Here is a 57,671-nt window from a genome sequence, read left to right on the forward strand (position 1 = left end):
GAATGCTCAGGCATTCTCTTACCGTTCATGATCAAACAATCTCCTCAAGCTCATACAGCGATGCTTCCCTGTTGCGAATGATTCGCCGCAGCAAGGATGCCATGTCACGTGTGATGTCTCCCCGCTCGAAAAACACTTGTACCGCATCGCGCTCCGCCTGTATGGCGATCCAGTGGAGCTCGCGTCGGCAATCGTTGAACGACGCATCCTTGCGCCGCGAGCCGAAGGTGAATCTGCGCAACCTATCCAGCATTTGCTGGTAATAGTCCAGCACACCTTCGGTTGCATCATCGCTTTGGAGGGCGCAGCGTTTGGAGAATTCATCGACGACGGCTTGGCTGCATTGCATTTTCAACGTGCGAATCGCAGTGATATCAGGTTCGATGTAGCTTGTCACCAGATGAGGCTGGGAGATAGACGTCATCAGCATTTTCAAGCGTCGCCAGATGTTCTTGACGATGACTTTACCTAGATCCAGCTTATTGGCTAGAATGAGCTCTACTTGCTCCAGCATTTTCAAATAATAATTTGCCTGATCACGGCTAACTTGCCCGTTCTCCAAACGTTCGTTCACATATTTGCGCTCTATATCCAGCGCCAGCAGGCGCATTCCTGCTTCTTCCTGCTGAAAACGCGGGTGTCGTTTCCATTTTCCATCCTTTTGTCCAAGCTGCTGCATCATGAGTTTATAATCGCCAATCACAGTGTCTACAGCGACCTCGTTCTTCTCGGTGCTGGTCTTCTGGAGGGCCCGCACAGCGGCAGCCATGACCTCGATTTGCCACTCGCGCTCCATCCGTTCCTTCTCGGCATCACCCGCTGTGCTTTTTTTCTTTGCAAGCAGCGGCAGAACGATACTCGCCGTCAACAGCGAGAATAGAATGACGGTCGCCGCAAGAAAAATAATGAGATCTCTCTGAGGAAAGGGAGCGCCATTTTGAAGGACAAGCGGAATGGAGAACGCACCAGCCAACGTCACCGCTCCACGCACACCGGAAATAGCTGTTAACGTCAGCATACGCAAGCTAGGCACCTCTTGATTCTGATTCCCAAACCAGCGCCCTCCTCTTGCGAACAGAAGCGTCCACACAAAACGCAGCAATAACAACAGAACAAAAATGAGAATGGCATAACCAATGACTTTGAAATTATCGAAATTCGGGTCGCTTAGAATCGTCCGGGATACGCCCGGGATTTGCAAACCCAGTAGGACAAAGACCAATCCATTTAAAACAAACAAAATGACAGACCATGTTGCATTAGATACATTTTGGAGAGTCGGCATCGTAAACGCCATACGTTCGTTCTCGATCGCATGCACCAGACCTCCCGCTACAGCCGCCAAAATACCCGATACTCCAAGTTCCTCGGCAATCAAATAGAGTAGAAAAGGTGTCAAAATTTGCAGCAGCATGTGCATCGTCTCATCCTCAAGTCCTGCGCGGCGCAGCAGCTGACGAATGCCGATAATAAGAAAAGCGACCAGAGCCCCGATCACTAAGCCCCCAATGGAGATGACGAGAAAGCTTAGACTTGCCTTCGGTAGAGAAAAAACACCGGTGACCGCCGCGGCTATGGCGAACTTGAAGGCAACGAGACCCGATGCATCGTTCATCAAGGCTTCCCCTTCTAACAGCCGCTTCAAGCTTTTAGGCAAATGAATCCGCCCGGCTAAAGAGCTGACTGCTACGGCATCTGTTGGAGACAGGATAGCGGCTAACCCGAAAGCAGCTGCAAGAGGGATAGAAGGAATCAACCAGTGAACGACATATCCGACGACGCACACCGTAATGAAAACTAGACCCACCGACAGAAGAAGAATCGGAGCGCGCAATTTCCAAAGCTCATCTCGCGGCGTATGCTTTCCATCGTTATACAACAACGGGGCAATAAACAAAAGGAAGAACAATTCCGGTTCCAGGTGCAAGTGAATGCCAAGAGGCACGATAACCAGTATGGCGCCTAATGCAATCTGGATAAGGGGGACGGGAATGAACGGAACGAAGCGGTTCACGACATTCGAGACGCCAATCAGAACCAATAGGATGAGAATAATAATAAAAACGTTCAAGCGGTTATCTCCTTCTCCGAATAGTTCAATAGATTTCTAAAAATCACTATGGACATATTTACCATCAGAATACGACGTACTTTTGTAATAATTCAATATTTCCCAAAAGAATCCTTCCCCATCCATGCAAAAACGACAACCGATCATTAGACCGACTGCCGTTTTTTTGTATATTCGCTTATTTGTTTGTGGTCAGCATGACTGAGTTTCTCTTCAGATACACGCAAAGATACCTTGCTCTACGCCTTTACTCGTTAAGGGCTCTTGTATGTTTACCGTGTCTTCTTCAGATTCACCATGACGAATTAATAATATTTGCACAATTTTAACCTTGATCATTATTTATGTCATCTGCTCTACTTCACGTTAGTTCAATAAGGTGTCCGATTACTTGTTCAATTGAGACAAACGAATTATAAGTCTTGAGATAAACGTATCATATCCCTGCATTGTATACCGTTTTCAAAAATTTCATCAGAGTAATGTTTTACAAAGAAGTCCCTATCAATCCCAACAATTCTAAAACCACATTTTTGATATAGAGCGAGTTGTCCCATTCCTGAGTTCCCAGTGCCAATCTCAATTGTTTTATAACCCTGAAACTTAGCATTATTAATTGCATGCTGTACGATCTTCTTTCCTATCCCTTTACCTTGGTGGGTCTCGTTGACAGCAATATTCACCAACTCAACTGTCTCAGGTCTTGTAGGCAATAATACATAAACTGCTAAAATAGTGTTATTCATCTCTGCTATGTAGCACTGCCCGCGTTTGAGATATTCTTTAACAATCTGTTCAGAAGGGTCAGCTAACAATAACAGCTCCATTGGAGGCGACTCGTACGTATCTAACTTACGTATTTCCATTTTAACCCTCCTTTGTTGAACAAAAAATACTATAACGTCCTTATCATATGGATGTCATCAGGTTCTTTTTCAAACAGTTCTTTATCTATTTCTGTTGTAGTTGTGGAACCGCAACTTGAATAAAATTTTACCGCAGATTCTGTTTCTGTTGAAGAAATGTATAAATACTTCGCCCCTTCTGCAATAGCAACTTTACTTAGTGCATGTAAAATTTGGCTGCCAATTCCTTGTCTTCGATACTGACGAGTAACATACATGAGGTCTATCTGAAGTTGATTATTTTCTCTTCCTCTAAACTTGTGAGCCAATACTCCAAATCCGACTAATTTATCTGCGTCAAAAGCTCCATAAGCTGTCCCGCCGTTATTTATTTCATACTCATATCTAGAAATTATCGCACGATAATTCTCTTCGTTCCAATTTGGGCATTCATGCCCCGCCTTTACTTCTTCAAGTGATCCATTATTCATCTTGTAAATCAGGTCTATAGTTTCAGAACGGTCAATTTCCCGAATTTTATGCGAATCGGCATGACCCATTTGAATTATTTTAATCATAATTTGTAATCCCTTTCTGATTTCGGTAGCCTTCTCTCGACGTTTATTGAGCTATAATTTGCTTCATAGAATTCACCTCAAAAATAATTGAGCTCGCATTCCAGCTAACTGCTATAAAATCTATTTTACCACATTTATACAATTAATTAAGAGGGGTAACCCTTCGCGTTAACCCAAAATGAAGACTCTATGAGAACTGCCTCCGTGTTAAACTCCCCGTTAGGTGAGAATAGGCCACCGATTGATGAGTGTCGAGTTGAATTTCGTTAGCGTAATAACAACTCAGTTAAATTTATCAACTTCTCTCGGGTTTCAAATAAACGCCCCTTAGCATTTATGGTATCAACAGGTTCCACCCATGCAAAACCATCAGAATCATACCGTGGAAAGACATGCATGTGATAATGCTTTAAATCATTGAATTTACCACCATTCTGAATAATCGTTATTCCATCGGGCTGAAAATGTGCCTTTAAGACCCTTGCTAACATTGCAGATGTCTTAATAATCTCATTGGCGGTGATTTCGTCCAGATCATCAACATCATGGTAATGTTTTTTAGGAAGTATTAGCATATGCCCTTCATTTAATGGTGCAATATCAAGAATGCAAGTAACAAAATCATTCTCATAAACCGTGTGCGTTTCAATTTCTTTATTAGCAAGTTGACAACCTAAACACTGATTCTCTTGCATTTCGTTCCCCCTCTATGCCCCGACATATCTAACAACTACATTCGTTGATAATTTTAACTCTCCTGCTTCTTTACACGTTGACAGTTTTATATTCTATAATTATAATTTAAATAAAATTATAATAAATATTTTTAGGATAAATAATATTAGTGTAAATACACTATCAGAAAAGGAGCTATTAAAATGAACATCCAGATTTTGGGGCCTGAACATCAAGGTAAAGAAGAATTCGATGGTGGCAAAATAAAGGCACAAAAACCTCTAGGTTTCTCGGGGCAAGGGGCTGTTACGGTTAGGCTTGGTCCTCTTTTCTACTGGGCTTGGGGACAAGCTGAGTCCGAAGGAGGCATCGGGTTTCATCCTCACCAAGGATTTGAGATCCTTTCTTATTGAATTAATGGTCAAGGCTTTCACAAAGACACGATCGGTTCCGATAGCATCCTTGGACCAGGTGATATTCAACTCATGCAAGCGGGCTCGGGTATTCATCATGCCGAAAGCGTCGAGGCGGGCTTCGAAAGTTTTCAAATCTGGCTTGAGCCTTACTTGAATGAAGCTGTAAGACGAGCGCCAACCTATTCTCTGTTCAAGCACGGGCAGTTCCCTCAGACACACCAGGACGGGGTGAACATAAAGACGATATTGGGAGAAGGCTCCCCCATCCTCCAACTGGTAGCAGATGCGCGGATGTTTGACGTCGAGATTCAGCCAGGGGCGTCGTACGTCCATCGACTATTGCCGAACCGGACGCTTGCTGGATTGTCGATTAGAGGTGCCGGCGGTTCATTCTGGTCTTCGGGACAAGATCCCGTCTTATTCAAGAATAAAGACTTTGCGATCGTTCAATGTGAACAAGAGCAAGACATCAACATCCGCGCTGAAGGAGAGAAGCTTCGAATTTTCCTAATTGAAATTCCATCATCAGTCGATTATCCTTTGTACAAAAAAGCCAGATAAGGTGGATGAGCAATGGATTCATTTTTTATCAATTCTATAGTGAAGCAGAACGATTCCAGACCTAAAATCCCTTGTTTCTAACAGTTCAAGTTTAATTTCTTTGACATCTTTAAAAAGCGATTTTCCAGCTCCAACAATAACCGGAGTTACCACGAGCAAATACTCGTCAATCAATCCTTCATTGGCAAGCTGCTGCACAATCGTACCGCTCCCGAAAATAGTAATATCAGAACCTTGGTCCTCTTTCAATTTTCTTACTTCATCTGCAAGATTACCATTAAACAACTTGGAATTCTCCCAGGTTACTTCCTTTTGGGTTTTTGAAAACACCACTTTTGTCATCTGATTTAATTCGTTGGCCATACTCCGAGCACCTTCGGGAGCATTTGGATTCTTCGCAACATGCCAATAACTTTCAAACATCTGATAGGTCACCCTGCCAAATAGTACCGTGTCAGGATTCATCATCTCATGGGCGGCTTTATTGACTTCGGGATCATGTATAAACCAGTCAATTTCTCCGTTCGGTCCAGCATAATAACCATCAATTGAAACACTGTTAAACATGACAACTTTTCTCATAAAAATCATCCTTTCTATATTTGCTTAATCCAAAGCGATCTGCTCAAATGCGCCTGGTCGTAGTAGCAAGTAAATGCGGCATAAATGCTCCTGGTTTAAACATGATACCAAAAATCTCCATTTCCCTTGAACAAGGCATTGGGGCTGCATTCGTTGTTGCTTCATTATAAGCGATATTTTCATTTTTCCCACATCTTTCATGGGATATAGTCGCGGATGAAAAAAAGGGGCTGTCTCAAAAGTAGATAATGAATCTACTTGCGGACAGCCCCATTGGGCCTACTTACTTTCTGGGACATTCGCATCGGTATTCAGAACGAAATACAAACTTCCATTGGATTTTTCCAATGGAATCGACTTTTAGGCTTCGAAATTCTTTCTTCTATTGGAATAAATCCAATGGAATTGACTTTTAGACCGCCAAATCTCTACTTCCACTGGATTAATCCAATGGAAGTAGCAGACAGACTGCGAAATTCATAAAGTGGGAGTTGATTTTTCCAAATATGGCATTTGGGACAGCCCCGAATGATCCAGAACGGGAGAGTCCTTTATTTATCGTACTTGTAGAGATTAATTTCGTGCTTCACGTAATAAAGGTCTCCGTACTTATCCGTTGTCAGCAGCGTCACACCTGCCCCGATTAAAGAAACTGCGTCTTTGTTGGCAGAAGTGGCGTCAATTGCGTACAATTTCGCACCGATGCTCACATAGACGTTACCGTCGTTGCCGACAACCATCTTGCCTCCTTGCCAAGACACGGGTATTGAGCTGAATTTGTCGGGATATACTGTCGTATGAGCAGCATCTGGATTATTCGGATCGATAATAAACAAATCTACGGTCGTGTCGTGGGACGAATTGCCTGACGAGTTCCCTTCCGCAAGTCCCCATATTTTCCCATCCGGACCCACGATGAGATCAGAGATGACTTTTCTTCCTGGGGCAGGGACAAATTGAGGAACAGGTGTCGAGTTGGCGCCCGTTGTATTCCAAACGAACACTTTTCCTTCCGTCGCATCAACCGTGCTGCTGATTCCCCCGTAAACGGATGTGCCGCCAAAAATTTTATTGTTCTTGTATGCAAGTGAAATAACACTTTGATGGTAGACAATATCGTTAATGGTCGTGACTTGTTGGGAAGTAGACAAGTCGTAGACGGTGAAGGAGCCTTTATTATTCCCGGAACTCGCTACTGAACCGACATAAAGCCGATTCATTGAGGGTTCTGCCAACATGCCAAACGGACGATCCTGTTTGTAAGGGGCGTCGTCGATATCCTGGAACAGGAGCGAAGGATTCGTAGTATCATTCCACGTCGACGTTGTATCGTATTTTTTGATCCACGCGCCAGGATATATGCCTAGATACAGATTGTTGCCCATTGTTGTCATGTTTTCAGCTTGGCCTGCGCCTTTATAGCGCTTTTCTTCGGATGTGTCCGGATTATAGATGCCCATCCCACCAAGCAAATAGCCGCTTGTGTAAATATTGTCGGCTGGCCCCTTGACCAGTGACCGGATTTTGGTCACAGATTCTGGGATTACGAACGATGTCTGCGTATCAATTGTAGGTGTTGCTGCAAGTTTATATTTCAAAATTTTTCCTGATTTAAGCGCAGCATACAGATAAGTGTTGCCTGCATCGGTCAAAAAAGTATACCCAGCTGCGCTTCCTCCTACATCGCCCAGATTTAATTCTGCTGCTGATGAAATATCGTAGCTGTAAAGAGTATTCCCTTTCGTGTAGAACACTTTGTCATCCGAAGGGTGTTTCATCGATACGCCACGTGAGTCGATATCGCTTAAGGAAGAGGCAATCGCACCCGTTGTGCTATCCAATACCAGCGTTGGACCCGCCGATAGCTGGGCGAACACCCTCGACGTCGATCCGTTCGAAATATAATTGAGTCCATTCACAAACTTGCTGCCATAATTTGGCGGGGAAATGGTGGTTTGAGTGCCATTCGTCGGATTAAAGCGAATGATTGTCGCATTCGAGGTCGGTCCCATACCCATATAAACCTCAGTATCGCTCGCATAAGCGATCGACCTCACGAAATCAAGGCCACTGACGATGGGTAGGCCACTGTTTAAGACGACAGTCCCTCCGGTCGGATCGTACTGGTATGCTTTGCCGCCGGTGGAAGTTCCGCCGTAGACTTTTCCGTTGCTTCCCGCCGTTACATCCCAAATAACGTCCATTCCGGTTGGTAGGGTGATTGGCAGTAACGAGCTGCCTGTAATTACTTTTATCCCATTGACCGTGCTAACTGTGCCGGGGAGATACCGAAACATCGTTTTCTTGTTAGCCGTTCCCAAATAGACGGACTTATCCGTAGCCACCGTCATTCCCCAGACTGCTTCTATCTTAGTGTTATTCGGATCAACCATGAGATCTCGATCATCCAACAGCTCACCCGTTCGGGCATCGTATACCACCAACTTGGACGGAAACCCGCTGGAGCCGACATACATCAGATCCGTGTTACCGCTTGCATCTTTGCCGAATACAGCGACGTCAAGAGGATTGTTCATAATTTGAGTGCCGAGATTGTATTCAATCGGGCGATCCAGCGTCACATCATCAACGTAAGCGACCATCGAAGTTGTCGTCCCCGTCGTTAGATATACGGATACGGATGCTGTGCCTGTAGGGGCGGTAGCGGATACAGAAACCGGAGACCATTGTGACGCAGTGCCGGTGAAATCGTTTGCAAAATCTTTAATTACCGTTCCAGCGGAATTCTTGAAAAGAAGGTGGATGCTCAGTCCGGAGCCGCTGGACGCGTAGATTTTGGCCGTAGCTCCGACTCTTGTGCCAGAATAAACCGTTACATTCGAGCTTTCCGCAGTGCTAGCAGTGGTTGGGCTGGAATCGTCCAGTTTAAGACTGTAGGTTCCCCCTGTCTTCTGCACCGTCGAAACAGCTGCACCAGAGGACACTGTCCAAGTACCGCTTAACGAGTCTTCGAAGCCTGCATTTTTAACGGTTTGACCGATTGAAACATCGTCAACATAGGCTGTTGTAACAGACGCTAATGAGCTGTATACCATGACAGCTACTTGAGTTGTACCAGCTGGAGCTTTTGCTGTAATCGATCTCTTCGTCCATTGATTGAGCGCAGGTGTAACGCCAGTGGGCGCAACAATCGTTTCCGTAGTGCCATTATAGAAGATCAGCCAAACATCAATCGATCCTTGCTCAATATAAGCAAAAGTAGAAGCGGTATACTCTTCATTCTGCGTAATACTAACCTTTTCGCTAATCCGAGCAAGTGAACCCGAGGTACTGGTGTCCACCATTTTCATACTGTTTAAGCCAGTGTAAGCTTTCTCACTGGAGACGGTTGCTGTATTTTGGCCGTACGTGGGGTGTGTGGTCCAATGCGGGATGCCGGTTCCGGCATCCTCGAAAGAAGAGTTGGGGATAGATATCGTGATGCCAGATGCGCGAGCATCGAGGTTCTGTAAACAGCTGATGATAAGCAAACAACTAAACACCATACAAACGAGGCGAATCCACATGGGGCGAAACGTAATTGCTTTCATAATTACCACTCCTCACACAAAGTTTGGCTGCGGTCAATCGTGAAGCTGTCGATTCCGAATTGCGTTTACGAACTCCTTTCCTACCCAATTGGGCCTAGTTTACATTTCTCGTCAAGTTCACCCCCCTTCCGTCTTTAACATTCGACTTGTTTCTGTGATAGTCAGCGAATGTCAATACCTAATATCCTGGATTATCTACTCTCATTTTAAGCCCATGCGTGCGTTTAAAATATGTCAACATTTCTAGAAAGTGTGGACAATTTCAAGAAAAAGTGTATAAAATTTCAAGATATACTTTACCGTTGGGTCAAAAATTATACAAAAAAAACCCTCTTCATTTTCATAGAGGGGGTTGATCCAAGCGATAAATTCCTCAAACTTTCGAATAAGCCAACCTCACTCCACTTTAGTATCATCTGATCACTAGTTAACAAAGCTCTATCTCTGGAATTCCTTCCGTGCTTTCCTGAATGTCTTCAAACAGTCCGTCTGCCCGCACCTTCGTGTAGTACTCATATTGTCCGATAACTCCATAGTCTCCTTGCATCACACCTGGATAGGCTCGGTTTACCGAATAGATTTGACTTCGATGTGCATGAAGCGCACGCCCTTTTGTTTCACGCTGATTCACTATGTTCACTTTTCCAGTTATGGGGACTGCACCGATTGGTGCTGAATCTGCGCAATAATCATAATAATGAGGAATCGATGCGAAAAACAAAGTGCAATAATGAGAAGACATCAATTTCTCCTCGGATTGAAGAACCGCTTGTTCTGTAGCCCGTGATATGGCTATATGATCTCGATGTCCAGTCACTCCGTTTGGAGGAAACGTAACGATGACGTGCGGCTGCAGCTGCACAATATGGGATTCAATTTTTGCGGCAATTTCGTTGATATCCTGGTTAATCAAACTACCATCCGCGTAATGAAGCAAGTACAAGTTAGTTACGCCTATGACGTCGCAAGCCTGTGACAATTCCTGCTCCCGGAGTGTGGCGAGTTCCTGCTTGCAGGTTACCAAATACTCACCTGACTTTCCCCCACAACCAGAGGTTGCGCAGATCAAATTGACGTCGTGACCGGCTTCCCTATATTTGGCCATGGTGCCGGCACAAGCGAATGACTCATCATCAGGATGGGCAAAAACGAACAACAGCCTTTTTTTCATAGGATCCCTCCATTGGACTAATCATCCATCATGAAATTTCTGATAGTGATCTAGAGCCAGAGCCATCATACCGTATATAGGCTCCTTATTCTTGTTTTCGATTTGTCCGGATGGCGCAAAGGTGTTGAATTGGTTCGTTACATATTCCCGCACAAACGCATTGTTTTGTAGAACGCCGCCTTGCAAAATGATTTGAAAAGGTTGTCTATATAAATTTATTCGCTCAATGACGGCCTTAGCACATGTAAATAATTGTTCGGCAGCCTGAATCATTATGGACTTAGCCACTTGATCGCCCTGCGTATGAGCTTGTGAGACGAGACTGGACAATTCAGCTACTTTCTCCACAGAATAGCTCGAATTGTATGTCCAATTAAACAAATCCTCGGGATCTTTCAGATCCAAATAAGGAAGAATATGATCAGCCAATTTGTTAGGAGCCACCCGTCCATCCATGGTTTTCAAAATGTGAATGATCGCTTGTTTACCGATCCAATACCCGCTTCCCTCATCCCCAACGCGGTGTCCCCAACCACCTGCTCTAGCAACCACGCCTTGATCATTAACGCCATAAACGATGGATCCCGTTCCAGCAATCATAAGAATACCTGGCTGACCATTGGTTGCCCCCAGTAACGCTGCGAAGCCGTCATTTTCAATAATTAAACGTTTGGCACGTATACGTAAATGCTGCAGCGCCTCTTCGACCAACGCTAAGATGATCCTGCGGTCAAATTCGGTATCCAAACCAGCGATCCCCAATGCGGCACAATCCGTTTCTAATTCAGTTTCGCCAACCTCCCCATTCCCTACTAATTTACCGTCCTCCAAAGCATTTCGAATCGCATGGATAAGCTCCCTCACGGCCGCTTCTTTACCGACCCCCTGATAATTACAAGATCCTGATCTACCTTGTCCTCGAATCTGACCATGCTCATCGAAGAAGTAGCACAGGCTTTTGGTTCCTCCGCCGTCCACAGCAAGAAATGGAATCTTTTTTGCTGACATTATGGGTTCCCCCACTCCCTCATGACTTCATCCAAAACCTGCAGAGCAGTTCGGCTTTTATGATCCGACTCCGTTAACCATTGATCCAGAGCTAGTTGTTCCTTACAACGTATCTGAACCATTCTCATCATCTCTTGGGGGCTTGGTCCTCCTGGCAAGGAGCGTATTTGAATAAAGTTCTCAGGGTCTAAGGCTAGTGCCAAGGTGTCTATATCCATCATCAAATTACGACCGATGATCTCCTTAGCTGCTTCATTGACGAGTTCCCATGTAACTTCGTTCGCTGCTAACCCTTCCGACATCGCTCTCTTTACGACTGAACTTACGATATGGTGGGAGGTTCGGAAGGAGAGTTTGTCCGTTCTAACCAAGGTATCCGCCAGTTCGGTAACGGTAGCGAAGCTGCCTTCTGTCCGTTTACGAAGTACCTCTTTATTTACATCCATAGTTCCCACTACGACTGTTAGAAGTCGATAGATCTTGTCCATGAGTTCAAGAGATTTCCATGCGTAAGGCTGCATATCGTCTTCGGTATCAACAATATCGCCGAAAGGCGTATTATGCATCATCGCAAGCACGGAATCTGCATTACCTACGCAGCTAGAAAGAAGGGCGCGCATGTGTTCTAGAGAAACAGGATTTCGCTTTTGCGGCATAATGGAACTGATCTGTACATAAGGACTAGCTACTTTGATAGCGGCGAACTCTTGTGTACACCAGAGCAATAAATCCTGAACGACTCGACCCAGGTTGATGGCTGCAAGTTTAATGGAAGCAGCAACCTCTCCCAAATAATCCGCTCCGCCAATCGCATCATAGGAATTCTCTACAAGCTCGTCGAAGGCTAGAAGCTCTTTCACTCGGTTCCGATCAATAGGAAAGCCCGACGTTGTAAGCGCAGCAGCTCCCATACTACTTCGGTTGCAATTATGGTAAGCGGCCGTCATCCGGCGGATGTCTCTCGTAAGCGAATCAACAACAGCCATGATGTAGTGAGCCATGGTGGTTGGCTGCGCCTGCTGCGTATGTGTGTAGCCGATCATCAACGTATGAATATGCTCCTCTGCGAATTGCAGAAGCTGCTTACGTAACTGTAAACCGGATTGCATCGTAACCAGAAGCTTCTCCCTAAGTACCATCCGGTAAATAGTGACACCCATATCGTTACGGCTCTTCGCTAGATGCAAATTTCCCGTAACATCGCCTGCGTGCTGCTGCAGCTGGCTTTCCACCTGAAAGAATAAATCCTCAAATTCACCCGTATAACTAGAGTGGCGGAGATGATCCAAGTCAAGATGTACAATGGCTGTCGCAATCTGGCTTGCCTCATCTTGCGAAATCAATTGCTGCTCCTTCAACATGATCAAATGAGCCTTATTAATGGCCATCATGGCATCCAATAAATGCTGTTTGGCTTCATTATAAGCAGGTTCTAGAACAGCTTCTGTATAGGTTTTACCAGGAAAAACCTTACCTTCACTTTCCATAATAGACTCACGATTTCCCATCCAGTTGTTCCCCTCCGTCTTTCATTACTGGTTTCTGTAACCAGTTTTCAAGTAATTGATGTAAGTTGGTGACTGCTTCCGCTATAATCCATTCCCCTGCTTCTAATGATGTCTGCCCGACATGCCCCGTGTAGCCATTCCATCCTTCTGGACTGCCTTCCACCAACACATAAGGTAGATTTGAAAGTGCAGGATTTGCTGTTAGGTCTACGTCACTGTCACTAACATGAACCAAATCCGGTCGAAATGCTTTGACAACCGACATTTCATACGGGCCTCCATGACCCCTGCCAGTTGTTCCTGTAAAAATTCCTGCTTCTTCGGCACTTTGCGTTGTTACCATTTGCCACCAGTTCACTAGTAGAACACTAGCGTCCTTATAGGTTGCTGTAATGGCTTCTGCTACTGTTCTGGATACACCCATATTCCCATCATGCGCATTTAACAACAATACATTTCGGATACCCAACTGACAGATCCCATCAACAATTTCATATAAATAATCCGTGATGACAGACGGACTCACTGAGATTGTTCCTGGATAATGACGGGTCTTTCCAGGACAAGCCGTATAAGGGATGACGGGATAAATGAGCGGTTTCAAATCAGGATGGAGACGTTCAGCGAAACCATTCGCTAGAATGACATCAGTTCCGAGCGGTGAGTGCGGCCCGTGATATTCGATTGATCCGAGCGGCACCACTGCAAAACGGTCTTCTTGTAATACAGTCTGTAGATCTCGACCGTGTACTTCCCTAATATCCATGGGCTTGATTCCCCCGTTTGGTAAATCGGGAGGCCCGTTCAGGCCTCCCTCTGTAGTTATTACTATTGCTTTAAGCTGATCATGTTCACGAAGAGGCGAATAGAACCAGGGACAAGGTTCGGGATTTCACGGTACCATACAAGCGAACTGTAGGTGTAAGTTCCCTTACCGTATTTAGCACTTAGGAATGTTCCGGTAAATTCCTTCTCCCCTGCATCACCATTAGAGATCAGCTGCGTGTACTCTTTGCCCCACTCAGACGGGTTGTAAGCCGAACGATCTTGAATCCAATTGTTCCAATCTGCATCTGTAATCTTATTAGGAGTCGTAAAGATCGGATGATCAGGCGCTAGCATCGTTACTTTGGAATTCTCATCCGTGACACGCCATTGAATTAACGGTTCTCCAATTTTTATCGGATAAGGGGCAAGTTCAGGTTTCCATTTATCTTCCGGCTTATGATATTGAACGACCAGATTTCCGCCATTTTCCACATAAGAGAGAAGTCTTTGATTGCTCGAAAGCAGCTCTGGACGGAAACCATATGCCCGAATGCCTAATACAATCGTGTCATATTGAGATAAGTCTGCTGACTGGATCGCTTTATCGTCGAGTTTCGTTACGTTCACGCCAAATTGGGTTAAGTACTGATCAATATTATCAAAACCACTAGATACATATCCCACTTTAAGACCTGTAGGCACCTTCAAATCAAAGGCCTGAATCTTTAATTCTGCTGGCTGAATCAAATAGGTTTTACCGATATGTGGATAATCGATAATTTGTACGTTTTCCTTGCTGGTAACATCACCGCTTGTTGCTACCGCTGTTACCGTATATTTGCCAACTGCTGTTCCAGCAGGAGCTTTGACTTGGAACGTAACCGGCTTCGTTTCACCTTTTGCAGCGAAATTCACTTCTTGAGATGCAGGTGTTACATTCCAATCCTTCGGGACGTTCAAGGAAATGGACGTTTTGGTAGCGCCTGGCGAGTAGTTGCGTACTGTAACCTTGACCGGAAGCGGCTCTTCGGTTTTCAATGTGTTAAGTACCGTAGCCTCAGGGCTCAACGACATAGCAAAAGACGGGAGCACAGCCACTTGATTCGATGGGGTAACACGTATTTTTCCTGAAACATTATTTAACTGATACAAGACATCCGCACTTACTACAGATGGTTGATATACCTGGAACTCTACTGCATTCTTAGGGACTTGAACCTCAAAAGTGGCAGAAACCGTCTTATTGTAGCTAAGTTGGTCAAACTTTGTGTTTCCGACTGCTTTCGTTGTCCAGCCCTCAGGCACATTCAGTTGGAGCTCAACGTTCTTCAGATTGTTCTTACCGCCACTGTAAGCGGAGACTACCATTTTGACCGTTTGACCTGCAACGATCTCGCCGGTTTCTGGTTTTACCTTCACAACCAAAGACGATGCTTCCATACCTGCTTTATTCAGTTGAGCATCCTTCACTTGAAGGCGATACAGCAAATCGGTCTTGACGCTTGCATCTAGCGTCGATGCCTTCACATCACTCACGGCAGTTTCTACATCCGCCTTCATTTCTTGTACCTCTCGCGCCACGTCAGAGAACACAGGGTATGCTTTAACGACTTCTTCCGCATCTTTATGGAGGGCTCGCAAATCCTTGATCACTTTGTTATCTTTGCCCTTCGCTTCTATCTCTTTAGCCAAATCGTCAAAGGAGAAAGCAATGCCGTCGAAGAAATCATTTTCCTTTTCGGATTTAACCGCTGAATTTAATTTGTAATAGTTGAAGCTCGAACCTTCATCAACAAGTCTTCCCATCCCTTGACTCTTATGCATAAAACGGGATTCTTCTCCCAATTGGACATAAGAAGCGCCGTAAATTTCGTCATAATCTCCAACTGGTACAGCCACGTTGTAATCCTTATCATTGGCAGGAAGGTACAGCTTTTTGATTTGCCAAGGCTGCAGCCCCTTTTTCAAATGTTCTGGAAACACCTCTGGGTTAGCTGCATCCTTGAACGCACGAACGGTTATGACGTTAATGGCCCTATGATGACCATGTGTCGATTCTTCGTTGAGGAAAGAAGGAATGACTACGTCAGGCCGCAACTCCCGGATCTTCCGAATAAGTCTTTCATAGACCACCGAATCTCCCCACTTTTGCAGTGTTTCATCGGGGCTTTTGGAAAAACCGAAGTCAAAGATAGGATCATTAATTTGCTCGCTTAACATACCCAAAGTGACATTCGTGATTTTGGAAGCTTCCTGCAGTTCGCGTGAACGAATAATACCTAACGCATTACCTAGTTCACTGCCGATCTCATTTTGGCCACCTTCCCCACGGTTTGCAATGACACTTAACGTATTGACCCCTCTTCCTAATGAAAGATAGGCAAGCATAGCGCTATGCTCGTCGTCCGGGTGAGCTCCTGTATTCATAGCACTCGCGATGGTTGTGAGTGGTTTAATCGATTTCCAGAGATCAACAACGCCTCTGTCAGCGCTGACCGGCTGCGCCATGCTAGGAAGCAGCAAGGAACCTACTACGGCAACGCTAGTAATACTCGTAAACACTTTCTTCCATGTACCTTTCTTCACTTTAACTCCTCCTTATTCACCTTTTATCATCAAGCAGCGGTCTTGAACTCTAGAAGTTCCCGCAGAATGATCAACCTTTACACAGCTGTACCCGCTTTGTCACCGGTTAATTTTTTAGAGATAAAGAGAACAATGATTATAAGGATGATTTGAAGGACGCCATAGGCGCAAGCGGTTCCGAATTCAAACGCATACATTCTTTGGAAAATTTCCACCGAAATCGGGGCAGTTCTAGATGTAAATAACAGAATCGATGATACGAATTCACCAATACCTGTTACGAAGGCCAATAAAGTTCCCGCTAGAATCCCGCTAAGCGACAAGGGGAATACGATTCGACGAAAGCTATACCACCAGGAAGCTCCCAGATTACGGGCTGCCTCTTCGATCGAAGGATCCATCTGCATAAGCGTAGCCGACGTTGAACGGAACACAAGAGGTAAATGACGCACAAAGTAGGCTAGTGGCAAAATCCAGAACGTCCCCACAAGAACTTGCCCAAAACTGTACGCAGACGGTGTACTGAAAGCTGTAATTAAATTAATCCCTACAACCGTTCCTGGTAATGCCCAAGGGAGCATAATAAACACATCAAGCAATGTCTTCCCTTTAAATTTAAGGCGAACAATCGCATAGGCAGCAGCAACACCGAATATCACATTGCCAACCGTTGCAACAAAGCTCATTTTGAAGCTATTCGCAATAGGTCGCCACGTTTTGCTGTCCGTAAACAATTCCACATAATGACTAATTGTATATTGAGGCGGTAGGATTTGTGTCGTCCATGTACCATCCGTGGAAAAGGATATGAGAATCAATACCAGAATAGGCAATAGCAGAATGACGACGCCTATCGTGGAGAGGATCATAGCTGTATATTTTCCCCATGCACTCTTGACCTCGGTCCGATGTACACTAACTCCTTTGCTCAAGTTCTGGTAATTTCGTAAGCCTTGATACCAGCGCATAATGATGAGAAACAGGATGGAAACAATGGATAATAAGGTAGACTGCGTGGCCGCCATATCCAAATTTCCATTTGTTCGGGACAAATAGATTTGCATCGTCATCGTTCTGTCGATTCCGAAGATGAGAGGAGCCGTATAAGAAGCCATGGCAATCATGAAGACAAGCAAGGACGAAGCCACGATAGCTGGAGTGAGCATGGGTAATATGATTCTCCGCCAGATATAAAGACGTCCGGCTCCAAGACTTGCTGCTGCTTCCTCCAGGGAGGGGTCGAGCCCCTTGATCGCAGCGGAAGCGGTCATATAGAAATAGGTGTACATCGTAAAGGTGTGAACCATGAGAACGCCCCATACACCTTTTAGCGAGAACGGCACGTGGTCCATCTCAAACCAAAGCTTGAGCGTCCGCGGAATAATACCGCTTTCTCCATATAGAAAAGTGAATGAAAGTACGCCAACCAGCGGTGGCAGCGCCATCGGCACCATGGCAAGAACTGTCAGAGCCTTGCGGCCTGGAAACTCATAGCGTTCCAATAGAAAAGCCATGGTAACTCCGACTATCGCGCATGTCATTACACTAAGAACGGAGATATACACACTGGTCCAGAGGGCTTCCAAATTGGCGGTATGCTCCAAGCTGAAGAACCGTGCATAGTTTTTAAAAGTAAAATTACCTTCCATTTGAATGCTCTGAATAAAGGTTTGATACAGCGGAAAGAGTACATAGGCTAGCAATACCAGAAACAAGGGAGCAATTAATACGTATACGAAATGAGGCGAAGAAGTGATGGATGGCCGTTTGATTACTGGTTGATGAGATACTGGTTTCTTGAAGGTCATATTCTCATCCTCCGCCTATTCTAAAAAGTAAATGCTTTCCATTGGTATATGCATCGCAAGTGTATCGTCACGCTGTCGTACTTGATGACCCTGATTGACGAACATCGCTTTCAAGGGCTTATTGGATACGTCCGTCAAATAATTGACATTCACCCCGGTGAATTCTGCGATGACAACTTTTGCTAGGAAAGTGTTCTCCGCTTGTAAAGATTCTGATTGTGCCTCGCGTACTGCCTCAGGACGAATAGACAAAGTGGTTTGTGCGCCCACTGTCAGGTGACAATTAGGTGCCGTATGATTCACCAAACCGCATAGAACTAGATCGGGTGAAACTCTGACATAGACCTGATCTCCTTCTATTCGCTCCACGGTTCCATTCCACAGATTAGACTCGCCTATAAATGAAGCGACAAAACGATTAATAGGTCGGTTATAGATTTCCTCCGGCTTTCCAACCTGCTGTACAACGCCGCCTTGCATGACCATGATCCGATCCGACATCGCCATGGCCTCAGCTTGATCATGCGTCACGTAAATGGTTGTAATGCCAGATTCAAGCTGCAGCCTTTTAATCTCCAAGCGTGTTTCTTCTCTCAATTTGGCATCTAAGTTGGATAAAGGCTCATCCAGCAGTAAAATATTCGGCTCAATAACAAGTGCTCTGGCTAGCGCAACACGCTGCTGCTGACCTCCTGATAATTGGTCAATTCGCCGATTTCCATAACCCTGTAAGTGTACTTGCTGTAATGCACGCTCTACCCTTTGGAGCCGCTCGTCTTTCGGCCGTTTTCTAACTTGGAGACCAAAGGCCACATTCTCAAATACCGTCAGATGAGGAAATAAGGCATAGTTCTGAAACACCATTCCCGTATTGCGTTTGTGAGGCGGCACTGTCGTTACGTCTTGATTGCCAAATACGATACGCCCTGAGGTTGGATAGTAAAAGCCGGCAATCATTCTCAAAGTTGTTGTTTTTCCGCATCCGCTAGGACCAAGGAAAGTAAAGAATTCACCGGGCTTAATCCGAATATGCACATCCTGAACGCCCGATACTTTCCCAAACTGCTTGGTTACATGTTCTAGAGCGACTTCGATCACGTACAGTACCTCCCTTACTTTGAGTTCGGGCAGAGGAACTATCTCTACCCGAACGGATGTTGCGCTTATTTCGCGCCTTTTCCTTTAATGCTCTCATCCCAATACTGCATCCAATCTTTTTCTTTTTCAGCCATGACCGTCCAATCGAGATTCATTGGTTTCAATTCAATGCCTTTCAACCAAGCTGGAAGCGAGTCTTTGCTAATATCCGTACGTGTAGGAATCTGGAACAATTTATCGGCAAGCTCTATACGAAGCTTCGAGTCGAAAAGAAATTCATAAAATTTCTTCGCCGCTTCTTTGTTCTTGGCATTTTTCACCATACCTACGCCGTCTACAAGGATAGGTGCCCCGCTAGCTGGGTAAATAAAATCAAACGGCTGACTTTTCAAATGCTTCTGAATCATAATGTCCTGCAAATTCCAGAGCGAAAGTGTTCCTTCTTCACGGGCTAATTTTAAGTAAAGGTTCGTAGGATCCTGTGCATATTCCTTCGTATTGGCATCAAGCTTCTTCAGCCAGTCATACCCTTTCTTAGGATCAGCGGCACCTTCTTTGAAAATCATAGCGGAATAAATCGTTCTCATCGTTCCTGATGCAAGCACTCCCCGAATAATGATTTTGTCTTTATATTTCGGATCAAGAAGTGCGTCCCAATCTTTAGGAGCATCCTCCTGTTTAAGTGCTTTGGAGTTGTACATGATCACTTCGGGCAGCAGCATTTCACCGTACCAACGATCCTTAGCATCTTTGTACAAAGCTGGTATGCTGTCTGCGAAACTTGGCTTGAAGCTTTCCAAGAGATCTTCGTTCGCCGCAGTCATCAGACCGGATTGGGTGCCGCCCCACCAGAAATCAGCTTGAGGGTTAGCCTTTTCTCCCCGGACACGCTCCAGAATCTGCTGCGCACCCATCGTTAATACCTCGACCTCAACTTCCGGATGCTTCGCATTGAATTTCGGAATAATTTCATCGACAACACTTTTATCCCTAGCTGTATAAATAACAAGCTTTTGCTTCTCTGCCGGTTTAGGTGCCTCCGTAGCAGCCGGTTTGTCAGAAGGCTTCACCGTGGGTGCTGGACTAACATTTCCAGAGCTCGGTGCGGAGCCTCCGCAAGCTGTAATCACAACCATCATAATGCTCACTAGAGTGCCTACGAGCATTCTGGACACATTCCACTTACTTGTTTTCATTCACATAACCTCCCGAAAGGTATATTTTGTTGGAATTTACTACGGGGAAAGCTTCTAGGACACTGTGAATCGCCCCGATGATGCCCGCTTTGTAGCCTAGAGCGGCCAGCTTGATTTGGGGTACATACGGAACCCATTCCGTCAGCATACCTTGGATCTTCTCAACACCGCTTTCCTCGATGTCAATCATCTCCCCGCTTAAAATCAACAAATCTGGATCGAGTATACTGACCATATTCGCGATTCCGTAGGCCCAATGTCTGTAGATGTCATTTAATAATCGGCCTGCCTCTATATGGCCATCTTCCGTATGGCGAATTAGTTGTTTAATCACTCCCGGCTCTTCCACAAGGGAAGGCAGCACTTTTCTGGCTTTTTCTTGGATGACTGGGACCGAGTAATTCCCTTCAAAAACGCCATATTCACCCCGGTTAAGCTTCTTTACCTGACCCACCATCATATATCCGATCTCTCCTGATGCTTCACGCGAGCCTCTATAAAACTGCCCATCTAGGATGATTCCCGCGCCGATTCCCGTCCCTACATACATATAAACCTGATTCTTAACTCCGTTGCCGACACCCTTATGAAACTCCCCTAATGTCATCAAGTTAACGTCATTATCAATCACAACAGGTAGACCTAATCGCTCCTCGATCTCCTGTTTCACCGGTAATCCCATCCATCCTGTGCTTGGCGCATAACTCACGGTTCCATCGCGACGCTGTGTAATTCCGGGCAAGCCTAAGCCAACACCTAGTAAGCGAGATTTCTCGAACCCACTCTTGCTAAGCAAAGTCTGCAGACCCAATTCCAGACAACGAATGGCCATATCGCCATTCGTTGGTTGTTGCAAGCGAAAGTTGTAATCAACTAACAAATCTCCACTTAGATCAGCGATAGACATATACAGCGTACTACCCTCAAAAATCGCCCCAACTACGCCATAAGCTTGAAAATTATATTCAAGCAGGATCGGCTTCCTTCCGCCTTTGGACTCACCTACACCAACTTCATGGATTAGCCCTTCCTTCATCATTTCATCGACCAACGCAGATACACATGGACGGCTTAGCTCCGTTAGCTTCGCCAAATCTGCTCTAGAAACCCGCTTATTTTCCCGAAGCTTACGCAGAATCTCTTGTCTGTTCAATTGTTTAACGAGCTTGCTATTTCCAGTTTGATTGCGACCAAGCACCTTGTTCACCCCCTTTGATAGTTAGAATGACTAACAAAGTTTTCTAATACGATACTTATTATTGATTTACCGAATTAAGTACAACTTCCATAAAAAAGTGAGATTGTATTCCTCTATCCGCGCATGAATGGAAATAAGAGCTGTCCCAAAAGGGTTATAAACCTTGAGGGGAATCTAACTTGAAGGTGGTTACACGTATCCATGAGGACTTCCGCCGATAAGGGGGTGGTCCTTTTGGGGCAGTGTTGCACTTAACGGAACGACAAGCCGCTAAATTGGATGAAATGAGCTAAAAATTGAATAAGCGGAACGTGAGGGCGTTATTTGATGAAATTTGAGCGATCCGAAGCTAAAAACAACGGAATAGCGTCGCTACGTTCCTCGTTTGCTTGAATTATAGCTATTTCACACAAATAGAGTCTCTACGTTCCCCCTCTCATGTATTTATCATTTTTGGGACAGCCCTTATTTTAGTGGAATCAAGGGGGTTTGCTAACGCTCCGTTTCGCGTGGGCGAACCCTTCGGGGTTCTCTCCCCAAGACTTCAAGAACAAAAAAAGAAACCAATCTTAGTTTGCCTATAATCTGCTGAAGAAAGATTACATCTAATTTAAAGAAAAAAGGACTGCCCTCAAGTAGATTTATCTACTTTTAAGGCAGCCCACTTGAATTGAATGCGAATAATAATTTAGGCTCGTGCTCGTAAGTTCTTATAAATAACGAATCATGTGTACTTGTTCCACAAATGCAGTAAATCCTAAACGCTCTAATAACCCTATGAGCTCCTTGTTGGAATCTATTATATTCATAGTTATACGCTTACAAGAAGAAGACAAAGGTGCGTATACTTCACTTAATACTGCCTTGAGGATATCTTCTGCGTCTGCTCGGCCCGGAATCGATTCACATTGGTAAAGGGCGATGGTTGCCAGATTACCGTCTTCTCCGAAAATACGTTTATAAAGTGCGTAGCCAACCACCTCATCTGCTTCATCGGAGACGATTATACATTCCCCATCTTTCATACTGGCCCATTGTGTTTGCCACGCTGACAAATGTCTGTAGAATGACAGTCTTTTGACTTCCACAGGCAGTCCTCGTTTCGTAACATATTGGCTTGGAGAGTTTGATTTCAGGAGACTTGCGTCCAGAGCTTCTGTATGTTGTAAGCAGATTAGCTGCTCGGTAATACCATAGCCGACACTTTGATAGAGCTTTATCGCAGCTTTGTTTTGAATGAGTGCCTCCAGTAAGGCGATATCCACACCTTGTTCACGATACAACTGGAGGTTTCTTTCCATCAGTATTTTCCCGATCCCTTTCCCCCTATGCTCAGGCGCAATGCCAGTTCCCCCATTCCATGCCACTTTCTTTCCTTCTATTACTCGCACCCCATTCATCACGAAGCCGATAGGGTCACTATTTTCATACACGACTAAGGAATGCTCTAGTGAGAGCCCTTCGTTGACAGTTCTTGCAAGAAATTTGTCCAAGCTCAACGTACTATTTAAGAAATATCCTTCGAACCCCTTATTCCACAACGACACCATGTCTTCCGCCGACATTTCGCTCATTTTTTTGAAAATCATAAGCCTCTACCTCCATAGTGAATTATCCGATGATATAGCGAAATACCTTCTTTTCCATCTCATTAATCATGGACTTATAGTCGGTTTCCTCACCACTAAGCATAAATTGCAAAGCAAGGCCATCCCTAACTGACCAGAACAAACGGGAAGCTGCCGCGATATCAAGATCGGAACGGAACTCGCCAGTCTTTAGGCCACCCTCCATAATTTCCTGCATGAACAATAAAGCTTTACTCGCATACTGGTTCCATCGTTCCGTTAATTCCGGTTGGCGTGCTGCATACAGCATAAACTCCAAATGAAAGGCCAGCCATTTGCGCAGCTCGTCAAGCGATTGTCGACGGAATCGGTCAAACATATAGCGGATTTGATCAGCCGCACTTGGCATATTTTTGAAATGTTCACTGGAGTTCTCCACCATCGCATTCATTTTATCGTCAGCCATTTGGATATACATCTCTTCTTTGCTGGAAAAGTAACTGTAAATAGCGCCTTTGCTCATCCCCAAATGACGTACGATATCATCAATAGTCGTAGCTTGAAATCCTTTTTCTATAAAACAATGCAGCGCTCCCTCAAGGATAATCGCCCTTTTTTCTTCTTTATAAGCTTGCGTAACTTTAGGTGACATACAGCACCTCCTTTTTTCTGTTATTACGTCAAAACGCCCAATCTCCATTCCGGAACAACGGCTCTTTTTCCCCATTTTCCAAGATCCCATCAATATTCATATCTGCTGAACCCATCATAAAATCTACATGCGTCAAGCTTTCGTTTAGCCCATGATTTTGAAGATCTTGTTGGCTCATCTCTTTTCCGCCATTCAGGCAGAACGGAAAAGCTCTGCCGATGGCAAAATGGCATGATGCATTTTCGTCGTAAAGTGTATTGTAGAAAATAAGATTTGTGTTAGAAATAGGCGAGTGAAACGGAACTAAAGCAACTTCACCCAAATAGTGCGAACCCTCATCAATCTCAATGAGACTTCTCAAATTTTCTTCTCCCTTCTCGGCTTTAAAATCAATAATTTCCCCTTCTTTGAATGTTAAAGAAAAGTTTTCAATGAGATTGCCATTGTAACTAAGCGGCTTAGTACTTTTCACGGTCCCGTTTACGCCTTTTTTTAAAGGAGATGTAAATACTTCTTCAGTGGGCAGGTTTGCTATAAAGGAGATGCCATTGCTGTTGGTATTTCCGGCCGAAACCCAAATATGCTCAGGCGGCAAACTTACTGTAATGTCAGTACCGTCAGCGCGGTAATGAAGCGCCTTATATTGGCGTTCATTAAGCCTTTTTGCTTTAGTGTCTAAAGCGCTTGAATGTTCTTTCCAATCCTGCACCGGATCATCCCGGTCTACTCTTGTTGCTTCGAAAATGGCATTCCATAGGGCTTCAACCCGCTCCTCTTCGGGGAGTGATGGGAACACCTTATCCGCCCATGCAGGTGAAGGAACGGCGATAATCGACCAACTGACTTTGTTGGTTAACCTAGCGGCAGACAGTTCCCGCAAAGCAGTGTTGGATGTTTTACTCGCTGTTTGAATTCGTTTGGGGTCAATACCGTTCATAAGATCGGGGTTATTGGCCACTACATATAGAAATGCAGCATCATTTTCTGCTAATTCCTCATACCCTTTTGCCCGCCACATCGGGTACTCAAGCAATGCTTCATGAGGCGCTAGTTCATACTTTAACCGAGTAAGCTCATCGTCGAACCACTCGACATAAACGTGCTTTGCACCGACCTCATAGGCTTGTTTTACCAATCTGCGTACGAATTCCACCGATATTAATGGAGCGAAGACGACTAATGTTTGTCCCGGTTGTACGTTGACCCCTAATTGTATGGCTAGAGATGCATATTTATCTAAATTGCCTTGGAATGAATTCATTTAAATCCTCCTTCGTTCTACAATATGAAATAATAAAGACTGACCAGTCGTTTTATTATTTTTATTATTATTCCATATCGTGCCAACTGTCAAGAAATAAGAAAAACCGTCAGGGAAAAACATCCTGACGGTCTTTTACGTGTAAACCCATACTTTTGTCCATGGGGAGGGATGGATGTGGGGTTCCAACCGCTGTTGAAGTCATGTTTTTTGAATTTATTTTACGGTATAAACAAGACTTCAAAGGCGGCCCGTAAACTTTCCACCCTCACACCCATCCCTCTTCTGTTCTACTTTGAACTACCTTCCACTTCTTTGTTCTTTAACCCGTCTGAGATCCGGGATTCGTAACCATGTATCCCTTTGTAATACTCAGGAAACATAGCTCCTCCACAGCTTTCACACGTGAATTGAGGCGGTACAGTCGGATCCCCTTGATCCATTCGGTCAAAATCTTGGACAACATTAAGCGGTATGCTTTCCCACTTCCTAACAAGTCAAACATATATACTTCACTGCCTGCTTTGACAGTAGGTAGTTGCTTATGGACAACTGCGGTTTCTTCTTTTTGTTTTTGGTTTTCTTGCTTCCCTGTGAGATCTCGAATCATCCTTTCCAAGCAGCCACGCGTTTTCTCACAAGTTTTCATCTGGTATGTGACGAATGACTCGTGAAATGAACTCTTCCACTGGTTTCTTTCTTCGAATCAACTTTATTACCACCGTTTGCCACTGTTTTCTAAGCATCTCAAACGGCACGTAATCATACGTCTTCCTTTCTCCATTTGCCTTCATTCCGCCCATCGTCACCAGCATATGAACGTGCGGTTTAAAATTTAATCGCGAACCGAAGGTATGCAATCCCGCAATAATACCAGGGGTAAGCTTATGTCTCTTTTCAAATTGTTCTTTGATGATTCGCACAGCCTCGTCCATAAATTCTTTCAGCATTTTTCGATGCAACAAAAAGACACTCCACAGCCCTTCATCAATGGTAAACACCACATGGCGATGATTGACATGGAATACGTCCTCCAATAATAATCGGCTCCATTCTTCCGTTTCCCCACAGGAACAAGTTGTACAGAAGCTTCCTTTACAACGGTAAGGCACTCTGCGAATGTCATGGCAACCCTCGGTATCCCAGTGCCAATGTTCATCAAAAAATATTTGCTTCAGTATGTTCGAGTTCATACCTACTACATTACCAAAATTTAAATAAGGGGTAAGTTACGCTTACCCCAAAAAATCAAAAACATATAAATTCTTATTCAACCATCGTTCATCTAACTTTGCCTAGAATCAACTTAGGTTCGTCATTGCCGAACGAAACGTTCTGTAGAAACTGTAGTTGTATGCTACCTTCATAGAACGAGCATTTTAAAGTCACGCAAAATGGCGCTTCCACGTATCTTAACGTTAACAAGAGCGTATTTGTATCTTGCCATGTTGCTGAGCCTACTGCTACATTTTTCTGTCTCATATGCAGCGTATACGTTCCCTCATACCATTCGTTTCTACCAAAGTAAACCGTATGTTTTCCGGAGTTATTTTCAATTGATACGTTGGCGGAATCCTCTGTAAAATCAATAGATAATGTTTTAATTTGTTCCTCATTTTCTTCTAACTCGAACTCGATTCCCGATATGCTGGTCTCCAGCGTTGAGCTTGAAAGAACTCGTGGCGGTTCTAAGCGCAGTCCATGTAACACTTGGGTTAACAACTCAGAAGATTCCTTGTCCTCAGGCAGTTCTTCTGATTTCATGACAGGCAGCAGATGCTCCCAAATCGTATCAAGAACGTCCTGCATGTTATTCACTCCGGACGTTATCGCGATGACGGCATTCTGCTCCGGCAGAACAACGCAGAACTGTCCGAAAGCTCCGTCACCTCGATAAGCGCCGTGACGGCATCTCCAGAATTGATACCCATACCCTTGAGCCCAGTCATTGTTGGTGCTGGAGTCATTGGAAATTTGCTTCGTTGTCGCTTCTTCTACCCACGACTCAGGAATGAGCTGGTTCCCATCCCATTGGCCTTTTTGTAGATATAGCTGTCCAAACTTGGCAATATCCTCGGTTTTGATCTTCATTCCCCAGCCGCCAATGTGGATGCCGCGGGGGCAGCTTTCCGAAGTGGCTCCTTGGATGTCTAGCGGTTCCAACAGTCGCGGCTGCAGATATTCCAGTAGTGTTTGATTGGTTACCTTCTGCAAGATAGCCGAAAGCATATAAGTAGCCCCGCTGTTATACACGAAATGCGTACCCGGCTCATGTTCCACGGGAAGTTGTAAGAAATTGTTAACCCAGTTATCGGTTGACTGCATCTTTCCGGACGTATCTTCTGCATGCCCTGTACCCATCATGAGTAAGTGTCGGATGGTCATCGCAGCTAAATTCGGTGTAACTTCTGGCGGCGTATCCTCAGGGAAAAAGGTGACAACCTGGTCATCGAGCGAGACTCGCCCTTCTCCCACTAACAATCCGATGGCTGTTGAAGTAAAGCTTTTAGTTAAAGAAAACAGCATATGAGGACGTTCAGGCAAATAAGGTGTCCACCATCCTTCCGAAACAACGTGCCCGTGTCGGACGAGCATGAAGCTGTGAAGCTCTAGACTGCGTTCTTGAACCTCTTGTAGAAATCTCGTAATCGAGGAAGACGCGATACCTTGACGCTCAGGCTGACTTCTTGGTAGGGATCGAATAGCACTCATTCTTGTCTCTCCTTCAACACACCAGAATATGTAAATCAACAAGTCTATTATATCACTTGCATTGTCTACTTTTACAAATAATAGATTACAAGACTATTAACAACTTACTTATCGATAGGAGCATATTACCTGCATACCGGGTAACACAAGAATTACGAACTGGCTTCGAAGGTCGTCCTTTTTTCATATTATTCAAAATCAATCCTACCCGTAATACCTGATCTAACAACCAAGGGTTGATCGACATTTTCGAATCGGTTATTCTTTACCACGACTTCATCAGCATCAATCGCATGAACGCCGATGACCGAATTCTTAAAGAGCTCGAAGCCTGCAGATTTGATGCCAATGCAGCCCTCAGCGCCATATCGCGGATGAAACCCACAGTGATCGAACTCGCAATCCTCGATTTGAATGTTCGTAGCATGTCCTCCCTCGGCATGAGTCGGCAGCTCAGCACCAAGCAAAATCCCTGGGTTCATCGTGTTTCGGTATTTGCAATTCGCAATCGTAACATGATCATTCCTGACAAGATGCTCAGCTCCAGCAATGTTTACAAACTCGGAGTGAGTACACGTATAGCTTTCAGCCTCCCAATAAAGTGACCTTCCCCTCTCTTCCGCCCTCAGCCGTTGCCGTTGCTGTATACAGTTTCTCCATATCAGTTCTCTCCTCGTTTTTTGGAAACAATTCATCATCTTATACGAACTTCTGAAGATCTAAAAAAAAACTATCCCACTAGTAGAGTAACTCTACTTTGGGATAGCCTCTTTGCTTTTTCATAGCTTAACTAATTTTGCAAGTATTACGGCCAAGCATTTGATTAATCGCACATTTTTGCGCTATGCCTGTAATAAGGAACGGAAGTGAGATCAATCCTGCTAATTTCCAGTAACCAGGTAAGAAGTAAAACAACGACAATAGCGCTATACCCAAAATAATACGAACTACACGATCTGTTCCGCCAACATTTTTCATCATCTATTACCTCCATATTGTATTGGTTTGTTTTATTGTGTTTCTGATTACGATCATAACAAAAGCGTTTAGATAGAACCGTAACTTTGTCACATAGCAATAAAATGAACGTTTGGAGGTAATAATAGCTGCAATTATTGTTCTATATATTTTTTCAAGTCCTCACGCAGTATATGAGAAATCTGGCCTCTAGATAAGAGCAGCAGTCCTTCTTTCTCGAGCGATTTCAGCGTTCGGCTGATGACTTCGCGGGCTGTTCCCAGCTCTATGGATAGGGTATCATGCGTAATGGTAAGGTTATCTCGTCCATCATCAGTCATCTCAACCAGATATTCTGCTATTCTGCCGCGGATTGATTTGAAGTTGATGCTATCCAGTAAGTTGGACATAATGATAATTCTTTTGGCGAACATTTTAAAATAAACTGTCGAAAGCTTTTATATCGATCCATCCAGTCTTTAAAAACGTCAACTGGAATAGCAACTACTGCGCAAGGCTTTTCGATGCAGGCAGAAGCTTCATATTCGGTCTCGCCGAGAATGCTGGACATCATGAGGGGACAGCATTCCCCGCCATTGACTCGATACAGGGTTATTTCTCTTCCACTGCCGCTGATCTTATACATTCTTACTGTTCCTTCCAGAATTAAAACAGCATGATCCAAGAACTGGCCCTCTTCAAATACAAAGCTAGGCTGTAAATCTAACATTATAATTCCCTCATCGCTCCAGTCCTGAAGGGAAATATCGGACAAGCTAGGGAAGCACGATACAATATGCGGGACTTTATCAAGCATAGCAGATGACATTGGTTGTATCCTTCCTTGTGAAATGGTAGGTTTTAACAAGCACAGTATACCATTAACTAGTCCATTGTTCGATCTAACTTCTTTAGTGCAAATAAAAAAGTGACAGCAGTCAATATCTGACTAGCTGTCACTTCTTATATCCAGGAATGTAACCTCTCAGACCAAAGAAAAATTACACAAGCTGTGTTGGTTTTTGACCCTTTTTGAACAAAGAATCAATGGAGATTACATAACTGCCATTTAAGAGAAGATAAATAGCGGCCCCAATCATCGAAAGATCCAGCTCGTATCCGGCCATTTGACCGTTTCCGAAGAATCCGACGGCTAATTTCACTTTAAATGTAGCGACTAGAAGTATGATAACCATTAGTGCGGATACAACACGTGTACCGAATCCTATAATCAGTGCAAGGCCCCCTATTAGTTCGATCGTTGCCACGACATAGGCCATAAAGCCTGGAATACCGATACTGTCAAACCAACCTGCTATATTGCCAATACCTCCTTGATACTTAGCAACACCATGAGCAAAGAAGGTAACTCCTAACAGCACTCTTATAATTAAAGCGCCAATATGATAATTATTTTTCACTTTTGAGTCCCCCTTTCTTTACTTACTTTTTTAAAGTCATAAACTTTATGTTCGTATGATACCGTAATATACTTACTTATGTCAAGCAACTATAAATAATTTATTATTGTACTTATTAGGGATTAACGCAAATAATCACGCCTGCTCTCGGCAGCCGTGATTGAAATTAAAAACGATTATATTTATAAAACCTTGCTAATCAAGCTTTATTTGCCAATGTTCCACCCATTACTTTGATTTTTTCTTTGCTGCGGATCTTCCTTGTTTCTCCGGATCATTTGATTTCTCAGCATGTTGAGACCCGTTTGGTTTGATTGGACCGTTGTCACCCATGTTCATTGCTCCTTTCCTTAGGATCTTGTTTAATTATTTGCTAAGAGGTAACGAATTATGCCGTAACTATCAAACACTACATCTCATTAATTGCTTAATTGGATGTAACGATGTGCAAATCTTGAATAGAGGTGCTCATATGTCTTTTCATCTTTTCATAGTGAGAACTAGAATTATTTAGTTGTTCATTGGTTAAGCGGTCCATTGAAATAATCTTAAATTGCCGCCAATAAAGATCATAGTTGTAAGTTGGATGAAAACTCGGCTTGCTCAATTTAATCGTGGATTTATCTAACATTTTGGTTTTGACAACATCAATGGATGCCAACCCTCCAATTCTTGTATGTAACTCACTCTGAGCGGATAGAAAATTTCCGAGTGAATAAAGAACTAAGGTTTCATTTCCTTTTTTCCCTTTTACCCAAGCCGGAGGTTGTAGAACATGCGGGTGATTACCTATCACAATATGAACACCAAGATCCGCTAGCTTTTGGGCAAGTTCAATTTGAGATTTATTCGGGAACCGCTCATATTCCTTGCCCCAATGCACAGCAACCACAACGACATCAGATATTAGTTTGGCCTGTTCCACATCATTACGAATTTGGGTCTCATTAATCATATTTACCAAATAAGATTTTCCTTTGGGAAGTGGAATTCCGTTGGTCCCATAGGTGTAACTCAAAAACGAAAATGTAATACCATTCTTGGTTATCGTCCTAATCCTGTCATGATCTGCTTGTGATTTGAAAGCTCCTGTGTAAGGGATTCCGAGCGTGTCCCAGTAAGTAAGAGCACTTTGAATAACCATCTCTCCTCTATCAAGGGAATGATTATTAGCAACAGTTACAAGATCCACTCCTGCATCTTTCAGTGCATCTCCAACTTCATGAGGGCTGTTAAAGGAAGGATAAGCGGAGAGTCTCAGTTCCTTGCCTCCAATCATCGTTTCTTGATTAGCTACAAGAATATCGGGAACTTGTAACATCCTCTGAACCTCTGTAAACATTTTTTTGAAATTGTAGGTCCCATCTCTTTGTTCTGCGTCGGCATAGACGCGATCGTGAATCAAAATATCACCGATTGCTCCCAAAGTAACTTTGGTAACTACCGACTCTTTTTCTCTAGGTGAGATGGGTAGGGATGGCTTGATCGGTGGTAGAGTCTGGTCTGCTTTTGATTTTATTTCATTGGGTTTTGTATAGCTATTCATGCAGCCGGAAGCCAAAAACAGGATTGTAACAATCACAGCAAGACGTATCATCACGATGAACCTCTCCTGTTGAGTCGAATGGTGATTGCTCCGTTAGTATTCCCCTACCGCGGCGTAGTCCATGATTAAACATTGTTTGGTAAAATAAAAAAGCTTATCCTATTTGGAATAAGCCGTAATTTTCCATCCCTGTTATCGCCCTGAACCTCGGTATTTAGACAGGTTTTTGATGGTTGGTGTAAACCCCGATTATAGATAAGACAGCCGCTACGCCATTAGCAATCGCATTCATCTCATCGTCTTGAATAATATCTAATCCGTAAGCGTTCAATATCAGTTTGGCAGCTCCTAATAAACCCAAAGTTAACGTATAATAGTTCACTTTCATTTCTCTCACCTCCTATAAAAATAGGATGATATATCCTATGTGAGAGAATAAGAGTCGGACATATCCAAATGGTATGGTTCCAAAAGCACAAAAAAAATGCTGCCACCCTTGTTCAGAGGTTGGCAGCACTTTTTACTTTTTCTAGATCAATCCAAACTCCTGACCGACCTTCTGCAGTCTATCTAAGGCAAAAGATAAGTCTTCCTTTGTATGCTGAGCCGTTACAATAAGCCGCACTCGGCCTTTATCCATAGCGACCGTCGGATAAATGATACCTTGGGCGAACACACCTTCTTCCAGCAAACGATCCGAAAAGCGCATGGTTTGTGCGGGATCGCCTATGATAATCGGTATGATAGGTGTCTCACTTGCGCCAGTATCAAAACCTAACTGCTGTAAAGCAGCTCGGAATCCATTAGCGTTATCCCAAAGCTTTGTTACTAAGTCCGAGCTTTCCTTAAGCACTTGAATAGCGGCCAAGCACGTTGCTGCAACCGCAGGCGGTTGCGAGGTACTGAACAGAAACGGCCTTGCCGTATGAATCAAATGCTCTTTCAAGAGCTGGGCACCGGCAACATAGCCACCAACGGCTCCGATTGCTTTGGATAAGGTGCCTATTTGGATATGCACTCTTCCATGAAGACCGAAATGGTCTGTCGAACCTTTACCGTTCGTGCCAAGGACTCCACTCGCGTGGGCATCATCCACATAAACAATAGCGTCATAGGTTTCCGCTAGTTGAACAATGTCGGGAAGCGGAGCGATATCGCCATCCATACTGAATACACCATCTGTTACAACGACGCGTTTACGATGCTTTTGCGTTTCTTTCAAAATGGCTTCAAGCTGATTCATGTCCTTGTGGGCGAAAATTTTGCGGCTTGCCTTCGTTAAGCGAATGCCATCAATAATACTCGCGTGATTCAGCTCATCGCTAATCACCACATCGTCGGGTCCAAGAACAGCTGACAATGCGCCTTGGTTCGTTGTAAAACCGGACTGAAACACAAGGGCCGCCTCAGTGCCTTTAAACTTGGCCAGCTCGATCTCCAGTTCATCGTGAATATCGAGAGTACCCGTTATCGTTCGCACAGAACCGCTGCCAACCCCATACTTCTCGATAGCTGCGATGGCAGCTTCCTTAAGCTTCGGATGATGGGTCAAGCCCAAATAGTTATTGGAAGACATTTGAAGAACTTTCTTACCATTTAGGTACATCCAGGAGTCAGAACCGCTCTCCCATACTTTAATGGAGCGGTATCTTCCTTCTCGCTTCCACCCTTCGATATCCGCTGCCAAATCATTTAAATAGTTCATGTGAACCTCCTCAGAGTTTTGCGGAGCAAAACTTACTTCGTAAGCATCCGCTTTGGAGTTTTGCGGAGCAAAACTTACTTCGTAAGTATCCGCTTTGGAATTTTGCGGAGCAAAACTTACTTCGTAAGCATCCGCTTTAGAGATTTGCTTTAGTGTGCAAATACTATTTTGCCGCATTGACCTTGATTCATTAACTGGAAGGCTTCCTCATACTGATCTAATGTAAATCTATGCGTGATAACCGCTGCCAGATCAATTCGCTTCTGGTTCAGCAATCCCTTCATTTGATACCAAGTTTCGTACATCTTTCGCCCAGTAATCCCTTCAACGCGTAGCCCTTTAAAAATAATTTGATTCGTAAGGTCAAGGCTCACCTCTTTGGTTGGAATGCCGAGTAAGGACACTCTGCCCGCGTTGGCGGCAGCTTCAAAGCCGTCTACGATCGCCTGAGGATTGCCGGACATTTCAAGAACAACATCAACGCCTTCTCCATCCGTCATTTCTCGGATAGCCTTGGACATACGCGTTTCCATGGCGTTAATCGTAACATCCGCACCCATTTGCCGAGCGAGCTCCAAGCGGTTTGGGTTAATATCCGCGGCATAAATTGTTCCTGCTCCGCAAGCCTTTGCTACTTGAATGGCCAATAAGCCAATCGGACCCACACCAATGATGGCAACTGACTTTCCTACAATGTCGCCGGACAGAACCGTTTGCACTGCGTTACCAAGCGGGTCCTGCAAGCAAGCGATTTCATAAGGCAGATCAGGAGCATTATGAATAATGTTGGTTGCCTTCACAACGGCATATTCGGCAAAGCAGCCAGGTGCCGTAATCCCGAAGCTTCTCGTATTCGGGCAAACATGCGCATTCCCTGTTCGGCATGCTTTGCAGGAACCGCATACCATGTGGCCTTCCGCAGAAACATAATCACCGATTGCAACACCCGTGACCCGTTCTCCGACTTCCACAACAATGCCTGCGAATTCATGACCAAAGACGTTCGGCGTTACAACGGTTTTGTCTGCCCAGGCATCCCAATTGTAAATATGTAAATCTGTTCCACATATCGATGTTGCTTTAATGCGGACAAGAACCTCATCGGCTCCGCAAGTCGGAATAGGAACTTCTTTCAATATGGCACCAGGTCCCCTGTGCTCTTTGACCAATCCAATCATAGTAGCGCTCATCATCGTTCCCCCATTAGTTTAATATAATGCACAAACGTGCGTTTTATCATCTATATACCATATTATACAAATGTATGTTATATTGTAAATAGGCATTTTGACAAAACGGAAAATAAATATTGGGGGACCTGATATGAACGAACCGATACATAAAATGGTGGGTCGAAAACTTTTAAATATTCGCAAAACAAGAGGATTAAGCTTAGATCAAGTCGCTGATCTGACAGGGGTTAGCAAAGCAATGCTAGGGCAAATTGAACGAGGAGATTCGAATCCGACGATTTCTGTACTTTGGAAAATTGTGAGTGGCTTACAAATTTCGTTTACAAGTCTAATCGAAGATACCGAACCGAAGATTACGGTTATCCGCGCAGCCGGGCTTTCGCCATTTGAAGAGGAAGATGGACAGTATCGTGCGTTCCCGCTCTTCCCTTTTCACCCTCAAAAGAGCTTTGAAATTTATACGGTCGAAATGGATCGCGACTGCAGCCATGCCTCCGAGCCTCATAATGAGGGCGTTGAAGAATACATTCTCATGGTAGAAGGAAGTCTGGATCTAACGATCTCCCAGGAAAGCTATACGCTCAATGCTGGCGATGCCATTCACTTCACAGCAGATCGGCCACATACGTATACGAATACATCTGAAGCTAAAGCCGTCTATAAAACCTTAATTTACTATCCGCCTTCTTAATTTTCTATTAAAGAACGCAAGCTGCCGAATACCAAGGCCGCTTGCGTTTTTTTTTCTCATTATACCTTGACAAATGTCTTGTAGAATTGCTCGATTTCAATCGGCTTTCCGCCATTCACACGCGATTCCTCGGCAGCAAACGCCATTAGATGGCTTCGCACAGAAGCAGCCGCGGATGATTCACTTTCTCCCCCTGCATATCCACGAACCTCGCGAATAAAACTGCGCACGATGCCCACATCGCCGCCGCTATGCCCTTCTTCGGATGCATGGACATGAATCGCATTCTGCTCATTCGTCACAAAATCAGTTACAGTGAATGTATGCTCTTCCATGTTGCCTCTGATTTCACCCTTTGTTCCCATGACTTGCACAATGCGCGTATTATCCCGTGTAAACCCGCACATGCTGAACATCGCAGTAGCTCCGCTGGCAAATTCCATATTCACTACCTGATGGTCAACGACGTTGTTATCGCTGCGGTACACGCATTTGCCGTATGGCGTTGTGCGCAGCGCCTCAAGTATACCCTCTAAGCTAGTATCCGTTGTGAACTTTGCTGCCCAGTTCTTGCCGGAGCCCAAATAATATTTAGGCGCATAGTATTGGCAGCTGGCTTCCGCCGGACAGCCGTCGAGACAACGTGCAGGCGCGCCTTCGGGCGCGTTCTCTGCATTAAAATGCATAAGTGATCCGAAAGAACTCACACGCTCGCAAGGCTCTCCCATGATATACGATAAAATATCCATATCGTGGCACGATTTGGCCAAAATCATCGGACTTGATAGGTCCGAGTTATTCCAGTTGCCGCGTACAAAGCTGTGCGCCATATGCATATTGCCGACATTCTCATTGAGTTGAATGGAGACAATTTGTCCAATCTTCCCTTCATCGATGACACGTTTCATCGCTGTCCAGAACGCCGTATAACGCAGTACATGGCATATCGTCAGCAAGCGATTATGCTTTTTAGCCATACGCTCCATTTCAACGCATTCTTCTGGACTAGGAGACATCGGTTTTTCAAGAAGGACGTGATAACCAAGCTCTAGCGCCTTCAACGTCGGTTCATAATGCATCTGATCCTGCGTACAGATAATGGCGATATCCGCCAGCTTCGGCTGCGCCAAAAGCTCTTCCCAATCCGCATGGGCATGCTCCTGTGGGATTCGGTGAGCAGCAGCAAAAGCTGATCTTCTAGCTTCATCCGGCTCTGCTACCGCGATAATATCAAGTTCGTGAGGATAATTAAGCGCGTAAGGCGCATAAGCTTGGGCACCGCGATTGCCGGCTCCCAGCAGAATGGCTGTAACTTTTTGCATAGTTGGTCTCTCTCCTTATGTTGTCTGTTAGGACTTGCTGCCTGTAAAAGCAATCCCTTGAATAAATGAACGTTGGAAAATAAAGAAGATAATAATCATAGGCAAAATAGCCATCATAGAGCCTGCCATAATAATCGTATAATTCGTTTTATGCTCGCCTTGGAGGAACGCAATGCCCGCTGACAGCACCATTTTGTCCGGTGAACTGTTAACGATAAGCGGCCACATCAGATCGTTCCACGACCACAGCATGGTGAAAATAGCGAGAGCGATCATCCCCGATTTTGCTAAAGGAAGCATGATCTGCCAATAAATACGAAATTGATTGCAGCCGTCAAGCTTAGCGGCTTCTTCCAGCTCGTGCGGAAGTGTCATGAAAAATTGACGCAGCAGAAATGTGCCGAATGCGCTGAATAAGCCTGGAACAATGAGTGCGGTAAGCGAGTTGAGCCATCCTAGGTCTTTCATAATCATATACTGCGGAATGAGGAATACTTGGCCCGGCACCATAAGTACGGACAGCATCAGAATGAAAAAGAAATGACGCCCCGGAAAGTTAATTCGGGCAAAAGCATAAGCAGCAAGAGAGCAAATGATTAATTGGCCGATTACTTTTACCAACGTTGTAATAAAGGTATTCCAATAAAAAGTGAAAAATGGCAAGTTCACAAATACCTTCGTGTAATTGCTCCATTGAAACGTTTTAGGAAGTAGAACCGGAGGTATCGCTGTTGACTCTCCTAACGTTTTCACCGATGTAAGAAACATCCAGATGAAGGGAGTTACCATGATGACAGCACCTAGGATAAGAATAAGATGAATGAACCCGGTCTGAACCGATTTTCGTTGATGGATTTTGGTGTTCATACAGCTGCCCCCCTCATTCGTAGTGAACCCATTTCTTCTGTATTTTCATTTGAATATACGTAATTATCATAATAATGGTAAACAGCAGGACAGCGATTGAAGACGCATAACCCTTGTTATTTTTCAAGAAGCCGTATTTGTAGTATAAGAACACAATCGACTGCGTTGATTCCATGACGATATCGCCTACCATCATATATATGAAGTCGAATACCTGAAAGGCGCCAATCAATGAAGTAACCAGTACGAAAAAAATGGTTGGCGTCAAGAGAGGTATCGTAATACGCATAAATTTGGTTACAGGCCCCGCACCGTCAATGGATGCGGCTTCATAGTAGGAAGCTGAGATACCTTGGAGTCCGGATAGAAATATAATCATGTGGCTGCCAATGGAACACCATATAGCAACAATAATAATCGATAATAATGCTGTACGATTATCAGTCAACCAGTGAGGACCAGGAATTGACAATAAACCAAGTAAGTAATTGATCAAACCGAAATCAGAATTGTACAGCCATTTCCAGACCATTGCGATCGCGGCCGGCATAGTGATGACCGGAAGAAAATACAATGTGCGATATATGGACAACCCTTTGACCTTCTGGTTCAGCAGAACAGCCAACAGAATAGCCAGGATGATCCCGATCGGCACAGCTAGGACGATATAAATGCTAGTATTTCGGATAGCGTGAAGCAGCTCTTTATCCGTAAACAGTACCTTGTAATTCGCCAAGCCAGTCCAGGTGTATTTGCCAAAAGCCCCCCATTCCGTAAAGGAAAAATAAAAGGTTTGGAACACAGGCCAAATATAAAACACCAGCAGGCCAAGCATTAGTGGCATAATCATGATATATGCCCACTTCCAATCGGATAATCGCTTCGAGCTGAATCGCATGTTTACTCACTCTCCTATGAGTGGAATTGGGGAAGGAGATCCGCTTTCGAACGTTGCTTTCCGAAACGGATCTCCTGATCCTTATTTTTCTGCTGCTAATGCTTGGTTCATCTTAGCTCCGAGCTCTTTGGCCGCATCAGCTACCGGTTTATCTCCCGTCCATGCATTTTTCAAAATTTCTGTTTCGTACGTATTCCAAACCGAAGTATTTTTGGACACAGGGTATGGCGTTGCATACTCTGCCATGTCAATGAAAGCTTTTGCTTTATATTGCGGGAATGTTGCTAACCAGGAAGCCTCGCTGCCTTTATAAGCTGGAATTGCTCCACCTTGCTTCGCAGCGATTTCAGCCGCTTCCTTGGAGCCAAGGAATTTAACGAATTCCCATGCTTCTTTCGGATGTTTGGTGTTCGCGGATATGACATTACCCAGACCGTGAATGACAACGCCTTGCTTTTTCCCTTTTGGCAGCACGGCTACGTCAGCATTGTTTTTCATCTCAGCATTTTGATTGATAGTAAACGCTGCCCAAGAGCCGTCAAAATACATAGCGAGTTTGCCTGATGTGAACATATCGGCAGGAGCCGTTTCCGTCATTTGAGCTAGTGTCGGAGATACTTTATGCACTTGAATCAGATCCGTTAGAAATTTCAAACCTTCAATTGCTTCCGGTTGATCAAAGCCTGATTTCTTATGATCTTCCGAAATGACATTGCCACCAGCCTGAAGAATAGTGTTATAGAAATCCTCCTGATTCATCATTGGAGCCGCGAAGCCATATATGCCTTTAGCAGGGTCTGTTAATTTCTTAGCTGCTTCCGTTAACTTGCTCCAATCCCACGTGCCGTCAGGATAAGGAATCCCTTTATCATCGAACAACTTTTTGTTGTACCATAAGCCAATCGTGTCAAAGTCTTTAGGAATTCCATAATTTTTGCCGCCCAGACTATAGAGCGAAACCAGCGAGGTTGGATATTTGGTGAGATCTAACTGATCGGTCTTGATCGTCTCTGTCAAATCCTTCAACATGCCGTTACCTGCATACTTGACGAAATTAGGACCATTCATCCAAAGCACGTCAGGCATTGTCCCGCCTTGAGCGGCCGTTTCTAATTTGGTGAAATATTGTTTGTACGGCGTATTTTCCGCTTTTACTTCAATATTCGGGTGACTCGCTTGGAACGCTTTGATGACATCGGTCATCGTATCCATACTCCAGCCGCCATACGTAATTGTCACTTTTTCACCAGATGCAGTAGCTGTAGCCTTTCCATCGGTTTTGGGAGCTGTTGTGGAAGTAGAGTTAGATGAACCAGAATTACCGCAAGCGCTTACAATAACCATCGCCGACATGAGCGTTGTGATGAGAACAACCTTTTTTGTATTGTTGACCATTTCGCTATCACCCTTTTTTTTCATTTTTTATGATCGAAAATGCAAATCGTACATACGCCGAAAACCTATTTCACCCCCCTTCATTTCCCATAAATTAATTGGTGCCAAATTCTGGACAACGTTATCCAAGATACTAAAAAAATTTAGTTTCTCGTAAATACAGAAGATTGTCTCACAATAAGTCGATGTGGAAGCAGCACTTTGGAAAGCTGCGGTTGCTCGCCATTCAGCATATCCAACAAGGTTGAAGCTGCTGTTGTGCCTATTTCGACTTTTGGTACATGAACCGACGATAATGGCGGTGTTGTATATTGGGCAAAATCAATATTATCCATCGAGATGAAAGCAATATCCTCTGGAATGCGCAATTGGTTCTCAATGACAGCTCGCATAGCTGGAATCGCTAATTGGTCACTCGCTGAAAATATAGCCGTAGGTCGTTCCAAATCTGTTCGCTTCAAGCGCTCCATGATACTCTCGTAACTGCGGTCGATTTCCCACCGGGTGTCTATCACCCATTCTTTGTTTAAAGGAATACCCGCATCGTACATGGCAAATTTAAAGCCCTGAAATCTCTCTTCGCTGTTTAATTCACTTGTATGACCTGGCCCGCCGACAAAACCGATCGATTGGTGCCCTTGCGAAATGAGGTGATCGACAGCTGACTTCGCGGCGTGAATACGGTCGTAATCAACCATCGTAATTTCCGTACCGTTCGTACAAATACCGATCAGTGCTAGTTCATCCACTTTTAGCAAATAGTCAACGATCTCGGGGCCTACTTCACCAACGATAATAATGCCATCGACTTGTATATCATGTATGCAACGATGCAGAAGCGCTTCGTCTTTAAGCTCATCAGAGGTATGCATGAAACCCAAAGAATAACCAGATTCCAATATTTTCTTGGTAAAAGCAGTAATGATCGGAGAGTAATAAGGGTGATCGTCTTTCTGACGAGCCGTTTGAATGATGCAGCCAATTTGCTTCGTCTGCTTTTTCTCTACCTTTTGTTTGTTTACAAGGTGACGCGCCGATTCATTTGGTGTGTAATTCAATTGACGCACAGCCTCCCAAACCTTGGCCTTCGTCTCCGGGTTGATGTGCCTGCTGGTATCATTTCTCACCACACGTGAGGCTGTTGAAATGGAGACTCCGACTAAATCTGCAATATCTTTGAGAGTAGGCATTTCATACAGCTCCTTCTATCCAAACCTTATATCCAACTTTTGCCCAAACGTTATCCTGATGTTTGGGGTAAACGCTTTCTTACAGAATAGTTCATCTCTTTATGAGTTGTCAATACGTTTGACACCTTAAATCACAAAAAAAGTGCTGACACCTTTTAATAAGGGTTGCAGCACTTTTTTACAATCTAGACATTTATTACGAAGGCGCAGGTTCAGCTGTTACCTTATACTTGGACGAAATGTATGTGACAGTTTTCGCTTCGGTAATCACCTGAGCATACATCATGTCAGGTTTCGGGTCGAGCAAAGTATACGTAATGACAGCCTGACCATCTTCGTTAAACTGGATCGCATTAACTTCAATACCGTAGCCTGTGTTAGGTTTATCTCCTCTGGAAAGCGTTACCTTATTAACATCATCATTTACTTTCTCAACCTTTACCGCAACTTCTTCAGTTGGAGCCGGTTTTTGAGTATTAGCTTCCATTACGCGAATAGCGTTATAGAGCCAACCCGCTGCTTCTCCACGCGTGAGCTCACTTTTAGGATTAAACTTACCATCCTTATCAAGAGTAGTAATTTTATAAAGCAGAAGTCTCTGTAAAGTGCCTTGATAATCAATCGTAATTTGATCCTCATCCTTGATCATGATGAACATTTTGACCAGCGGGAAATTGCCTTTCTTTTCTAAGGCACGAACTAATAAGTCCCCAAACTGTTCGCGCGTAATCGTTGCATTCGGGTTCACATCCTTTGGAATCTCCAACCCGTGATAATGAGCAATGATAAAGGCGTCCGCATACCAAGCGTCATTCGCTATGTTCGTATACATATCCGTTGCTACTGGCTGTTTTTTGAACTTCATTAAATCTAAGTTCAGGTCCAAGCCTTTTACAATCATTTGCACGCTCTGTGCATAGCTAATTTTACCTTTAGGAACAAAGTGCTCCTGATCGATCCCGCTTACGACACCACGGTCTTTCAGGGCCAGAATGGATTCCGCTTGTCCTTCATCTAAATCCGAAAATGCAAAAGCTGAACCGAATGTCAAACTACTGCACAATAAAGTTGTTAACGTTAACGCGGCTATTTTTTTCATCTGCTCTGTTCTCCTTTGGGCCTGTTTTTGTATAACCCGTTTCTGAGTTACTTACTTAACGCAGAGCAGACAAATAATGTTGCAAATGATTTTACTATATAAAAGAAGACTTTATTTCCGCTCCATGACCGAAAGTAATTCTTGTTTAAATTCGTCATCTAAATGATCATTACCTATAAAATTCAACATCAACTGTTTATTTATACGATTGCCTTTAAGATAGTTTAATAAGAGATCTGCTTTATACTTCCTACCCATCATTAGATAGGCAACACACCATATTTCAGGGGGACTGACTTGGACACCATGCCAAATTGCCGCGTTTTCAATGGGAAAACCCACTGTTCCTTTGGTGTTTTGCAATGCGAAGGAGCCAATAAAATCAATATGCAAAGAGGGAACATGGATGCGAAACTCACTTGCATATGGATAGTCCCCACTTTTAAGTTCCGTCCATGGTAAGTCGTCTAAAACCTCAATCAGTTTTTCCTTTGGGCATTCCACAACAATATCCCAATCATTAACTTTATCGACGAGCCCCAAATAAAACAGTAAACCGCTCCCACCAAGGGAATATGGTATTTGATTATGATTGAGCTTTTCTGCAATTTCTTGTAAGTCTTTGATATTCATTTTTTGAATTCTCATTTCTAATGTAGTTTTAAATAAATTCGTGAAAACTAATTGGTTTCCTTTTATCCATCATCACATGAAATCCTCAGGTCCTACCAAATAACCAACTGCCGCGTCAAACCTCTACGTCTTGCTGTCTCCTACTATGACTAATTGGTCCGAAAGTGCTTTCAATGTTAAAAAGATATAAATTTACCTGTCAAGGAATTATTACTCATCAAATTCTAACGAAATTCTAATAATGCGAATTATGCTAGGAGCGTTATGGCTTTCGGCTCTATTCGGTAAATTTTAGGGGTTTTCAACTATGATAAAGTGAGTGTAGATGCGAGATTCGCCTCAGCTTTTATACCAAAAGGAGGAAGTTAATTCATGCAAAAAAAGAATAAGAACTACCTTGGAAAAAAGACAATATTATCTTTAGGCTTAGCGCTCTCCATGTTTAGTGGCTTTTCCACAAGTGCTCTTGCTGCCCCTGTAGCAACTGCAACCGTGAATAAGGGTGTTAACTTCCGAGCCGATCAGAGTACGAACGCTCCCGTTTGGGGATTTATTAAACAAGGCACTGTATTGCCTGTTGAAGCTGCCAATGACTACTGGGTTTTAGTCGATTACAATGGAAAACAGGGCTATGTTTCACGCGCTTATGTAACCGTACATGAAAATAAGCCTTCTCCTTCTCCTTCTCCTTCTCCTTCTCCTGCGCCTTCTAATCCCGCTACTGGCGGCAGTTTAGCGAATAAAATTATCAAAACAGCTAACTCATTTAAAGGCCGGGTCAAATATGTATTTGGTTCGAGAGATCAACAGCGTTTGCGTTTAGATTGTTCTTCCTTCACGCAATATGTATTTCAACTAAATGGCGTTCAAATTCCTTGGGGATCTAAGGCTCAAGCCAAATTGGGCTCATACATTCCACGCAATCAGCTCCAACCGGGTGATTTGGTATTTTTCAGTGTAAGTACACCAGGTCAAATTAACCATGTGGGCATCTACATAGGGAATGGACAATTCATTAACAATTTGCCGAACAAAGGTGTAGTCGTCGGTGACCTCAATAGCTCATATTGGACAAGCCATTACATCACAGGCCGCAGAGTCTAAGCCATTAGAGCTCTATAACTTAAATAAGAACCCTTCCTTTTTCTAAAAGGAGGGTTCTTCATCGTTTCATCTCCTATTGAAGTATTTGGTTTATTTGGGTAATAGACACATATAATGATCTTAGCTTCCGACGGACAGGCATGAGTTTTACATGAGAGGACAACCATATATGCAGGATTGGTTCATTATTTTCATGTACAATTTATTCACGAATATCGATAACGCGATTATGATCCAGCTGTCTCTTCATAAATATAATCTCAGCGGTAAGATCAAATTTTATCTTTTTATGCTCCTCTGCTTGTTTCGTATTCTATATATTGCATGTGTACAATCGATGTCAGATGTGCCCTACATCAATGTTGCAACGGCCCTCATTATGTTCTTCTTCGCCATTCGGATGGTCATGCCTAAGAAAATGATGAGAAGACATTTAACCTATCTATTCATTTTCAGCAGTATTGCAACCTTAGATTTAATCATGAGTATTGATAGTATCTTGCTGACAGCCAGGCTATCAGATAACTTATTATTCATCGCAATGGGCGTATTGCCGGCTTTATGTCTCATCTTTTTATTTTCCTCTAAAATGGAAGAATTCATTACAAAAATGCCCTGGATTGAAGTTGCCATCGCCGGCTTATTAGCCCAGTTAGCTGTCCTTCAGCTAAAAAAAGAACCAGACATCCTGCACTTGCTGCAAGAGGAATGGTTCGATTTAATGGCCATCACCGCCATGTGCGTGATATGCAGTATGGGTTGGTTCAATCTTTGGAGGAAGACGTATTGACATCCCTTTCATCTTACAAGTGTCTTAAAAGGATTTCCCCATCAGTACCAAAATCTGATTTGCACTGGTTCTTTTTAGCACATAAAATCCGGTCCAGAGGCGGTAGCCATACCACTCAGAGCAAACCCCCAAGGCTTGTGACCCACAAGCCATATCTATCCTCTCCTTTATAGTAATTGTGAATATATGATTTATTCTATGAAATATTTACTAATTTGCTTGTACAACTGCCATTATGTCAGCAAGCACAAAAAAACAGAACCGAAGGTTCTGCATAATCGAATTTAAAATAAAGGTCAATCCCGAACATTTCTAATCTCGTCCATGCTTTTTTTAGCCCTGCTGTTGAGCGATTTCTTGTCTTTTAAGTTATATTGATTCAGCTCATGTCCTGGGTCAATGATTAATGGTTTTGAAATAACATCTTCTAGCATCTTATAGGTAAGTTGATAAGCCGTATGCCTTATTTCTCTAGAAACTACCTTTTTTAAAGATTTAATTAAATCCATCAGTTTTTCGGCGTACATAAGCTTAACGATACTATCGGCTCCCATAATATGGCGCGAAGCAAAGGCAATCACATTGTCAAGAATTCGAGAATCCTGATAATATTTGGCTAGTGACTCTAAACTTGTGATCGCTTCCCAGTCTCTTATCGATAGATGATTCGTGTAGTTATCGATCCATTCGTTGTACCAGTCAATTTCAATTTGACTTTCAATTTCGTATGTCTTATATTCTTCGAAAACACCATCACGATGCATTTGAAAAAAATGCCCTCGATACAAATCGAATAATTCTTTGGCTCTCAGCTGCTGCTCCTCCAAGAAACTCACCACTTTTATTATATATTCTTTGCAAAATCACAATGATGGAAACAGCGTCATAAGCGCTAAAGCACCTTCGTGTTCTGGTGCTAATTCTAAGGTATTACGAGCAAAATCCCTAGCTGCAGCATCTTCACCGACCTCGTAATAGCAAATAGCCATCTCATAAAGCACCGAGGCGTCATTCCTGTACTCATTGTTGGTCCGCTCGAAGAATAGCAAAGCATCCTTGAACATATCCATTTGATACAATAACATAGCGCAGTCCAAAGCTAAGTCACGGTTTAACTCCATCGGATAATACCCATCCCACATCAGAAGTATACCTTGTCGAATGTCCGATAATTCTTCTTCATCACACGTGGGAATCAGATTCGAGAGGCGCTTCGCGCTTTGGAGGAACAATTGCGCATCATACCCACCCAAACGCCAAAAAGCTAAGAGTTGGTTAATTTCCATGAGATCCAAATGCGAATCAAACCATTCTTTGATACTGAAAAAATCATCTGGACCAAAACGCTCGACAAACCGTCTATAGGCTAAGCGTGTAAGACCATAACTGTGCGGATTTGGCACCATAAGCATACACCCTATGTTCAAATGGTTATAGGGATGTGATGTGAATAAGCTCATGGCACCCTTTTGCTCAAAGACATACCCAATGGCATGATAATTGGCTGTCAGGGAAAAGCTTCCATGATGAATCAACTTTGGAGGTTCGTTATATTCCCAGTTCTCAATTCGATGATCACCTTTATCCGCAGTGAGCAGGAGAAATCCCTCTTGCGAGAGCCGACCAAGTCGTTCCAAACATTGCAGACCAACTGCCGGAAAGAGGATATGGGAATCCTCCAGCTTCTGCGAATACAACCCTACAACCTCTCGATAAGGGTACGATTCCTGTTCATATTCATCTGCTCTTCGATAATGATACTCGGGAATGACGTTCTTCAGCATATCTGCAGCACTGCTTTCGGCATCACCTTCTGGGAAGTGCAAAGAAACCATACATTCATAAATTTTGTTTTCGTCTACATAGATCAGCTCTTGCGGAATACTGTCAAAAAAGTAATTCGCTATGACCAGCAGAGGCTGCTGCAAGTCACCCGTCCTAATTCGATCACCAGATTGCGTCAAATGAAGCTCGGTACCGTGCACAGCATCAAATTGTGCAAAGTCCAGAACCCCTTGTTCCACAAAGGGAAGTAAGCTGCGGTGCTGCTGCCAAAAAGCGATATTCTTGAACGCCAGATCACTCATCACATATCGAAATGGAGGAAGTACTATCCCTGAATAATCCCTCAGCTCACATAGTTCCTTTACGATATGATAGGCTAACCTGCCCGAACCCGCTCCAAGCTCCAGTATCGTGACCGGCTCCAACGTGTATCCAAGCCTCGCTCTATCTTGAAGAAACCCAAATACGATCTCGGCATAGGCAACCGCAATACTTGGGTTACTAGTTATGTACTGTGGAACATCCTCACTTTGCCATGCACCAATTCCCTGTTCTTCATAATAAGTTCGCTGAAGCTCCCATATGGGTGCTTCACTGAAACGATAAATCTTCTGATCCCTATGTGTCATCGACTTGAACCTACTTTACTCCATTTTTATGAAAAAACAACTCCCATCTTACCACAAAGTGCCTCCTAATCAAAAATAGAAAGACAGTTCCCTATTTCAGGTTAACTACCTTTCTACCTTGTTAAGAAAATTGTTTTCATTTATTAAAGAGAATGCAATTCTTGATATGTTGAATGTTGTAATGAAGCTTTTTCTCATCGGCCGTGATTAGTTCCGCAAATGGAAGGTCCAGCTTCTGAAGCAAGCCAATCTTGTTCGCATGTAAACCTGAGTCTAAACAGACGATTTGTCCTTCCAATTCTTTAAGCAATTGTTCAAAAGTATTCGGGAGCAGAGCAAAAGATGGATCAGGTGAACTAAGTGTTAATTGACTTAGTACTTGTGAATAGGGAGTCTGATTATTTTGATATGGACTAATCCATTTTAGATGAAACAAAGGAATGTACATAATCTGATAAAGAGGCGAATGAAACACCAAGTAGTCTTGAGAAATATGTCTCACATAACCGTGTATTGTCTGATTATTGGAGATATAAATTTCTACGAATCGATCGACCGCACTGCTTAAGATTTGGTGGTAGGTGATTTCTCCCGTTTGCAAAGTGAGGTCAGGTGGAGAGTCCGTGATCGATTTGTCTAAGTTTAGTGTGATATTTCTAATATGAGCAATAGGAAGATATAAATACTTCTTTTCCATGTAAATGACGATGATATCTGGTCCTACATCGATTAGGTAGCCAATTTTATCCCCATCCCCAATCAACTCAATCTGTACCATCTTACCAATATACGAATTGAAAAACATCATGGTTGATAACCTCCTTATCTCGTTTTTATTTTAAAAAATCCAGTAAACCCAAAAGGCGAGACATATCAATGTGAATATTAATGCAGGGGGTATTGTTATAAACGTGACTTTACAGTAATCCTTCCAACTTATTTTCACTTTATGCTGTTTAAGGATATGAAGCCAAATTAGCGAAGCTAGCGTTCCGATAGGCAGTAGTAAAGCCCCTAGATCACTACCAACTACACTGGCTAAGTAGGTTACTTTTAAAGTTAGTGGGTCTAGCTCCATACCGGTTAACGTTAGTGTTCCAATCATTAATGCAGGGTGATTGTTTACTAACGTAGAAAGAAGTGTAACTAGTGCTCCCATTAGCAAGCTCCCATTTAATAAGTCGCCTGAAACTAATGGTTTAAAGGTACTAACAAGCATATGAGTTAGGCCAATATTATTTAATCCAAATATGATAACGTACATCCCAAAAGCAAACACGAGGATATGCCATGGTGTCTTCTTTACCATATCGACTGGAGATATTTTGAGATAAATCCAGCGCCATGCAAGTAGAACAGTTGAACCTAGCACGGCTACGATACTTACAGGTATACCGTAATAGGAGGCAATAAATAGACTTACCCGAACCATGAACACGAACAGTAATATATTTCTCATGAATTTTGTTCGATCTTTAATGGCAGGCAGCGTGCTTGGAAGTTTAACGTTGTTTAAAGGATGATTTCTCGGTCCTATCGCGTTTATTGGTAATTTCTTTGGAAGAATGCGATAGAAACAGAGGAATAATAGTAACAAAAATACAATTAACCCCAACGTAGAGGGTATAAACATCATTAATGTGTGCATATATAAGTCCATTCCGACAATTTTGAGCGCAATAAGATTAACAATATTACTAACTCCTATAGGAGCGCTAGAAGCCGTAGCGATTAGCGCACCGGAAAGTAAGTAAGGTATTTTCTGGTGATTTTTTAACCCTAGTTTCTCTAGAACGATGAGTAATATGGGCGTTGTTATCATAATACTGCCATCATTGTTGAAGAATAGCGTCATTAAAAAACAAAGTAGATTAACATACCAGAATAGACGGATCCCTGATCCTTTGGCTCTTGCCATTAAACCTTCAGCCGCCCATTGGAAGAAACCAAAGCTTTCTAATACAATCGCCATGACAATAGTAGCCATAATCGTGATAGCAGCGTCACTGATGGTATCTGTAATTTGGAGTAAATCAGCGAAAGAAACACTTCCGCTTAGAAGGACAAGGATAGCACCTGCCGTTGCAGGGATCGCTTCGTTCATATCTTTAGGACGCCAAAGAATTAGGATAACAGTCATCACAAATGCAGCTATCGTAAGGGTTACCGTGGCGGAACCAATCATAAATTTTCACCCCGCTTTTAGAAAAAGTCATCTTACTGTCATTCTGAATCTTATGTGTCATGCGTCTATTCTCTTGATGTAGGAAATTTCCGGTATACTCAGATCTACGGAAGATACAGTTTCATAAACGACTTCTACTTCGGGCTGTAAAGGCGGTTTAAGTAAAAAGAAAAGTAGAATCCCTGCAAATATAATGATAAACATGACGACCATTGTCATCCCCTCCCTTCTACCATCTACCACCATCTATCATTAGTAGATACTGATACTGTATGTATACGGGACCTGTACTCATCTTGCTATAAACGGTTACCCCCCTCTTTCAAATATTCCACTCTTGTCTAGTAAAAGAGGAAATAAACAACAAAAAAACCAAATGCTATAGAGCATTTGGTTGGCTAAAGCTTTTCCATTTCTTGCTTAATAATTTCCCGCCTTTCCTTAATGTAGTTCATAATGAATTCAGGCTCACCTCTAAATTCCGAATAGGGCCACTTACGATTATGATCATACAGCATATAAGGGGCTATCGTACCGTGTAAATGTGCTATCATCGGGGATATCTGTTTCCTTGTAAACGATGTACGAAGAATGGATGCAAGAATTTGTTTATAACGCAGCCTAACACTCTTGAAACTCATCAGTTTTTCGGTCAAGCCATTGTAGCCCTTAATTCGTACCAAATCACTGCCGCATGCTTTCCCATAGCAATTTCTCCCCCAAGTGCCTTCGTAATCCCAGGGTATGATACGGTATAATTTGGTAGGCTTATGACGATAGATCGCATAATTTTGATCAAATCCATCAAAGTTTCCGGTGAAAACAGCTCCTGCTAACCATCGCAAATAATTATCAATATCCAAATGGGATTGCAAGTATTGAGCTAATGGCTTCCCAGACAGTTTATTGATCTTAGAAATGAATGCGCTCAGTTCTTTTCTTTCGGTGCTTAAGCCCATGATTTGCTCGTACCCTTCAAACAACGACTTCTTATTCCTTTTTGTTTCAGGGTGAAACAGTTCAAAATTGGCATCATCATCCACAGCATAGAATAGGGATTGCGCACTAATCCTCCTTTTCCTGAAGAAGTTTTTATCAACGGCTTCTAATTCTAAATAAACCCCCAGACTCTCTCCATTTAGCTTCAATTCAAAATGCTTCGTTTGTGGACTAGGCACACCAATTCGTTGAAAAAATCGAAATGAGAGCGCATTTCGTATCATTGAAGGATCGTCATACTCCGCATTCAGATGGTAAGTCTTACCTCCGTACACAATTTCATACGATTTCTTCATATACTCTCGCGTGTGGCCCCCCCGATAACGGACCTTAAGAGGAACACTTTTCCCATTACTAATAAGTACACCGTTTACGAATTGCTTGCTCCAAACATCTTCATTCAACTTTCTAAGCTGCTGATCCTGGATTACGATATGTCGAGTCGGTATCATGGCACACCGCCTTTTTACATAATAAAAAGCCTATCTATAGTAGATAGACTTTCATTCTAGATTAATTTATTCGTGATTATGAACGATTGCCACGGCTCTTGTTACCTCTTGTTTTGTTTCCACGAGACTTGTTGCCTCTTGTTTTGTTTCCACCAGATTTGTTTCCACCTGTTTTATTGCCTCTTGTTTTGTTTCCACCAGATTTGATGCCTCTTGTTTTGTCATTCTTTTGGGCATTTGTTTTTTCAGTTTTCGTGCCTCTTGTTTTTTCATTCTTTTGGGCATTTGTTTTTTCAGTATTCATGCCTCTTGTTTTTTCATTTTTTTGAGCATTTGTTTTTTCAGTATTCGTGCCTCTTGTTTTTTCATTTTTTTGAGCATTTGTTTTTTCAGTATTGGTGCCTCTTGTTCTGTCGCTTTTGTTGCCTCTTGTTTTGTCACTTTTGTTACCTCTTGTTTTATTACTTTTGTTACCTCTTGATTTGTCGCAATTACATTTGTTAGATACTATAACTTCCATCTTTTAAAACCTCCTTATAGTTTATAGTGCAGTCTATGATAGGAGATTTGAATTGGATAGAGATATTGGTTGATATAGAAAAATTAATTAATAGTAGATTCGTTCTCTTGGTGGAATTAATGCAAAAATAGATTCTAATCTAGTACCTCATCTCTAACGGATACATATACTTATAATACAAATGAGCAGCAATGACATTGGTACAGGAGGTGAACACAAACTAGTATCCGCTGCTTATATTCAAAATAAACCACATTCTTGAGAGGGGAAATGACAAAATGAGTTTAAACTATTTAGGTTCATTAATCGGTACTGAGGTTAAAATCAATCGTGGAGGTCCTGACTCTATCGTTGGTAGATTACTTTCTGTCCATCATGATTACTTAGTAATCCGTATGAATGATGGAACAATTGTATACATTCAATTACAGCATATCAAAAGCATTAGTAGTACAAACAGTAATGCTAGCAGGGGTAACAAAAGTAACAAAAGTAACAAAAGCAACAAAAGTAACAGAAGTAACAGAAGTAACAGAACTCACCAACGTTTTGAACATGCGTATACCTTTGAAGGTCTCTTGGGTCAATTGAGATACACGAATGTTCAAATCAACCGTGGTGGCCCTGAAAAAGTTGAAGGACTTCTCGTACATTCCGGGGATAACATCATACTGATTGTGGTAAATAATGAAATCGTCCGTATTCCAATCTTCCATGTTAAAAGTATTAATGCCCTTAACAAAAATAAAAGCAATGGCAACAAATCCAATAGCTCCAATAAAAACAATAAAAGCAACAAAAGCAACAAAGCAACCGCTGCACAAATCGTTGCGATTAAACTTATGTTACAAAAATACCGCTCTCGTTAAATTTAGTAGAACTTGCTATATGATACCCATATCCTATAACCCCAATCTCGTCGCAGGCGCGCTGATTGCTACGGCATTCAGCGCGCCATTTGGGGTTATTTATGTACTATTACATTAAGGATAAAGCAATTCTACTAGATTGAAAGGAGGTGCAAACTGTGGAAACTATGACTAATCTAATTGATAAGCAAGTAGAGCTATCGTTATCGGGGATCCAACAACCCTTAAAGGGAGTTCTGCTTGAAGTTGGCAGTGATCTTATCGTGATCTTCAATGAATTTCACTTTTACTATATTCCAATCATCCATTTACAATATTTAAAGCTCGATACCTATGCAAGCTCATCATCCATTGACCCACCTACGGAATATCCTTTTGATCTTCAGTCTGCCTCAATCTCTTATCGAAAGATGTTGATGAGCGCTAAAGGAATGTTCGTTGAAATATATATCACAGGCAATCAAAGCATACATGGTTACTTGACCCATATCATGAATGATTATTTTGCCTTCCACTCCCCTGTGTTTCATACGATTTTCATTTCGATGAAGCACGTCAAATATGTGATCCCTTACCATCCTAATACGACACCTTACTCGATGAAAATGGAGCATTTTCTCGTCCAACCTTCTCAAGTTACGTTTTCACGGACGTTTGATCAACAGTTGAAAAAGCTGGAAAGCCAGTTTGTAGTTCTGGATCTTGGAGAAAATCCCAGCAAAATTGGGGTCCTTCATACAGCGGACCATCCATTTCTCGAGCTTCATACAGCTACCGGGAAATCGATATTGCATAGTGAGCATGTGAAAACGATTCATTTACCTTCTGTTCGCAAAGGCGACAATTGGGGAGGACGCATTTTCTAACGTTGACGTCCAGTTTGGACGTCATTTTGCTTTGTTGTGGCAAATGGGCCTTCTGGGCATACACTAAGACATAAACTTCGAGAGGAAGACCATGATGACCTATAATTATGAGAACCTGCCGCAACCACTCCAATCTTGGACATTTCAGCATCCTAACCAACCCCCAGTTCCCCATCCCGTATGGCCTTACATCGCTCAGGCTCCTTGGGCTCAGGATTTAGAACATGAGTTCCGTGAAAGAGATCAGCCTCTCACTTTTGTTCTGGTTCATGGCTCGTGGGCAGATGCAAGCTTTTGGTCGGGGATTGCTGCTGAATTACGCAAAAAAGGCCATACCGTCTATGTTCCTGAATTCCCAGGACATGGCGCTGACCCTAACAAGGCTGCTACACATGCGATGATGACAAAATCCATCGCCGATTACGTAACATCTCACAATTTAAAGAATATTATTTTGGTTGGACATAGCTTTGGAGGCAGTTTAGTTCAAAAAGTAGCAGAACTTATTCCCGATCGTCTGAAAAGACTCGTATTCATGAACGCATTTGTACTTAAAGATGGTGGATCGCTTGCCGATGAGTTTCCTCCCTCTATGAAAGCAATGTTCAAGCAGCTCGTAGAAAGCTCAAAGGACAATACAGTATTGCTTCCGTTTCCTCTTTTCAGAGAATCCTTTGCCAATCTAGCAAGTTATGCGCAAGCTCAACAGCTCTATAAAAAAGTCACACCTGAACCTGCCGGGCCCTTATTTGAAAAGTTTGACTTGAAGAAATTCTACAGCTTGCAAGTACCCAAAAGCTATGTCCATCTGATGGAAGACACGGCCATACCACTTGGCAATCCAGAATATGGCTGGCATCCGCATATGTCAAGCCGATTGGGTTTATATCGATTTATTCAAGCTCATGGTGATCATATGTCAACAGCACAATTCGAGCCTAAACTTATTGCACGAAAGATTTATGAAGCGTCTAGAGACTAACAAGCTATCAGAATTTGATAAGTATTTAATAATTCATCCAACTCACCAGATAATCGCAATATGAACTCAGACCGGAGCTCGTACATGTTTCCCGCATGGTTAAGCTCACCCCTTTTAGCTTCTATTTTCTTCTCTGTTTCAATTAACGGGTCCATTGTGCATGACCTCCAATGAATAGTCTATTATTTATATATTTTATACAAATATTGTTAAGAAAATATAAGTTTTACAAAGCAAACTACGAAAGCGCTGTTGTCGAAGAGACAACATGCGCTTTTTTTGTTTAAGTACAAGTTGGCTGACTTTTTTGCTTAGGATTTGAACGCAACCAGTTCAACATATCGTCAATTGTATGCACCGGTACAATAAGCAGCCCGGGTGCTCCTCGTCTTGCTTCTGACTCATTCAGAGATGGAACAAAGAATACATCGGCATCCGTTCTGCTGACACTATAGGCTTTCTGCTCTAACCCTCCAACAGGACCGATCGAACCATCAGGCTCCATGGTACCCGTGCCTGCAACACGATTGCCATAAGTAACACCGCAAGGTGTAAGCTGATCAATCAATGTTAGTGCCAATACCGCCCCATGCGAGGGTCCCCCCTCATGCAGTAAATAGTTATGATATTTCACCGGCTCTGGAATATCATATTGCATCTCATTCGCCACTTGAATGCCGAAGGCAGCACGACTCGGGTCGTCCGGATTTACTCGAGTCTTAACCGAAAGACTAACTTGCTTTCCGCCGCGAAGTACCAATACCTTCACCTGATCCCCGGGCTTGGTCAATTTCATGCGGGCTGTCAGCTCTTGAACTGTTGTAACGCTATAATCATTTACTTCCTTGATCACATCGCTTAGCTGCAAGATGCCAGTGCCAGGACTATCTTTCAGAATAGCCGTGATACGAACACCGTGTGAGGTGATTCCCTTGCCTTTACCTACTTTCTGAAAAGCAATAGCACTTCCCGCGGCGTTCGCATCCGCCTTCATTGTACGTACTTCTTGGTTGTACTCTCCCAAAGACATACCAAGGTTCTTCGGTTCAAAGGTATACTTAGCAAAAAGCTTCGCATATAGCCAATCGATCGGGAATGCTGGCCGCTCAAAGACGAGCACACCCGAAATATCTCCATGAGCTTTTCCCTCATTTGCCTGTGCGTAGCGATTCATATTTAAGGTCAATCCTGGGTAAGTGACCATGGAATTCGTCGGCCAGAACATCACAAGCATTAGTAACAAAGTGGATATAAACAAAGTTATACTCTGAACAGGCATCTTGCGACGCATCCGTTCATGGAAAAATAAATCTATAAACACTAGTAACCAAGTTATTAGAAAAGTACTCACCGAAATTTCAATCTTTTTCGGAATTGTGAGCAAGATGATTACACTCACCAAGGAAGCAACGATTAACGCAATACTTCGAACACGACCCCAGGCATTTCCTTGCGAGAACATTTGCCATAGTGCGCCAGCCATCCAAAGAAAAGGAATCAAGGCAAGCACATAGATCAGTAGATCAATCGCATCTATCCAATAAATCCTTGTACCCAATCGCAAGGGATCTGGCAGCCAAATTAATTCCCCAGTAACAGCTAATATCAGAGCCAAAACCATACCCAAGTAGTAAAGTGTTTGCCAGCGTGCCATCCCTCAAACATCCCCTATTTCACCGAATCGTAAATGTACGCCATTCATGAACGCACAGCTTTAATAATAACGTTTAATCCAAAGATCAACAATTGAAGTCGATTATCTAATTAAAAATAGCAGACACCCAAATCATAAGGTATCTGCTGCTTTTAACTAAGTTAACTCGTTCATATAGTTCACAACTTCATCATAAGAGAGCTTACCTCCGAAAATATCTAAGGCACTCCCAATGGTAATATCAAGCTTTCCGCCCGACAACTCTTTGAATAGCTCAATATCCGCGAATGATCTTGCCCCTCCTGCGTAGGTAGTAGGAATTACAACCCAATCTGCCAACGTACTGACCAGGCTTTGCTGAATCCCGCTCTGTTTGCCCTCTACATCAACAGCGTGAATCAGAAACTCATCACAATATTGTTCTAGAAACCGAATATTTTCTTTATTCAATTCAAAGTTACTCAATTGCTTCCATTGGTTGGTAGCTACGAACCATTTGCCATCCTTCTCTTTACAGCTGAGATCTATGACCAAATTGTTTTTACCTACCTCAGCTACGATTTGTTTAAGATTATCCATATTCAACTGCCCGTCGCGGAAAATATAGGAGGTCACAACGACGTGTGAAGCACCTTGCTCAAGATAATAGCTAGCATTCTCCGCATGAATACCACCGCCAATTTGCAAACCGCCGGGATACTCACGTAGCGCGTTAACGGCTTCATCCTTATTCCCGTCACCGAGCATGATGACATGTCCTCCAAGTAAATGATCCCTTTTGAACATCGCGGCATAATAGGTTGAGTCATAAGAGGAAACAAAATTTTCAATGATTTCCTTACCCTCCATACTTAATGTCTCACCTACGATTTGTTTAACTTTACCGTTGTGTAAATCGATACAAGGTCTAAATTTCACGAAAATACCCCCACTAGATACAATTGCTGCTAAGATCAATTTTCCATCAATTATAGCACAAATAGCCCTCTAATGTTGCTCACAATGTCACCGCCATGTTATCGTTATTTGGTTAATACTTCCAATCCCGAGTGGAGTTGAACAATCAAATGAATCTATCCGATAGAACCTACAAGAATTTTCTCCCGCACTCCTTGAAACTAATTGTCTTGTTTATTAGCTTGTACGGGTTAACTTTTGCGTTAGCAGCCCTATCCTATCCTATTTTTTCAAGTGTTCCTTATGACAGATCTATCACGAAGTCAGGCTTATATTATGGCCTTCTCTTTTCCATAGTACCTTATTTTTCAATAGGGTACTGGGTTCGGAATCAGCCTTACACGGGCAAAATCTTTGCCTCGTTCTCCCTACTTTTCATTTTATTCATGGAAAAAGTTGTTTTCATTTATATACTCGGAATTTTTGACACTCTTCCATCACACGGTCATAACTTGTTACTACAGAGCGGATTTAACTTAGCTTGTGAAGAACTTCCTTTCTACTGTCATCCGATGATCTACCTTGTATTCGGAACACTTTTAGCAGCAGCTTCCTATTTGACAGCATTCCTCGTGAAAGAAAACCCCATCCATAGATGAGGTTTTCTTGATTTATATCTATATGATTTACTTTTTATTGAATCCTTCTTCTTCCAGATACTCTTGAACTTCTTCATAGGTTTCGAAAGCGCAGTCTAGATTGCTGCCAGCATAGATATACCATAAATCTTCAACGAAAGTAACGACCAAAAGATGGCCGTCTTCATCTATCCAGTGCTCTTCTTGTTGTTCTGTATCCATCTTTGGAAGCTTCTTGGATGTCTTACCCGTTAAAGAATGAATCGACTTCTCGATAATGTCGCGCAGCTCTTCTGCGCTGAAATCGCGGATATTGATTAACCCTTTGTTGTCCGTCGCATATCCTTTGATATATTCAGCGTAAACAAATCCATTTCCGTTTGGGTGCAGGTGATAAACAACGGTCTTCTTATCATAAGCACTGTCTTCATAATGAAAATTGATCCGTCCAAGTGATACATTTTTCCGCTCTAACTCGGGAAAAGATTCCACGATTGCTAATTTTTCTTCTAAACTAAGCATACAAGCCTCCGTAATTTACTCAATAACTTGAATTTTAAACACGTTCTCC

General features: G+C 43.1%; 56 protein-coding genes and 2 pseudogenes (1 of these 58 running past the window's edge). 8 read left to right on the forward strand and 50 right to left on the reverse strand.

The window, feature by feature from the left end; genetic code table 11:
- Nucleotides 1-31 precede the first annotated feature (31 nt).
- The 5 genes and pseudogenes from GC098_RS22375 to GC098_RS22390 form a co-directional block, all read right to left on the reverse strand.
- The gene (locus GC098_RS22375) at nucleotides 32-2,071 is read right to left on the reverse strand and encodes a Na+/H+ antiporter (protein WP_171645442.1); all 2,040 of its coding nucleotides are present in this window, start codon (nucleotides 2,069-2,071) and stop codon (nucleotides 32-34) included.
- Between the two features lie 234 nt (nucleotides 2,072-2,305).
- A pseudogene (locus GC098_RS41675) lies at nucleotides 2,306-2,392 on the reverse strand (histidine phosphatase family protein); the annotation flags it as partial.
- A 92-nt stretch (nucleotides 2,393-2,484) separates the two neighbouring features.
- Complete coding sequence (locus tag GC098_RS22380; RefSeq protein WP_171645443.1) at nucleotides 2,485-2,937, reverse strand: GNAT family N-acetyltransferase; 453 nt, start codon at nucleotides 2,935-2,937, stop codon at nucleotides 2,485-2,487.
- A 29-nt stretch (nucleotides 2,938-2,966) separates the two neighbouring features.
- Nucleotides 2,967-3,494 (reverse strand): GNAT family N-acetyltransferase, encoded by a 528-nt coding sequence (locus GC098_RS22385; RefSeq protein ID WP_171645444.1) that lies wholly within the window; start codon nucleotides 3,492-3,494, stop codon nucleotides 2,967-2,969.
- Between the two features lie 266 nt (nucleotides 3,495-3,760).
- Entirely contained in the window at nucleotides 3,761-4,189 is a 429-nt protein-coding gene (locus GC098_RS22390; RefSeq protein WP_171645445.1) for an HIT family protein, read from the reverse strand.
- A gap of 183 nt (nucleotides 4,190-4,372) precedes the next feature.
- Here GC098_RS22390 and GC098_RS40205 point away from each other — a divergent pair, with 183 nt between their 5' ends.
- Together GC098_RS40205 and GC098_RS40210 are read left to right on the forward strand one after the other, a co-directional pair.
- Complete coding sequence (locus tag GC098_RS40205; RefSeq protein ID WP_246358832.1) at nucleotides 4,373-4,582, forward strand: hypothetical protein; 210 nt, start codon at nucleotides 4,373-4,375, stop codon at nucleotides 4,580-4,582.
- Nucleotides 4,583-5,146, forward strand: a complete 564-nt coding sequence (locus tag GC098_RS40210; protein ID WP_312880290.1) for a pirin family protein — start codon at nucleotides 4,583-4,585, stop codon at nucleotides 5,144-5,146. It begins immediately after the preceding gene.
- Nucleotides 5,147-5,164: 18 nt separating this feature from the next.
- Here GC098_RS40210 and GC098_RS22400 read toward each other — a convergent pair whose 3' ends face one another.
- The 26 genes and pseudogenes from GC098_RS22400 to tdh all read right to left on the reverse strand — a co-directional run bounded on the left by GC098_RS22400 (nucleotide 5,165) and on the right by tdh (nucleotide 34,632).
- Complete coding sequence (locus GC098_RS22400; RefSeq protein WP_171645446.1) at nucleotides 5,165-5,728, reverse strand: dihydrofolate reductase family protein; 564 nt, start codon at nucleotides 5,726-5,728, stop codon at nucleotides 5,165-5,167.
- 551 nt (nucleotides 5,729-6,279) lie between these two features.
- On the reverse strand, nucleotides 6,280-9,279 hold the full coding sequence (locus GC098_RS22405) for a hypothetical protein (RefSeq protein ID WP_171645447.1): 3,000 nt from the start codon (nucleotides 9,277-9,279) through the stop codon (nucleotides 6,280-6,282).
- A 427-nt stretch (nucleotides 9,280-9,706) separates the two neighbouring features.
- On the reverse strand, nucleotides 9,707-10,450 hold the full coding sequence (locus GC098_RS22410) for a PIG-L deacetylase family protein (RefSeq protein ID WP_171645448.1): 744 nt from the start codon (nucleotides 10,448-10,450) through the stop codon (nucleotides 9,707-9,709).
- A 21-nt stretch (nucleotides 10,451-10,471) separates the two neighbouring features.
- Nucleotides 10,472-11,458, reverse strand: coding sequence for an N-acetylglucosamine kinase (locus GC098_RS22415; protein ID WP_171645449.1), 987 nt, complete (start codon nucleotides 11,456-11,458; stop codon nucleotides 10,472-10,474).
- A complete protein-coding gene (argH, locus tag GC098_RS22420; RefSeq protein WP_171645450.1) occupies nucleotides 11,458-12,966 on the reverse strand; it encodes an argininosuccinate lyase in 1,509 nt (502 codons plus the stop codon). Before argH ends, GC098_RS22415 begins: the two co-directional genes overlap by 1 nt.
- Nucleotides 12,953-13,732: a creatininase family protein gene (locus GC098_RS22425; RefSeq protein WP_171645451.1), complete on the reverse strand. Its 780-nt coding sequence runs from the start codon at nucleotides 13,730-13,732 to the stop codon at nucleotides 12,953-12,955. Before GC098_RS22425 ends, argH begins: the two co-directional genes overlap by 14 nt.
- A 62-nt stretch (nucleotides 13,733-13,794) precedes the next feature.
- Nucleotides 13,795-16,320: an NEW3 domain-containing protein gene (locus GC098_RS22430; RefSeq protein ID WP_312880276.1), complete on the reverse strand. Its 2,526-nt coding sequence runs from the start codon at nucleotides 16,318-16,320 to the stop codon at nucleotides 13,795-13,797.
- A 77-nt stretch (nucleotides 16,321-16,397) separates the two neighbouring features.
- Nucleotides 16,398-18,128, reverse strand: coding sequence for an ABC transporter permease (locus GC098_RS22435; RefSeq protein ID WP_171645452.1), 1,731 nt, complete (start codon nucleotides 18,126-18,128; stop codon nucleotides 16,398-16,400).
- 15 nt (nucleotides 18,129-18,143) lie between these two features.
- Nucleotides 18,144-19,226 carry an ABC transporter ATP-binding protein gene (locus GC098_RS22440; protein WP_171645453.1) on the reverse strand — a complete coding sequence of 361 codons (1,083 nt, stop codon included), beginning with the start codon at nucleotides 19,224-19,226 and terminating at the stop codon, nucleotides 18,144-18,146.
- A gap of 65 nt (nucleotides 19,227-19,291) precedes the next feature.
- Nucleotides 19,292-20,422 (reverse strand): extracellular solute-binding protein, encoded by a 1,131-nt coding sequence (locus GC098_RS22445; protein ID WP_171645454.1) that lies wholly within the window; start codon nucleotides 20,420-20,422, stop codon nucleotides 19,292-19,294.
- Nucleotides 20,409-21,620 carry an ROK family transcriptional regulator gene (locus tag GC098_RS22450; protein WP_171645455.1) on the reverse strand — a complete coding sequence of 404 codons (1,212 nt, stop codon included), beginning with the start codon at nucleotides 21,618-21,620 and terminating at the stop codon, nucleotides 20,409-20,411. The genes GC098_RS22445 and GC098_RS22450 overlap by 14 nt, the downstream gene beginning before the upstream one ends.
- Nucleotides 21,621-22,330: 710 nt before the next feature.
- A complete protein-coding gene (locus GC098_RS22455) occupies nucleotides 22,331-23,209 on the reverse strand; it encodes a GNAT family N-acetyltransferase (RefSeq protein ID WP_171645456.1) in 879 nt (292 codons plus the stop codon).
- 22 nt (nucleotides 23,210-23,231) lie between these two features.
- On the reverse strand, nucleotides 23,232-23,840 hold the full coding sequence (locus GC098_RS22460; RefSeq protein ID WP_171645457.1) for a TetR/AcrR family transcriptional regulator: 609 nt from the start codon (nucleotides 23,838-23,840) through the stop codon (nucleotides 23,232-23,234).
- Nucleotides 23,841-23,868: 28 nt separating this feature from the next.
- Nucleotides 23,869-25,101 (reverse strand): aminopeptidase, encoded by a 1,233-nt coding sequence (locus GC098_RS22465; protein WP_171645458.1) that lies wholly within the window; start codon nucleotides 25,099-25,101, stop codon nucleotides 23,869-23,871.
- Between the two features lie 322 nt (nucleotides 25,102-25,423).
- Nucleotides 25,424-25,711 carry a hypothetical protein gene (locus GC098_RS22470; protein ID WP_171645459.1) on the reverse strand — a complete coding sequence of 96 codons (288 nt, stop codon included), beginning with the start codon at nucleotides 25,709-25,711 and terminating at the stop codon, nucleotides 25,424-25,426.
- Nucleotides 25,712-25,799: 88 nt separating this feature from the next.
- Nucleotides 25,800-26,294: pseudogene (locus GC098_RS22475) on the reverse strand (IS91 family transposase); the annotation flags it as partial.
- A gap of 88 nt (nucleotides 26,295-26,382) precedes the next feature.
- Nucleotides 26,383-27,813: a serine hydrolase domain-containing protein gene (locus GC098_RS22480; RefSeq protein WP_171645460.1), complete on the reverse strand. Its 1,431-nt coding sequence runs from the start codon at nucleotides 27,811-27,813 to the stop codon at nucleotides 26,383-26,385.
- Between the two features lie 188 nt (nucleotides 27,814-28,001).
- Complete coding sequence (locus GC098_RS41680; protein WP_376773927.1) at nucleotides 28,002-28,511, reverse strand: right-handed parallel beta-helix repeat-containing protein; 510 nt, start codon at nucleotides 28,509-28,511, stop codon at nucleotides 28,002-28,004.
- Between the two features lie 88 nt (nucleotides 28,512-28,599).
- A complete protein-coding gene (locus GC098_RS22490; RefSeq protein ID WP_246358836.1) occupies nucleotides 28,600-28,794 on the reverse strand; it encodes a YgaP family membrane protein in 195 nt (64 codons plus the stop codon).
- A 131-nt stretch (nucleotides 28,795-28,925) separates the two neighbouring features.
- On the reverse strand, nucleotides 28,926-29,111 hold the full coding sequence (locus GC098_RS40215) for a helix-turn-helix domain-containing protein (RefSeq protein WP_246358837.1): 186 nt from the start codon (nucleotides 29,109-29,111) through the stop codon (nucleotides 28,926-28,928).
- Between the two features lie 17 nt (nucleotides 29,112-29,128).
- Nucleotides 29,129-29,587 carry a Crp/Fnr family transcriptional regulator gene (locus GC098_RS22495; protein WP_246358839.1) on the reverse strand — a complete coding sequence of 153 codons (459 nt, stop codon included), beginning with the start codon at nucleotides 29,585-29,587 and terminating at the stop codon, nucleotides 29,129-29,131.
- A 184-nt stretch (nucleotides 29,588-29,771) separates the two neighbouring features.
- Complete coding sequence (locus GC098_RS22500) at nucleotides 29,772-30,191, reverse strand: DoxX family protein (RefSeq protein WP_171645462.1); 420 nt, start codon at nucleotides 30,189-30,191, stop codon at nucleotides 29,772-29,774.
- Nucleotides 30,192-30,618: 427 nt separating this feature from the next.
- Nucleotides 30,619-31,788 carry a CapA family protein gene (locus GC098_RS22505; RefSeq protein WP_246358857.1) on the reverse strand — a complete coding sequence of 390 codons (1,170 nt, stop codon included), beginning with the start codon at nucleotides 31,786-31,788 and terminating at the stop codon, nucleotides 30,619-30,621.
- 163 nt (nucleotides 31,789-31,951) lie between these two features.
- Nucleotides 31,952-32,125, reverse strand: a complete 174-nt coding sequence (locus GC098_RS22510) for a hypothetical protein (protein ID WP_164484181.1) — start codon at nucleotides 32,123-32,125, stop codon at nucleotides 31,952-31,954.
- A 141-nt stretch (nucleotides 32,126-32,266) separates the two neighbouring features.
- Complete coding sequence (locus GC098_RS22515; RefSeq protein WP_171645596.1) at nucleotides 32,267-33,442, reverse strand: glycine C-acetyltransferase; 1,176 nt, start codon at nucleotides 33,440-33,442, stop codon at nucleotides 32,267-32,269.
- A 149-nt stretch (nucleotides 33,443-33,591) separates the two neighbouring features.
- Entirely contained in the window at nucleotides 33,592-34,632 is a 1,041-nt protein-coding gene (gene tdh / locus GC098_RS22520; protein ID WP_171645464.1) for an L-threonine 3-dehydrogenase, read from the reverse strand.
- A gap of 133 nt (nucleotides 34,633-34,765) precedes the next feature.
- Here tdh and GC098_RS22525 point away from each other — a divergent pair, with 133 nt between their 5' ends.
- Complete coding sequence (locus tag GC098_RS22525) at nucleotides 34,766-35,326, forward strand: helix-turn-helix domain-containing protein (RefSeq protein WP_171645465.1); 561 nt, start codon at nucleotides 34,766-34,768, stop codon at nucleotides 35,324-35,326.
- A 59-nt stretch (nucleotides 35,327-35,385) separates the two neighbouring features.
- Here the strand turns inward: GC098_RS22525 and GC098_RS22530 are convergent, their stop codons facing one another.
- From GC098_RS22530 to GC098_RS22560, 7 genes are all read right to left on the reverse strand, one after another.
- A complete protein-coding gene (locus tag GC098_RS22530) occupies nucleotides 35,386-36,648 on the reverse strand; it encodes a Gfo/Idh/MocA family protein (RefSeq protein WP_171645466.1) in 1,263 nt (420 codons plus the stop codon).
- Between the two features lie 27 nt (nucleotides 36,649-36,675).
- Nucleotides 36,676-37,515: a carbohydrate ABC transporter permease gene (locus GC098_RS22535; protein WP_171645467.1), complete on the reverse strand. Its 840-nt coding sequence runs from the start codon at nucleotides 37,513-37,515 to the stop codon at nucleotides 36,676-36,678.
- Nucleotides 37,516-37,528: 13 nt separating this feature from the next.
- A complete protein-coding gene (locus tag GC098_RS22540; RefSeq protein WP_171645468.1) occupies nucleotides 37,529-38,413 on the reverse strand; it encodes a carbohydrate ABC transporter permease in 885 nt (294 codons plus the stop codon).
- A gap of 81 nt (nucleotides 38,414-38,494) precedes the next feature.
- On the reverse strand, nucleotides 38,495-39,808 hold the full coding sequence (locus tag GC098_RS22545; protein WP_171645469.1) for an ABC transporter substrate-binding protein: 1,314 nt from the start codon (nucleotides 39,806-39,808) through the stop codon (nucleotides 38,495-38,497).
- A 143-nt stretch (nucleotides 39,809-39,951) separates the two neighbouring features.
- A complete protein-coding gene (locus tag GC098_RS22550) occupies nucleotides 39,952-40,998 on the reverse strand; it encodes a LacI family DNA-binding transcriptional regulator (RefSeq protein WP_171645470.1) in 1,047 nt (348 codons plus the stop codon).
- Nucleotides 40,999-41,194: 196 nt separating this feature from the next.
- Nucleotides 41,195-42,097 (reverse strand): S-layer homology domain-containing protein, encoded by a 903-nt coding sequence (locus GC098_RS22555; RefSeq protein ID WP_171645471.1) that lies wholly within the window; start codon nucleotides 42,095-42,097, stop codon nucleotides 41,195-41,197.
- A gap of 111 nt (nucleotides 42,098-42,208) precedes the next feature.
- Complete coding sequence (locus GC098_RS22560; RefSeq protein ID WP_171645472.1) at nucleotides 42,209-42,730, reverse strand: hypothetical protein; 522 nt, start codon at nucleotides 42,728-42,730, stop codon at nucleotides 42,209-42,211.
- A gap of 372 nt (nucleotides 42,731-43,102) precedes the next feature.
- On the opposite strand from GC098_RS22560, the gene GC098_RS22565 reads away from it, so the two are divergent.
- Both GC098_RS22565 and GC098_RS22570 read left to right on the forward strand, forming a co-directional pair.
- A complete protein-coding gene (locus GC098_RS22565) occupies nucleotides 43,103-43,834 on the forward strand; it encodes a C40 family peptidase (RefSeq protein ID WP_246358841.1) in 732 nt (243 codons plus the stop codon).
- A 151-nt stretch (nucleotides 43,835-43,985) separates the two neighbouring features.
- Nucleotides 43,986-44,624 (forward strand): TerC family protein, encoded by a 639-nt coding sequence (locus GC098_RS22570; RefSeq protein WP_171645473.1) that lies wholly within the window; start codon nucleotides 43,986-43,988, stop codon nucleotides 44,622-44,624.
- A gap of 296 nt (nucleotides 44,625-44,920) precedes the next feature.
- Here GC098_RS22570 and GC098_RS22575 read toward each other — a convergent pair whose 3' ends face one another.
- The 7 genes from GC098_RS22575 to GC098_RS22605 form a co-directional block, all read right to left on the reverse strand.
- A complete protein-coding gene (locus tag GC098_RS22575; RefSeq protein ID WP_171645474.1) occupies nucleotides 44,921-45,451 on the reverse strand; it encodes a hypothetical protein in 531 nt (176 codons plus the stop codon).
- A gap of 36 nt (nucleotides 45,452-45,487) precedes the next feature.
- Nucleotides 45,488-47,038 carry an SAM-dependent methyltransferase gene (locus tag GC098_RS22580; protein WP_171645475.1) on the reverse strand — a complete coding sequence of 517 codons (1,551 nt, stop codon included), beginning with the start codon at nucleotides 47,036-47,038 and terminating at the stop codon, nucleotides 45,488-45,490.
- Nucleotides 47,039-47,174: 136 nt separating this feature from the next.
- Complete coding sequence (locus GC098_RS22585; RefSeq protein WP_171645476.1) at nucleotides 47,175-47,846, reverse strand: YwrJ family protein; 672 nt, start codon at nucleotides 47,844-47,846, stop codon at nucleotides 47,175-47,177.
- A gap of 30 nt (nucleotides 47,847-47,876) precedes the next feature.
- Nucleotides 47,877-49,223 carry an arsenic transporter gene (locus tag GC098_RS22590; protein ID WP_171645477.1) on the reverse strand — a complete coding sequence of 449 codons (1,347 nt, stop codon included), beginning with the start codon at nucleotides 49,221-49,223 and terminating at the stop codon, nucleotides 47,877-47,879.
- Nucleotides 49,224-49,280: 57 nt separating this feature from the next.
- Nucleotides 49,281-49,436: a hypothetical protein gene (locus GC098_RS22595; RefSeq protein ID WP_171645478.1), complete on the reverse strand. Its 156-nt coding sequence runs from the start codon at nucleotides 49,434-49,436 to the stop codon at nucleotides 49,281-49,283.
- Between the two features lie 185 nt (nucleotides 49,437-49,621).
- Entirely contained in the window at nucleotides 49,622-50,674 is a 1,053-nt protein-coding gene (locus tag GC098_RS22600; RefSeq protein WP_171645479.1) for a CotH kinase family protein, read from the reverse strand.
- Between the two features lie 76 nt (nucleotides 50,675-50,750).
- Nucleotides 50,751-51,194: a hypothetical protein gene (locus tag GC098_RS22605; protein WP_171645480.1), complete on the reverse strand. Its 444-nt coding sequence runs from the start codon at nucleotides 51,192-51,194 to the stop codon at nucleotides 50,751-50,753.
- A gap of 278 nt (nucleotides 51,195-51,472) precedes the next feature.
- On the opposite strand from GC098_RS22605, the gene GC098_RS22610 reads away from it, so the two are divergent.
- The 3 genes from GC098_RS22610 to GC098_RS22620 all read left to right on the forward strand — a co-directional run bounded on the left by GC098_RS22610 (nucleotide 51,473) and on the right by GC098_RS22620 (nucleotide 53,911).
- On the forward strand, nucleotides 51,473-52,063 hold the full coding sequence (locus tag GC098_RS22610) for a DUF2642 domain-containing protein (protein WP_171645481.1): 591 nt from the start codon (nucleotides 51,473-51,475) through the stop codon (nucleotides 52,061-52,063).
- Between the two features lie 167 nt (nucleotides 52,064-52,230).
- On the forward strand, nucleotides 52,231-52,929 hold the full coding sequence (locus GC098_RS22615) for a YwrJ family protein (protein WP_216625394.1): 699 nt from the start codon (nucleotides 52,231-52,233) through the stop codon (nucleotides 52,927-52,929).
- 91 nt (nucleotides 52,930-53,020) lie between these two features.
- Nucleotides 53,021-53,911, forward strand: coding sequence for an alpha/beta fold hydrolase (locus GC098_RS22620; protein WP_246358843.1), 891 nt, complete (start codon nucleotides 53,021-53,023; stop codon nucleotides 53,909-53,911).
- On the opposite strand, the gene GC098_RS41685 is transcribed toward GC098_RS22620, so the two are convergent.
- The 5 genes from GC098_RS41685 to GC098_RS22645 form a co-directional block, all read right to left on the reverse strand.
- Complete coding sequence (locus GC098_RS41685) at nucleotides 53,908-54,066, reverse strand: aspartyl-phosphate phosphatase Spo0E family protein (RefSeq protein ID WP_171645483.1); 159 nt, start codon at nucleotides 54,064-54,066, stop codon at nucleotides 53,908-53,910. The two genes, GC098_RS22620 and GC098_RS41685, sit on opposite strands and share 4 nt — an antisense overlap.
- 128 nt (nucleotides 54,067-54,194) lie before the next feature.
- On the reverse strand, nucleotides 54,195-55,565 hold the full coding sequence (locus GC098_RS22630; protein WP_171645484.1) for a PDZ domain-containing protein: 1,371 nt from the start codon (nucleotides 55,563-55,565) through the stop codon (nucleotides 54,195-54,197).
- 156 nt (nucleotides 55,566-55,721) lie between these two features.
- Nucleotides 55,722-56,483 (reverse strand): phosphoribosylformimino-5-aminoimidazole carboxamide ribotide isomerase, encoded by a 762-nt coding sequence (gene hisA / locus GC098_RS22635; protein WP_171645485.1) that lies wholly within the window; start codon nucleotides 56,481-56,483, stop codon nucleotides 55,722-55,724.
- A 665-nt stretch (nucleotides 56,484-57,148) separates the two neighbouring features.
- A complete protein-coding gene (locus tag GC098_RS22640; RefSeq protein ID WP_171645486.1) occupies nucleotides 57,149-57,622 on the reverse strand; it encodes a hypothetical protein in 474 nt (157 codons plus the stop codon).
- Between the two features lie 15 nt (nucleotides 57,623-57,637).
- A protein-coding gene (locus GC098_RS22645) for a hypothetical protein (protein WP_029198301.1) crosses the window boundary here: on the reverse strand, nucleotides 57,638-57,671 show its 3' portion. It continues 275 nt past the right edge of the window; 34 of the gene's 309 nt are visible here — the last part of the coding sequence; its start codon lies off the right edge, out of view — the gene reads right to left on this strand; its stop codon occupies nucleotides 57,638-57,640.

The sequence above is a fragment of the Paenibacillus phytorum genome (assembly GCF_013141715.1).
Lineage (GTDB): Bacteria > Bacillota > Bacilli > Paenibacillales > NBRC-103111 > Paenibacillus_E > Paenibacillus_E phytorum.

Excerpts from the sequence above, each read along its gene's own strand:
- GC098_RS22465 (WP_171645458.1), bottom strand. The coding sequence starts at position 25,101 with ATGAATTCATTCCAAGGCAATTTAGATAAATATGCATCTCTAGCCATA.
- GC098_RS22385 (WP_171645444.1), bottom strand. The coding sequence starts at position 3,494 with ATGATTAAAATAATTCAAATGGGTCATGCCGATTCGCATAAAATTCGG.
- GC098_RS22510 (WP_164484181.1), bottom strand. The coding sequence starts at position 32,125 with ATGAAAGTGAACTATTATACGTTAACTTTGGGTTTATTAGGAGCTGCC.
- GC098_RS22380 (WP_171645443.1), bottom strand. The coding sequence starts at position 2,937 with ATGGAAATACGTAAGTTAGATACGTACGAGTCGCCTCCAATGGAGCTG.
- GC098_RS22605 (WP_171645480.1), bottom strand. The coding sequence starts at position 51,194 with ATGGAAGTTATAGTATCTAACAAATGTAATTGCGACAAATCAAGAGGT.
- GC098_RS22405 (WP_171645447.1), bottom strand. The coding sequence starts at position 9,279 with ATGAAAGCAATTACGTTTCGCCCCATGTGGATTCGCCTCGTTTGTATG.
- GC098_RS41685 (WP_171645483.1), bottom strand. The coding sequence starts at position 54,066 with ATGGACCCGTTAATTGAAACAGAGAAGAAAATAGAAGCTAAAAGGGGT.
- GC098_RS22545 (WP_171645469.1), bottom strand. The coding sequence starts at position 39,808 with ATGGTCAACAATACAAAAAAGGTTGTTCTCATCACAACGCTCATGTCG.
- GC098_RS22505 (WP_246358857.1), bottom strand. The coding sequence starts at position 31,788 with ATGATACGTCTTGCTGTGATTGTTACAATCCTGTTTTTGGCTTCCGGC.
- GC098_RS22495 (WP_246358839.1), bottom strand. The coding sequence starts at position 29,587 with ATGCTTGATAAAGTCCCGCATATTGTATCGTGCTTCCCTAGCTTGTCC.
- GC098_RS22585 (WP_171645476.1), bottom strand. The coding sequence starts at position 47,846 with ATGATGTTTTTCAATTCGTATATTGGTAAGATGGTACAGATTGAGTTG.
- GC098_RS22560 (WP_171645472.1), bottom strand. The coding sequence starts at position 42,730 with ATGAATATCAAAGACTTACAAGAAATTGCAGAAAAGCTCAATCATAAT.
- GC098_RS22455 (WP_171645456.1), bottom strand. The coding sequence starts at position 23,209 with ATGATTTTCAAAAAAATGAGCGAAATGTCGGCGGAAGACATGGTGTCG.
- GC098_RS22550 (WP_171645470.1), bottom strand. The coding sequence starts at position 40,998 with ATGCCTACTCTCAAAGATATTGCAGATTTAGTCGGAGTCTCCATTTCA.
- tdh (WP_171645464.1), bottom strand. The coding sequence starts at position 34,632 with ATGAGCGCTACTATGATTGGATTGGTCAAAGAGCACAGGGGACCTGGT.
- GC098_RS22400 (WP_171645446.1), bottom strand. The coding sequence starts at position 5,728 with ATGAGAAAAGTTGTCATGTTTAACAGTGTTTCAATTGATGGTTATTAT.
- GC098_RS22445 (WP_171645454.1), bottom strand. The coding sequence starts at position 20,422 with ATGAAAACAAGTAAGTGGAATGTGTCCAGAATGCTCGTAGGCACTCTA.
- GC098_RS22570 (WP_171645473.1), top strand. The coding sequence starts at position 43,986 with ATGAGAGGACAACCATATATGCAGGATTGGTTCATTATTTTCATGTAC.
- GC098_RS22615 (WP_216625394.1), top strand. The coding sequence starts at position 52,231 with ATGACTAATCTAATTGATAAGCAAGTAGAGCTATCGTTATCGGGGATC.
- GC098_RS22425 (WP_171645451.1), bottom strand. The coding sequence starts at position 13,732 with ATGGATATTAGGGAAGTACACGGTCGAGATCTACAGACTGTATTACAA.
- GC098_RS40215 (WP_246358837.1), bottom strand. The coding sequence starts at position 29,111 with ATGACTGATGATGGACGAGATAACCTTACCATTACGCATGATACCCTA.
- GC098_RS40205 (WP_246358832.1), top strand. The coding sequence starts at position 4,373 with ATGAACATCCAGATTTTGGGGCCTGAACATCAAGGTAAAGAAGAATTC.
- GC098_RS22580 (WP_171645475.1), bottom strand. The coding sequence starts at position 47,038 with ATGACACATAGGGATCAGAAGATTTATCGTTTCAGTGAAGCACCCATA.
- GC098_RS22555 (WP_171645471.1), bottom strand. The coding sequence starts at position 42,097 with ATGAAAAAAATAGCCGCGTTAACGTTAACAACTTTATTGTGCAGTAGT.
- GC098_RS22480 (WP_171645460.1), bottom strand. The coding sequence starts at position 27,813 with ATGAGTGCTATTCGATCCCTACCAAGAAGTCAGCCTGAGCGTCAAGGT.
- GC098_RS22410 (WP_171645448.1), bottom strand. The coding sequence starts at position 10,450 with ATGAAAAAAAGGCTGTTGTTCGTTTTTGCCCATCCTGATGATGAGTCA.
- GC098_RS22415 (WP_171645449.1), bottom strand. The coding sequence starts at position 11,458 with ATGTCAGCAAAAAAGATTCCATTTCTTGCTGTGGACGGCGGAGGAACC.
- GC098_RS22610 (WP_171645481.1), top strand. The coding sequence starts at position 51,473 with ATGAGTTTAAACTATTTAGGTTCATTAATCGGTACTGAGGTTAAAATC.
- GC098_RS41680 (WP_376773927.1), bottom strand. The coding sequence starts at position 28,511 with ATGATGAATTGTTTCCAAAAAACGAGGAGAGAACTGATATGGAGAAAC.
- GC098_RS22515 (WP_171645596.1), bottom strand. The coding sequence starts at position 33,442 with ATGAACTATTTAAATGATTTGGCAGCGGATATCGAAGGGTGGAAGCGA.
- GC098_RS22390 (WP_171645445.1), bottom strand. The coding sequence starts at position 4,189 with ATGCAAGAGAATCAGTGTTTAGGTTGTCAACTTGCTAATAAAGAAATT.
- GC098_RS22535 (WP_171645467.1), bottom strand. The coding sequence starts at position 37,515 with ATGAACACCAAAATCCATCAACGAAAATCGGTTCAGACCGGGTTCATT.
- argH (WP_171645450.1), bottom strand. The coding sequence starts at position 12,966 with ATGGGAAATCGTGAGTCTATTATGGAAAGTGAAGGTAAGGTTTTTCCT.
- GC098_RS22600 (WP_171645479.1), bottom strand. The coding sequence starts at position 50,674 with ATGATACCGACTCGACATATCGTAATCCAGGATCAGCAGCTTAGAAAG.
- GC098_RS22640 (WP_171645486.1), bottom strand. The coding sequence starts at position 57,622 with ATGCTTAGTTTAGAAGAAAAATTAGCAATCGTGGAATCTTTTCCCGAG.
- GC098_RS22530 (WP_171645466.1), bottom strand. The coding sequence starts at position 36,648 with ATGCAAAAAGTTACAGCCATTCTGCTGGGAGCCGGCAATCGCGGTGCC.
- GC098_RS22565 (WP_246358841.1), top strand. The coding sequence starts at position 43,103 with ATGCAAAAAAAGAATAAGAACTACCTTGGAAAAAAGACAATATTATCT.
- GC098_RS22470 (WP_171645459.1), bottom strand. The coding sequence starts at position 25,711 with ATGATTCGAGATCTCACAGGGAAGCAAGAAAACCAAAAACAAAAAGAA.
- GC098_RS22525 (WP_171645465.1), top strand. The coding sequence starts at position 34,766 with ATGAACGAACCGATACATAAAATGGTGGGTCGAAAACTTTTAAATATT.
- GC098_RS22620 (WP_246358843.1), top strand. The coding sequence starts at position 53,021 with ATGATGACCTATAATTATGAGAACCTGCCGCAACCACTCCAATCTTGG.
- GC098_RS22595 (WP_171645478.1), bottom strand. The coding sequence starts at position 49,436 with ATGGTCGTCATGTTTATCATTATATTTGCAGGGATTCTACTTTTCTTT.
- GC098_RS22590 (WP_171645477.1), bottom strand. The coding sequence starts at position 49,223 with ATGATTGGTTCCGCCACGGTAACCCTTACGATAGCTGCATTTGTGATG.
- GC098_RS22490 (WP_246358836.1), bottom strand. The coding sequence starts at position 28,794 with ATGATGAAAAATGTTGGCGGAACAGATCGTGTAGTTCGTATTATTTTG.
- GC098_RS22435 (WP_171645452.1), bottom strand. The coding sequence starts at position 18,128 with ATGACCTTCAAGAAACCAGTATCTCATCAACCAGTAATCAAACGGCCA.
- GC098_RS22540 (WP_171645468.1), bottom strand. The coding sequence starts at position 38,413 with ATGCGATTCAGCTCGAAGCGATTATCCGATTGGAAGTGGGCATATATC.
- GC098_RS22630 (WP_171645484.1), bottom strand. The coding sequence starts at position 55,565 with ATGGCACGCTGGCAAACACTTTACTACTTGGGTATGGTTTTGGCTCTG.
- GC098_RS22460 (WP_171645457.1), bottom strand. The coding sequence starts at position 23,840 with ATGTCACCTAAAGTTACGCAAGCTTATAAAGAAGAAAAAAGGGCGATT.